The sequence below is a fragment of the Frankia sp. BMG5.23 genome (assembly GCF_000685765.2).
GTDB lineage: Bacteria > Actinomycetota > Actinomycetes > Frankiales > Frankiaceae > Frankia > Frankia casuarinae.
The window spans coordinates 1-45,503 of sequence record NZ_JDWE01000037.1; the positions used below are offsets into that span (position 1 = coordinate 1).

A 45,503-nucleotide genomic window follows, 5' to 3' on the forward strand; every position below is an offset into this window, starting at 1 on the left:
CGCACCCCGGTGTGCACGGTGCCGTCCGGGCGCACCGTCCGGCAGGTGGCGTACCGGCCGTAGACGTAGGTGCCCGCATAGCACGGGTTGGACAACACCCCCAGCGCCCNGGAGTGCGTCAGCCGGCCCCATCGCAACTGCCCGGCCCAGATCCCCCCATAGGCCCGCAGCGGGAACCGCCGCCGAACGAACGCGGCCACCACCTGGAACGCCGAGCCGCCCGCGGCGAACGCGGCGAAGACGTCCCGGATGGCCCCCTGCACCTCCTGATCCGGGTCGATCACGCAGACACCCTCGTCGTCGTAGACGTAGCCGACCGGCAGCGGGAAACGCAGCTCGCCGCGTTCGGCCGCGGCCCGTTTCGCGCCCTGCAGCCGGCCCGTCAGCAGGTGCAGCTCACACTCGGACATACTGCCCTTCAGCCCGAGCAGGAGGCGGTCGTTGATGTCCGCGAGATCGTAGACACCGTCGGCGTCCACCAGCAGCGCATCCGTCAGACGGGCCAACTCCAGCAGACGGGCGAAGTCCGCCGACGAGCGGGCCAGCCCGGACACCTCCAACCCGAAGATCGCCCCGATCTCGCCCAGACACACCTGGGCCACCAGGTCGCGGAAGCCCTCGCGGTCGGCACCGAACCTCCCGGACACCCCCAGGAACGACCGGAACCAGTGCCCGTTCAATTCGTCAATTGGCGATCCTCAACGGCCGAAAGAATCAGACAAACAGAGATTGAAAAGGCTCTATGCTGGCTCTTCGAAGTTAAGCGGGGTTGAGGCATCTGCGGGTTCGGCGGGTGGTTGCGCAGCGTGTTCGTAGCCGCTGGTTTTCGGGGTTGCGGTAGCCGAAGGCGTTGCGGGCGTCGAGCTTGACGACCCGGTTGTGGCCTTCGCTGGCGGCGTTGGTGATGCCGCTGTGCGGGAACGCCTCGATGCAGGTCCACCAGGTGCTGATCGTGGTGGCGAGGCGTTCGAGTTCGGGGACGGCGGCGTCGGCGCACCAGGTGTAGAACCTGGTGAGCCGGTAGGCGATCACGGTGCGGGCGGGGTGGGTGCGGGCGAGTGCGAGCAGCGCGCGTAGTTCTTCCTTGGCGATCCAGGCGGTCAGGATCGTCTGGCCGGGTTCGCCGAGGTCGATGAGGGTGTTCCACAGTTTCGTCAGCTGGCGGTCGGTGAGGTTCTCGCGGTTGCGGGTCAGCAGGTTACGGATCTTCCATTCGGGGTCGGTGTCGCGGCCGCGGCGGCCCCGTAGCTGGGTGGTGACCCGGCGGCGGGCCTCTGTGACGGCGTCGTTCGCGAGTTTCACGACGTGGAAGTGGTCGACGACCAGGGTGGCGCCCGGCAGGTAGCGGCGGACCGCGGCGACGAACACCGTGCACATGTCGATCGCCACGTGGGTGATCCGGTCGCGCCAGGACGGTGTCTGGCTGGCCAGCCAGTACGCGACGTCGTCGGCGGTGCGGCCCTCCGACCTGGCCGAGCATGCCCTGCCCGCCGGCCAGGTCGGTGAATCCGACATGCCACCGGTCGGCGAGCACCCGGGTCTTCGCCGGCTCGCCACCCGCCGGGTCGGGCTCGACGGTCTCGGCGGGCGCAGGGACGGCGGGCCCGCCGCCAGCAGGTTCGGGGGACGCCGGTGTGGGAACGCGGTCCGCGGGCCGCCAGCGCGGCCGGCCTCGGCGGGTCTCGTCGATCCCGAGCACGTCCACCGGCGGTGAGGCGGTGTCGGTCAACGGCGCGGCCACGTCGCGCGCCGCGTCCATGACCGTCGGCCAGGACAGCGCAAGGTGCCGCGCGCTGGCTACCACCGTCGCGCAGATCCCGTCGACCACGAGTCGGCCGGCCTGCTCGCGTAGCCGGGTCGTCAACCGTGCCCGCGCCGGCACCGCCGGCAGCGACTCGGTGAACGACCGCTTCGCGCACAGCGGCTCCTGGCAGTACCAGCGGCGTTTGACCCACACCAGTCGCAGGGGGGACGGGCCGTAGCGCAGGTCACGCGGCCGAGTGGTCACGACGCCCTTGACCCTGCGCGCGAACACCCCGCAACCCGGGCACGCCCGCGCTGTCTCGTCCGCGGTCGCAAGCCACACCTGCCGTGTCCTGTCCGCGAGCATCTCGACGCGCGACACCGTCAGACCGTCGATGTCGAGCAACCGCGTCGCGTCATTCGTATGATCGTCCAAGCCCGTAGCTCCGTGGCCTCTCGGTTGCGTCAGGAACAACCAAGATCGCCAGGGGTTGCGGGCGATTCATGTCACGACACGAGGCATGCCACATCAGGTCACAGCAGGCCACGTCGAGCCAACATTACGCACAGTTACCAAACTGGCTGGGGCCTCACGCCCACCCCGGTTAACTTCGAAGACCCAGTAAAGTGGACACCACTTCGAGAGGCACCCCGTCGCGCAGCAGCCGGGTGGCATAGGTATGCCGGTACCAGTGTGGGTCGAAATCGATCCTGGTGCGTTTCCGTAGCCTTTTCACCAGATCGTAGGAAGCCGGGTAGGACAACGCCTGCCCACGCGGTTCGGCGAACAGGTTGACGAACACATAGTCGGAGTCCAGGTCCCCGTACTCGCCATGCAGGTAGTCCGCGTAAAGGCGGACGAGGCCGGCGCTCACCGGGACCATCCGCCGCCCCCGGGATTTCGACCGAGCCCCGTTGTCGTTGTCCCGCGCCACGACAGTGACCTCGCAGGCGGCCGCGTCGATATCATCATGCCGCAGGCCCAGCGCCTCGCCGACCCGCATCCCGGTGTCGTAGAGAACAGCGAACAGGAAACGGTCCCGCAGCCGGGTGCAGGAATCCAGCACAGCCTGCACCTCGGCCGCCGCCAGGACCCGAGGCAGCTTCTTCGCGGTCTTCAACGCGATCACGCGCCGCGGCTGCGGCCTGCCTTTGCCGACGTGATGCAGGAACGGCTTCCACCCACCGCGGCGGCCCGGCGACCCCCACGTCGTCAGCAACTCGCCCAGCTCCACGCCATGACGCACCTGGTAGGCGTAGAACGCGGCCAACGCCGACAGCTTCCGGTTCACCGTCGACGCCGACACCGCCGGCTCCACCGACGACAGCACCGCCACCCGCCCGTCCCGGCCTGCCGCCGGCAGCCGCAACCAGGCCACGAACTCGCCGATGTCCTCCAGCCGCACCTCCCGCCAGTCCAGCCCCCGCCACCCCAGAAAGACCCAGTGGTCCTTCAGATCGTGGGCGTAGGCCTTGACCGTGTTCGGAGACCGCTCGATATCGCTCAGATAAGCCAGATACCGCTCGACCGGTTCGACCGGGGCGTCGTCGACACCCAGAACAGTCCACGAATCCACCCGCGACCCGGGCAAGGACACCCCGCGAACACCAGCAACCGACGCGCCGGCCGGATCTCCGCACGAGGCGCACCACGCACCGCAAGCTCACGAATCGCGATCAACAGACCAAGAACCGACAGATCCACCGCCGGCGCCACCAACGGCGCCACATACACCGGCACGCCCAGCCTCAGGGCGAGCAGCCAGACGTTCCCGAACCCGAACAAAAACGTCAGACCAACCACCAGCGCCATGATCACAGTCACCGATGTGAATGCCACGCCGCGCCCACGTGCGCTCGACGCCGCCAGCGGCGATGATGCGCTCATCGTCGACCCTGTCGGACCTCGAAACTGGCCTCCAAGACCAGCTGCCCGACAGAAACGCCCAGATCAGCGCCTCCCCCTTCTGCGACGTGCCCCGCCGGGGACACGCGACCCGCCATGCCCGTCGGTTGCAACCCGGGTGCTCACGGGTCGGCCGCCCGCCACGGACCGGGTTCTCGCGCCAAGCTGTGTCAGCCTAGGTTGGGAAGAAGCGCGGCGGGCTGGAGACACGGGTGGGACGTGGATGGCGCGGATGAACTGGGAGCTGCGGACGTGTGCCCGCAAGGGCCACGTCACCTACCGTCCGGACGAGACATCGCTGGCCGAGCGGCTGACCGCCCGGACCGCCGTCGGTGTCAGCTGGCGGTGCCTACGGTGCGGCGACTTCGTCGTCGGGGAGCCGGCCCTGTCCGGACCGGCTGAGGACGCACCGCTGCTCCTGCGCGGACGGGCGCTGCGCGACGCGACGGTCCTGCGGCTGCTCGCCGTGGAACGGATACTCCGGGCGCTGCTCATGGTCCTGATCGGCTACGCCATCCTCCGGTTCCGCCGATCGGAGGGGCAGCTCCAGCAGCTGTTCGACCGGGCCGTGCCCGCGGCGCGCCCGCTGGCCGACGTCCTGCGTCTCGATCTCGACCATTCCCCTACAATCGATCGCCTGCACCACCTCCTGCACACCCGTCCCCACACCCTGCTCCTCGTCGCGCTGCTGCTGTTCGGCTACGCCGCCGTACAGGTCGTCGAGGGGATCGGGCTATGGCTACTCAAGCGCTGGGGCGAGTACTTCGCCGCCGTCGCCACGTCGGCGTTCCTGCCGTTGGAGATCTACGAACTCACCGAGCGGATCACGGTCCTGCGCATCGGAGCGCTTGTCATCAACGTCGGTGCCGTCGTCTACCTCATCGTGAGCAAACGGCTGTTCAGAGTCCGGGGTGGGGCCGCCGCGTTCGAGGCCGAACGGCACGCGGAGTCCCTGCTCGAGGTGGAGCACTCCGCCCAGGCCGATCCGGCCCGTCCCGATCCTGCGGTACCGCAGGATCCTCGTCCGCAGGCCTTCACCTGAACCGGGCAGGCCCATCACCGGGCAGGCCCATCACCGGGCAGGCCCATCACCGGGCAGGGGAGTCCGGCTGAAGCTGCCGTGCCAGACGGCCTGGGCACCACTGTCGCCGATCCGGTAGACCTGCACGACCGAACCGGCGGCGACGACCAGGCTGAGCACGGCGAGAACCGCCACGAGCACCGTCCGGCCGGGACCGGTCGCGGTGCGCGCCGGAGCCGTTTCCGTTCCGGTGGCGGCCGAGCGGCGTGCGAGCACCCACGACGCCGCGGCCGCGACGAACAGCCCGGCGGCCCAGGGCAGCAGGGTGTCGCCGAGTTCGGCGTGCCGGCGGACCAGCTCGTTCGAGGGCACGCGTGCCTCGAGCCACTCCCCCGCATGGGTGGTGAGCGGCACGCTCACCAGCGCGACCAGAGCGACCAGCGGGGTGATGACGCCCAGCCGGCGCCGCGCCGCCGGCCACACCGCGGACAGCACCACCAGCATCGCTGCCAGCGGCACGAGGATGACAACCACATGCACGAGCAAGACGTGCGCCGGCAGTCCGTTGATCTCCGTTGGCCCCACGGTCGCTCCGATCGTCATCTCGTGATGTCCGCACCACGAGCCGTCACAGACAGGAGAAATCCCGCCCCGCATTACTACAGTAGTAGTAGTACTAATACTACTACTACCGCCTCTGTCGTAGATGAAGCGGGGCGACTAGGGACGCACCGTGCCCAGGGCGAGGCGGAAACGCCGGGGGCCGGGACGGTCTCCCTCGGGGTGCACCAGATCTCGTCGAACTCGCGTACCGCCCGGACATACCGGTGCGGCGCGAGCAGCCGCAGCCGCTCGGCCGGCCGAAACCCCAGCTCCGGCTCGGTGACCGCGAATAGCAGGCAGTAGGCACGCCGATAGGCGACTCCCGGGAATACTTTCCCGAGCTCGTGCCGACGGACCATTTCCGCGGTCGCCGCGGGCGGTGTGAAGCTTTCTCCCCCCAGCGAGACCACGCACCTGCTCGGCGAGCCGTCCTGCGTCAGGCCCCGGGCCTCACGGAAGCGACGAAGAGTACTCGGAGTCCAGCCCGGGTGCTTCTCGTTCGACATCGACGACCTAGTTCCAACGACATCGTTCCAACGACCTCGTTCCGCTGCCCCGCCAGTTCTCCCACCAGCAGAGTAGTCAGACGGATACCGCGGACGGGCGACAATGTCGGAATCGAGCGCTGGACATCCCTCAAGGTCCGTTTCCTGTCCGGTCACCGGACTGCCCGGGTAATCGCCTGCCGGCTGCCCTGGTCAGTGCGGCCGACACGCGTTGGACTCATGACCAGCGGCTCCGCTCGGGCTGACGGGAGGTCCCCGGGTCCGGCGCCGCGCACGGGCCTGGCCGAGAACGAGCTGCCCCCCTTCGGGACCGGCCTGGAGATCTGGGTCGGGAGATCTGGGTCAGGAGATCTCGGCGAGCCCGGCGACCCGCGGAATCACCTCTTCACCGAGTATGTGCAGAGGCTCGACGTGCCAGACGTCGCGCACGCCACCGAGAACCGCCTGGACACCGAGTTCGGCCAGGTCGTTCAGCTCGTCGAGAATCCTCGCCACATTCTCCCCCCTCGGTCCGACGTCAAAGGAGAAGACCACGGTCTTGAGGATGTCGTCGTAGTTCCGACCCTCGCGTTCGCAGTGTTCACGCAGCACCTGGAGCTTGCGCGCCAGATCGGGACCGGGGAAGAGGTTGCACGCCTGTGCGTACCGGGCCACGAGGCGCAGCGTCTTCCTTTCGCCACCCCCACCGATCAGGATGGGTGGATGCGGCCGCGTCAGCGGCCGCGGCGAATTCAGTGGACGGGCCAACTGGTAGTACCGGCCAGAGAAGGGGCTCTCGTCACCGCTCCACATCCGCAGGCAGATCTGCAGCGTCTCCTCCAGCCGTTCGAACCGCTCGGCCAGCGGCGGGAACGGCAGACCGAGACCGACCGCCTCCTGTTCGTACCAGGCGGCGCCGATGCCCAGCCAGGCCCGCCCGCCGGAGAGCACGTCCAGCGTCGTGACGATCTTTGCCAGGGCGCCGGGCGCCCGGTAGACCGTCCCGGTGACCAGGGTCAGCAGCTTCGCGCGGCGGCTGTGGGCGGCCAGGAAACCCAGCGTCGTGTACGCCTCCAGCATCTCGTTCTCGGCCGGACCGACCATCGCGATCTGGAAGAAGTGGTCCATGACGGCCAGGTAGTCGAATCCGACCGTGTCCGCCACGCGGACCACCTCGGCCAGATCTTCCCCGAGCCGCCCGGAACCGTGCGGGGAGGTGAAGTCGGGTAGTTGCAGACCGATCCGCATGTGCGCTCCTCCCCCGCCTCCAGCGCGGAAAGCGGGACATAGCCGATATTTTCCCATCTGTCGCGCGGCGACAGCCTCCAGCCGCGGTGACCATGATCGGGACTCCCTGACGTGATGAGTCGACGACACGACCACGCCTGCGCGCGGTCACCCCACCCGAACCCAACGCCACGCCCGCAAATCGCAACAAATTTCGATATATAAATGACAAGAGGCTGAGATGCACGAGAATGTAGGCATGCCCGGCCAAGCCTCCGTCATGATGGTCACATGAGGCCCGGGTGGCGGGACCTCCGGGGTGTCCGTACCCTTTCCCTCGACGGAGGTAGCCCTACTCCTCCCGCAGGACCGGTCGCCATCGGCGCCGGTCGATTACTGGATCTGCGGAGTCGGCACCATGGCGGCACCGGAGAGGGGCCGGAGGGGGAGTCGCCACCATCGCCCGCCCACGGCGCACCCATAAAAGATCATATTTTTCGGCGAAACGGCCGTCGGTGCCGCTGGTGTCGTCGCCGCGGCACCGGGCGATGGCCGTCGGCACGATGCCGGGCACGTGCACAGGTTTCCACCACTCTGCGGGGGGATGACCGGTTGACCGCCTCTCTCCCTCCCCCGTGCCGGTTCCGTCTGATCCGGATTGCCCAGCTCGTCCTGATTGTCGCCACGGTCTACCTGTCCGTTTCCGCGTTCGTCACCGTGCCCCACATCGGCAACGAGACCGGGTCGCTGCGTTACGGCGTCGCCCTCGGCTCGGGCCTGATCTGCCTGGCGCGGGCGGTGTTGATCCGCGGCGAACGCCTCCCCTGGGCCCTGCTCGGTACCGGGCTCATCAGCTACGGAGGCGCGACGATCTACTACAACGCGGCGGTCGCCGGCCGGCAGGACGACGACCTCGGGCCGTCGCTGGCCGATCTCGGCTGGCTGCTCTTCTATCCGGCGTGCTATGTCGCCGTCATCCTCCTGCTACGCAGAAGAGTGCTCCGGCTGCACACGAGCGTCTGGATGGACGCGCTCGTCGGCCTGCTCGGCGTGGCCGCGCTGACCAGCGGCATCGGCGTGGCGATGGCGAACGCGTATCCGCGCTACAGCGCGTGGACGATGACGGTGAACCTGATCTATCCGCTCGCCGACCTGCTGCTGATCCTGCTGATCGTCACGGTGTTCAGCCTGCTGGGCTGGCATCCCGGCCGGGTGTGGTGGCTGCTGGGCATCGGGCTGGTGGGCTTCGCGATAGCCGACTCGCTCCTGCTGGTCATCGTCACCACGGACAAGGACCCCGGGTCCGGCCTCCTCGGCACGCTGTGGCTGTTCTCGGTGCTCATGCCGGCCCTGGCCGCCTGGCTGCGACCGCGCTGGCACCCACCGGCCAAGATGTCCGGCTGGGGCGTCATCGCGGTCCCACTGGTGCTCACCGTGATCGCGCTCGGTCTGCTCGTCCTCGGCGCCACGGTCCAGCTGCCAAAGGTCACCGTCGGACTCGCCGCGGCCACGGTGCTGACGGCCCTGGCCCGCGCCGCGTTCACCTTCATCGAGGTCCAGCAGCTCGCCGAAAGCAAGGTGCTGGCCCGCACTGACGAGCTGACGGGCCTGGCAAACCGGCGTGGCTTCATCGAACGGCTGACGAAGGCCGAGCAGCGCGCCACCGGGGTGGGCACCTTCGCCCTCCTCCTGCTGGACCTTGACCGGTTCAAGGAGATCAACGACTCGCTGGGGCATCAGGTGGGCGACGCGCTACTGGCGCAGGTCGGAACCCGTATCTCCGACGCCCTGCGTCCCGGCGACCTGCATGCCCGCCTGGGCGGCGACGAGTTCGCGGTCCTGCTCGAACACGCGGACATCGAGGCCGCGAAACGCGTCGCCGACCGGGTGCTGGCCGTGCTCGGCGATCCCTTCGACGTCGGCGGGGTGACCCTGCACGTCGGCGCGAGCATCGGCGCCGCCGTGTACCCCGACCACGCCGAGGACGCCCACATCCTGTTGCAGCGTGCGGACGTGGCCATGTATGCCGCGAAGTCGGGCCGCACCGGCGTGGAGTCCTACCGTCCCGGCTCCGACGTGAACAGCCTCGTCCGCCTCGACATGATCGAGTCCCTGCGCGCGGCGCTCGGCACCGGCCAGCTGGAGGTGCACTACCAGGTCAAGGTCGACCTCGATTCCGGGCAGGCAAATGCCGTGGAGGCCCTGGTCCGCTGGCGGCATCCCAGCCGCGGCCTGCTCGGGCCAGAGGAATTCGTCCCCCTGGCCGAACAGGCCGGTTTCATCCGGATGCTGACCATCGAGGTGTTGGAGACCGCCCTGGGCCAGTGCCGGCAGTGGCACTCCGCCGGATTCGACGTAGCGGTGGCGGTGAACCTGTCCGCCTCGGACCTGCTGGACCGTGGCTTTCCCGAACAGGTCAGCGGCATGCTCTCCGGCTTCGGGCTGAGCCCGACGGCACTCGAGCTGGAGATCACCGAGACCACGTTGATGCTCGACCGGGTCCGCACGGCCGCCGTACTCGGGGAGCTGCGCGACCTGGGGATCGGAATCGCCGTCGACGACTACGGCACCGGGTACTCCTCCCTGGCCAGGCTCTGGGAGCTGCCCGTTGACGTGCTGAAGCTGGACAAGTCATTCATCCAACGCATGGAGGTCGATGGCCGGGCCGAGGCGATCGTCCGTTCGACGGTCGGGCTCGCCCACGCGCTCGGCCTGCGCATCGTCGTCGAGGGCGTGGAGACCGCTGGAGCGATGCGGATGCTGCGGGATTTCGGCTGCGACCTGGCTCAGGGCTACTTCCTCGGCCATCCGGGCCCATCCGAGCAGGTGACCGAGCAACTGCGGCGACGGGCGCCGTCGGCTGGCATGATCGATCCGGAGACGATCGGCCGGACGGAGGAATGTCCCGGCGATCTCTCCCCGACGATGGAGAGTGCCGTGCTGAACGCCCCAGTCGCCCCGGATCGGACGCCGGCGGTCAAGTCGTGGCGCTGACGGCGCCGCCCCGCGATCTCGGCCCCACCGTATGGGACGGGTTCTCGCTGCTGAGCAGCCCCCGCCAGGCCCCGGTCGCCGTCGGCGGTGAGCTGGATCCGGCGACGTTGATCGGCGCCTACCGGGCCGGCGCCTTCCCCTGGCCGGCGAGCGAGGCCGACGGCGGCAAGGTCCATGAGGACGACGAGGCCCACGGGGACGACAGCGACGACGCGAGCAGCGGGACCCGCGGGGGCGGGGGGTGGCTGCGCGAGATCCTGCGGGCGGCGGTGGCCGCCCGACGCATCCCCCATCTGCCCCCGCACCGTCCCGGTGGGCTGGACCTGCCCTGGTGGAGCCCCGACCCCCGGGCGGTGATCCCGATCGGCCGGCTGCGGGTCAACCGGACACTGCGCAAGCGGCTACGTAACTGCGGGTGGACCACCACCGTCGACGAGCGCTTCGTCGACGTCGTCCGCGGCTGCCGCCGCGGCGGTACCTCCGAATGGATCACTCCCCAACTGGTCGAGGGCTACGCCGAGCTGCACGCCCTGGGCTGGGCGCACAGCATCGAGGTCTGGGAGGGCGACGAGCTGGTCGGCGGCATGTACGGAGTGGGCGTCGGCGGCGTGTTCGTCGGTGAATCGATGTTCCGCACCCGGACCGACGCCTCCAAGGTGGCTCTGGCCGACTTCGACGCCCGGTTCACCGCGGCCGGCGGGGTGCTGCTGGACGTGCAGATCGCGACCCCGCATCTGATCGACCTGGGTGCGGTGGAGATTCCACGGGCCGATTTCCTCGCCGTTCTGGCCCGCGTCCGGGATGCCGACGTCCGCCTCGACCGCGACCGGTATCCGGTCGCCCGCCTTGCCCCGCATGGCGCCTCCGGCGCAATGCGGGGACCCCTGGCCTAGGGCGCCGTCCGGGGTCTCCGTCACCTCGCCTCCGGCGAGCTTCCTGGGAGAGCCGTCGGGCGCCTCCGGCGCAATGCGGGGGCCCCGGTAGGAGCCTGTCTCGGCGAGGTGGGGTTCAGTCGCCGGCGCGGGCCTGCGGGACCGACACCAGGGGAAACCGCTCGACCGCCTCGGCCAGGACGGCCAGCAGATGATCGATCTCGGCGTTGGTGTTGGCCGCGGTGACCTGGATGCGCACCCCGACCTGCTCACGGGGAACGACCGGGAACGGCACCACACTCGCGAAGATCCCCCGTTCGAACAGAAACCGGCCCAACGGCTCGGCCTGCGCGGCGTCGACCAGGGGAATCTCTATGATCGGAAAGCCGCTGGCGTTGAGCGTGAACAGACCGAGCCCGCGCAGGCCGTCGAGGAACCGGCTGGTCAGGCGGTGCAGCCGGGCCCGGATGGCGTCCCCGCGTTCCGCGTTGACCCGCAGCCCGACCAGCCCGGTCGCCAGGGACGCCACCGGCGACGGGCCGGAGAAGACGTACGGGCCCGCGGTGGACTTCAGATACTCCTTCACCTCCGTGGGGCAGGCGACGAAGGCGAGCAGCGACGAGTACGCCTTCGAGAAACCGCCGACCAGGACGAGATCGTCGTAGGTCTCGCCGAGATGGCGGACGATTCCGTTGCCGCGGCTGCCGTAGGGGCTCGACGCGGCGGGATCACGCTCGCCGACGACACCGAACCCGTGGGCGTCGTCAACGTAGAGCAGGGCGTCGTGCGCACGGGTGAGCGCCGCGAGTTCGGCGAGCGGCGGGCCGTTTCCGGTCATGCTGTGGACGCCGTCGACGCACACCACCCGGGGGTGAGGGCTCGTCCGCAGCCGGCGTTCCAGCCGGTCGAGCCGGTCCTCGCGGAAGCGCGCCACGGCGGCGCCATGGGCCGCGGCCACGACCGCGCCGTCATGTGCCGTCTGATGGGCGTGCACCTCGACGAAGAGGGCCCCCTTGCCCACGAGGGCGGGCAGCACCGACAGCTGGATGTGGGTGATGGTCGGGAGCAGCAGCGCGTCCTCGGCACCGAGGAGAGCTGCGAGCGTGTGCTCGATGTCGTCGTACATCCGCGGGCTGGCGATCAGCCTCGACCAGCTCGGGTGGGTGCCCCAGCGGTCCAGGTACTCCGGGACCGCCTCGATGATCTCCTGGTCGAGATCGAGGCCAAGGTAGTTGCACGACGCGAAATCGGTGAGCCAATGATCACCGATCCGTATCCGGCGGCCGTCGATCTCGTCCACCGTCGCGTCGTAAAAGGGCGCGTGGCGGCGCAGGCGGTCCAGTTCGGCCCGCATACCCATAGGCTGATCAAGAACGTGTCGCCAGGCCGGCGATAACGCCGAGACAGGGGACGAAGGCAAGTCGGGACTTTCGTAGGTCTGCGACATCCCCGCGGCCTAGCCCATGCCCTGGGCCACGGCGATCGGCCGGGCGGGCAGGATGATCACTAGCATCCCAAACAGTCCAGATAGTCCAGATAGTCCAGATTCTCGGAAGGCAGTCGGCCCTGCCAGCGGAACCGGGTGCACTACCACCATCACCAGCCCTCAGGATCGCCGGGAACACACGTCGCCGGGTTCAGGGAACGAAGAAGCACCAACGGACCAAAGGAGTATTCAACACGTAAACAATAAACCTCAGGGCCCGGATAATTCCACAACAAGCGTGGTATGCCCCTGATCCGCGCAGCGGAGCCGGGAGATCGGGCGGACGCCGAGGCCACTGCGGACCGGGCGTCCACGCCACGGCCGGGGCGGATCCGACTGGCGGCCCGGGCGGCTCCCGCCGCCCACCGAAGGCCCGCCGCCGTGGTGTTATCGTCCCCGGCATGTCTGACACGGCGGCATCCGCGGCGACCTCCACCGCGTCCACGGCTGCGGCTTCCACGGCTCCCCCCGCAGGCTCGAGGCAGGCCCCGACACCCTCCGCGGCGACCCCGGAACCGGGTGGCGAATCCCGGGCCGCGGCTTTCGGGACCGCGCCGCCGGCCGGCCCGTCCGGCCCGGTGCCGGCGAGCGGAGCGGGCACGGCGAGCGGAGCGCAGGCGGCGGCCACTCCCCGCGAGCGGACCAAGGAGGGTCCGCTGGTGCGCGCCCTGCCCTATTCCGGGTTCGGACTGTCGCGCTCGAAGACGCTGTTCCTCGCGCACCGCAAGGAGCCCGTCGACCCGGCTGGCTTCTACTCGCTGATCGCCGCGGACTCCGTGCGCCAGCTGATGCGGTACACATCCCTGACCGGCCAGCTCGTCCTCGACGTCGGCGGCGGCCCGGGTTACTTCCGCTCGGCCTTCCTCGACGCCGGCGCCCGGTACGTGTGGGTCGAGCCGGACGTCTCGGAGATGGAGGCCGGTGGCATCGAGGTTCCCGGCCGGGTCCGGGGCAGCGCCTTGGACCTGCCGTTCCTCTCCGGAAGCGTTGATCTCTGCTACACGTCAAACGTGCTCGAACACGTCCCCGACCCGTGGCGGATGTGCTCCGAACTGGCCCGGGTGACCCGCCCTGGCGGGCTCATCTTCCTGAGCTACACGAACTGGCTGTCCCCCTGGGGCGGCCACGAGACCGCACCCTGGCACTATCTGGGTGGTGACCGGGCGGCGGCGAGGTTCGAACGCCGCAAGGGCAAGGCGCCGAAAAACATCTACGGCAAGACTCTATTTCCGGTGTCGGTGGCCGACACCCTCGCCTGGGCGAAGCGGCGGTCCGACGTCGAGATCCTCGACGCGATGCCGCGCTATCTGCCCGACTGGGCGAAGGTGATCATCAGGATTCCCGGTGCCCGCGAGATTGTGACCTGGAACCTCGCGATGGTGTTGCGCAAGCGCTGAGCCGCCGGGCCGCGCGAGTGTCGGTCCAGCGGCTCCGGCCCGGTGGCTCAGAGGAGTCGCAACTGCTTGCCCGGTGCCGGCCGGCGCGACCGGCGCCGCCCGCCCTCGGCCGGGACGCCCTCGGCCGGGACAGAGGACAGCAAAGCCGGCCTGATGTCCGCAAGAAACGGTGAGGGACGGGTCGTCACGACCGACCCGGCGCGCCGCCGGCTGGCCGCCGAGGTGAGGACCAACCGATGCCTGGCCCGGGTGACGCCGACGAAGAAGAGTCGGCGCTCCTCCGCCTCGGCGTCCTTCGTGCCGGCGTCGGCGGTTCCGTCGGCGGTTCCGTTGACGCCACCGCCCGGGATCCCACCGCCCGGCGCCTCACCGGCCGGACCGAAGCGCATCGGCAGCAGCCCGTCCTCACAACCGACGATGATGACCAGGCCGTATTCCAGACCCTTGCTCGCGTGCAGGGTCAGCAGCGAGATCCGGTCCGCCCTCGGGTCCAGCCCGTCGACCTCGGCGGCGAGCGTGACCGACGTGAGGAAACCCGCCAGGTCGTTGCCTGCCGCTGCGGCGGCCGGTGCGAGCAGCTCCACCGCCAGGCGCAGCTCGGCCTCGGTCGGCACCCGTCCGCCGGAGAAGCCGGGAAACCCGTCGGACGGCACGGCGCCGAGCTCGCTTCTCCTCGCCTCGGCGAGATCGGTGGCCCGTGCCGCCGCGTCGCGCAGCAGACCCGACACCGGACGCGGGACGCCGGGACCCGAGGGATCCGTGGTCGTCAGGTCCTGCAGCAGGGCGAGCAGGTCGGCGACCGCGGGAGCGTCCGCGAGCGGGAGATGAGAGCGCCGCTGGAACGGGAAACCGCGGGTGGCCAGCGCTTCCATGATCGGCTCGGCCTGGCGGGCGGTCCGGTAGAGCACGGCGATGTCCGCGAAGGAGAACCCCGCGTCGACCGATCCGTCCACCCCCGAGTCCAACGCGTGGAACGAGGTACCGCCGAGCGCCGCGTCGATCGTGTCGACGACGGCGATCGCCTCCTCGGCCTCACTGCGGTAGCGCCGCAGCAGCACCGGGCCGTCGCCCTCGGCGCCCCGCACGGCGGTCAGGGTCCGGTCCGGGACCAGACTCGTGGGCGCGATCACATCGAGCGCCGTCCGCACGATGGTGCGGGTGGATCGGTAGCCGCGGGTCAGGGCGACCGGGCGGGCACTCGGGTAGTCCTGCTCGAACCGCAGGAAGAACCGGACGTCCGCACCCCGGAAGCTGTAGATAGCCTGGTCCGGGTCGCCGATCACGCACAGGTTGGCCGTGGGGGGACACAACAGCCCCAGCAGGCGGTACTGGAGTTCGTCGGTGTCCTGGTACTCGTCGACCCAGACGTGGCGCCACCGCCGCTGGTAGTGCTCGGCGAGATCCGGGGACGACCGCAGCAGGGTCAGCGGCAGGGTGATCAGATCGTCGAGATCGACCATGTCCCGATCGCGCAGCGCGGCGTCGTAACGGGCGAGCGCCCCGACCAGGTCGTGGTCGCGGATCGCCTGGCCGAGCGCTCGGTGCCGCTTGAGCTCGGCGACACCGGCCGCCACCCGCCGGCGCGTTCGGGCGTCGCCCTCACCGTGCAGTGCCGCGGCGATTAGCTCCACGCGCACCGCGTCGTCCGCGACCTGGACCTGCGGGCCCCGGGCGAGTTTCGCGTGCTGCTCACGGATGATCGTAAGCCCGAGGCCGTGGAAGGTCGTCGCGAGCACCCGTCCCGCGGCGTCACCCAGCAGGCCGGCTAGCCGTTCGGCGAGCTCCCCGGCCGCACGCCGGGTGAAGGTGACCGCCAGGCACTCCCCGGCCGGCACCCCGTGCTCAGCGACCCGGTGTGCGATCGCGTGGACCAGCGTACGGGTCTTGCCCGTTCCCGGTCCGGCGAGGACGAGCAGCGGACCGGACAGGTGCGAGGCTGCCAGCCGCTGCTCGGGATCCAGCCCGTCAAGCACCGACGGGGTATCGCCGGAAACCGGCGTGAACAGCTGGCTGTCGGCCACCGCGGCATCCCCCGGCACCACCGCGGCATCGGGTGCCGGACGCGCCCGCGCCGCGAGCGCCTCGTCGAGGGAGGGTCCCGCATCGATCCGGTCCTGCCCACCAGCCGCGCCGGACCCCAGGTCGAACAGGGTGCCACCGTCCCGGGCGAGCTCCCGGGGTTCGAACAACCGGATGACGCCGTATTCGCCGTCGAACCCGGCCTGCCGGATCACCTCCCCGCGGCGCAGGCGACTGATTGCCTCGACCAGCTCCGGCGATCCGACCCCAGCGATGTCCGTGAGCGGTACGTCGCCGAGGATGTCGAGCTCCGGGCCCAGACGGGAGACCAACGACGTCACCTGGCCCGCGACCGCCTTGCTCTTCGGGCCCACGCCGAGAATCTCCCCGACGACCTCCGGCAACGGAACCAGCGAGGTGACGTCGGGCGCCGTGACGGGGCGGTGGCCGGGCCGCCGGTCGGCCAGCGCCTCGACCCGGTTGAGGACCCCGACGGTGAGGCCACCGCCGCAGGTGGGGCAGCGTCCGCCGACCTCCCGGGTCTGGTCCGGCGTGAGGACCACCCCGCACTTGCGATGCCCGTCGAGGTGGTACTTGCCCTCTTCCGGGAAGAACTCGACGGTCCCCGCGAAGCCGTCCCCGCCGCGCAGCGCGGCCTCGATGGAGAAGTAGTCGAGGTCGCAGGTGAACGCGGTCGCCTCCCGGCCGAGCATCGGCGGGGAGTGGGCGTCAGAGTTGCTCACCAGCCGGTAGCGGTCGAGACCGGAGATCCGCCAGAACATCTCCGGGTCCGCCGAAAGCCCCGTCTCCAGGGCGAAGACCTCGTCGGCGAGGTCGCCGTAGCAGTCCTCGACGGCGTCGAACCCGGACTTCGAACCGAGAACCGCGAACCAGGGCGTCCACACGTGCGCCGGGACCAGATAGCAGCCCGCCCCGCCACCAAGGGTGATCTCCAGCAGATCGCGGGAGTCCAGGCCCAGGATGGGACGCCCGTCCGCGGCGAGGTTGCCGATCCGAGCCAGCGCCGCCGTGATCCGTCCGGCGGCCTCCCGGTCGGGAGCGTAGAGAAGATGATGGACCTTACGGGTCCGGTCGCCCCTCTTGTAGATCGTCGAGATCTCACTAGAGATCATGAAGCGGGTCGCCGTCCGGCAGGAGGCCGGTAACGTGCGCAGCACCTCATGCTCAAGATCGGACCGCAGCCGGAACAGGCCGGGCTCGGCCGGGACCAGCTTCGTCGCGATCTCCTGAGACCAGGCCGGATGGGTGAAGTCGCCGGTGCCGACGACGGCGATGCCCTTGCGTGCCGCCCACCAGGCCAGGTGCTCCAGATCGCAGTCACGACTGCAGGCACGCGAGTACCGGGAGTGAATGTGCACATCAGCGTAGAACCGTGACCTCACGGATGCGTATGTTGTCGCACCCGCCTCACCATGCCGCCGGCGGCACGCCGCAACCTCACCCGAACCCGCACCCGCACCCGGCGCACCCCGCGGACGGGCTACCCCCTCCTGTCGCTCCGTCGGAGAGGGGCACGTCATTATGCGTAGGATGCCGGCATCCTGCCGACCTCGCGGACGGGGCGTCACAGATCGGTGGCGCCACGGATCGGGAGAGCGGATCGGGAGAACAGCGCCGACGGGAGGAAAGTCACGTGTCGACAACCGACGGACGGCGTTTCCCTCCCGGCGCGGGCGCCGGGATCTCCAGAGCGAGGTCCTGATGACGACGCAGACCGCCGGCCCCGAGCGGCATGCCGCCCTCGCGGACCGCTGTCACCGGCTGGTGCGGTTCCTCCATGAGGTCGCGGCGGCCCGGTCGGGCCGGATCCGGACCATCGAGGAGCATCCGCTCACGGTGTGGCTCGCCGACATCCCGGCCGGCGTGCCGCTGTCCGAGCACGCCGGGGCCGGCGAGGTGCTGCTGACCGCCCCCGCCGCCACCGTCCTACCCCCACCGCCGCCACCGCCCGCGATCCTCGCCGGCCAGATCGTGCTGCCCGACGCGGCCGGCGCCGATCCCGACCAGCCGCCGGTGTGGAACGGCGCCGCCGCCGAGCAGACCGCCGCGGCGGCGGCCTACCAGGCCTGGTTGCCGCGATGGCAGCTCTGGGCGACACGCGCGCGCGTTGACGCGGAGCGACGCAATCTGCACAACACGCTGCACGCGGTCGCGGCCCGGGTGGCCCAGGAGGGTGACGCGCTGGAACTCGTGCTGGCGACCGGCCTGCTGACCTGGCAGCCACCGGGCGGCCCCACCGTCCGCGAGCACCTGCTGACCACCCGGCTGACCTGCGACATCGACCCGGTCACCTCCGATATCAGGGTGCGGGTCCCGGCGGGGGCCACCACGCGCCTCGCCGACGGCCCGCTACTCGACGGCATCGCCGGCTTCCGCCGGGAACGGACGAACGCGCTGCACGAGCGCCTGCGGGGACGACCGTCGGCGCCACTGGGTCCGGACGACATCCGGCTGCTGCGGGACTGGCTGGCGCTGGCGCTCGACGTGCCGACGGACGGCTTCGAACCCGACCTCGCGCCGCCCGCGCCCGACAGCGCGTCACGCCCGCGGGTGACCTTCGCCCCGGCCTTCGTCCTGCGCACCCGTGACCAGGCCGCCCTGCTGACCTACTACGAGCGGATGCTCGACGTCCTGCGGGGTGACGGACCTCCGCCGCTCGGCCTCGTCCAGCTGGTGGAGACCCTCGACGCCGCCGACCGGTTGGCCTGGCTCGAGGCAGAGGGAGCGACGAGCGGCGCCGAACTCGGTGCGGACCCGCTGCTCCCGCTCCCGGCCAGTCCCGAGCAGGCCCGGGTGCTGGAGCGGCTTCGCCACGACAACGGCGTCGTCGTCGAGGGCCCGCCCGGCACCGGCAAGACGCACACGATCGCCAACCTGGTCTGCGCCTTGCTGGCGGAGGGGCAACGGGTTCTGGTCACCAGCCAGAAGTCGCAAGCCCTGCGGGTCCTGCGGGAGAAACTGCCCCCGGACCTGCAGCGGCTGTGCGTGTCGTTCACCGATACCGAGGAGGCGCGCGACGCACCGGTCGACCAGGCCGGGAACGCGGGGGCGGACCTGGACGGCCGGCCCGACGCAGTCTTCGACCCCGCCCCGGCCGGGGCCGAAGACGAAGCGGACGAGCTTGGCGGCATCGGCGTGGGTTCCCCCGAGCTCGCCGCGAGCGTGAGCGCCCTGGCCGCGGAGAAGGCCACCTATCACCCCGAGGCGCTCGACCGGCGGATCGTGCGGGCCGCCGCGCGCCGGCAGGAGGCGATCCGCGCCCGCGATGTCCTGGCGGACCGGGCCCGCGCCCTGCGGTTGGCCGAGCACACGGTGCATCCGGACAGCGAGGTGGCCGCGGGCTGGGGCGGGACGCGGGCGAGCATCGCGGCGCGGGTCCGGGCCGAGGCCGACGCGTCGCGGTGGCTGCCGCGGCCCGTGCCCCGGAGCGCGGCAGCCACCACCACCGCGAGGACCACGGCGACGGGGTCCGGGTCTGTCGGCCCTGCGCCGGTTCCCCCGCCGTTGACCGACGCCGAGGCGCTGGAGCTCCACGCCCTGCTGCGATCCGGTCAGGTGCGATCCGGTCAGGTGCGATCCGGTCAGGACGTCGGCGCGGACCGGTCCGCCGGCCCGGTGGTCGAGATGAGCCGATTCCTACCCGCCGAGCGGTTCGCGGACCTGGTGGCCACCGCCCGCGCGGCCGACGAGGCGGTCCGCCTTGCCCGCGCGGCCGTCCGTCCCGCGACCCGGGGTCTCCTCGACACGCTCGCCGCCGTCGATCCCGCGGTGGTCTCCCTCGATCCGCTACAGCAGGCGGTCGCCAGCCTCTCCCGCGCGCTCGAGGAGCTCGACGGGCGCGGGCAGCGGTCGAACAGACGGCACTGGGTTCCGGCGGCCCTCGACGACGCCCTCGCCGGCCGGGACCGGGTCCTCTGGGCGAAGGTGGCCGCGGCCACGCCGATGATCGCCGAGGCGACGCGGCACGTGACCGAGCTCGGTCTGCACGCGGTCGCCCTTCCGACCTCCGCCTCCCCGGACGGCTCCGCCTCGGCGGCCGACGCCGGCTCCCCGGCGGATCCGGGCTTCGACCCCGCCGCCCTGCTCGCCCGGGGGGAGGCGCTGCGCGAGTACCTCGACGCCGGGGGCGAGCTACGGCGCAGGTTCCGGCCGAAGGTCCAGAAGGAGGCGGACACGCTGCTGACCCGGACGCTGGTGGACGGCGTCGCGCCGACCACCCCGGAGCTGCTCGATCTCGTGCTCGTCCGGCTCCGGGCGGAGGTCGCGGTCGAGGCCGCGACCCGCGGATGGGTCCTGGTCGGGATCGCGCCGCGGCCCACCGATCCCTTCGAGGTACGCCTGTCCCGGCTGGTTGAGGCGCAGGAGGCCGTCACGGAGATCCAGGCGATCGTGGCGGCGCGGAACCGGGTCGTGGCAATCCTGGAGGACATCGTGCCCGGCCGGGCACCGGCGATGGACTCCGCCGAGCGCGTCCGGGATCTCGCGGCCGTCATGGCCGCGCTGCGCCCGATGGCAGCCGCCACCGACGCCGAGCGGGCGCTGGGGGAACTGCGGGAGGGCTACGCCGGGCTTGCCACCGCGGCGGGCACGCCGTCCGAGGTCGCCGAGCTGGCCGGCGCGGTAGCGGCCCGCAATGTGGCCGCGTACACGCGGACCCGGGCCGCGCTCGCCACCACCATGGCTGCCCGGGAGGTGGCGCTGCGCCGGGACGAGCTGCTCGGCCGGCTGCGCGCGGCGCATCCCGACCTCGCCGATCTCCTCGTCTCGACGGCCGGCGCGACCCGGCCCAATGGAGCGGAGATCTGGCCGGCCAGGCTCGCGGCGTTCACGACCGCCTGGTCCTGGGCGGTGGCCGCGAGCTGGCTGACCGCCACGGCCCCCGGCGCCGCCACGGCCCCCGGCGGCCCGGCTGGACCACCTGTCGATCTGGACGCCGAGCTGGACGCGGCGGAGGACATGGTCGCCGCGGCCACCGCGGAGCTGGCCGGCGCCCGCGCGTGGAAACACTGCCTCGAACGGATGGGCGCCGAGCAGTCGGCCGCGCTGCGCGCCTATGCCGACGCGGTGGCGGCCAGCGGCACCTTCGGCGGCCGCCACGCCGAGCGTTTCCGCCAGGCCGCCCGGGAGGCGATGGAGATCGCCCAGACGGCGGTGCCGGCCTGGGTCATGCCGATCCGGGAGGTGCTGTCGACGATCCCGGCGGTGCGCGACAGCTTCGACGTCGTGATCGTCGACGAAGGCAGTCAGGCCGGGCTCGACAGCCTGTTCCTGCTCTGGCTCGCCCCACGGGTGATCGTCGTGGGCGACGACCGGCAGTGCACGCCGCCGGTGGAGGTCACGGACGAGCTCGACCGGGTCTTCGACCGGCTGGAGGCCCTGCTGCCGGAGGTGCCGGCGTGGCTACGCGTCGGGTTCACCCCCCGGTCGAGCCTGTTCACGCTGTTGCGAACCCGCTTCGGCGAGGTGATCCGGCTGCGGGAGCACTTCCGGTGCATGCCGGAGATCATCGAGTGGTCGTCGGCCATGTTCTACCGGGACGCGCCGCTGCTTCCCCTGCGCCAGTTTGGCGCCGACCGGCTGCCGCCGCTGGTGGCCCGGTTCGTTCCCCACGGTTTCACCACGGACGCGGGCCTCGGTCCACGCAATCCGGCCGAGGCCGATGCCCTGGTCGCACAGGTGCTCTCCTGCGCCGAGGATCCCCGGTACGCCCGGCTCTCCTTCGGCGTCGTCGTCCCACAGGGCACCGCACAGGCGGCGCTGATCCGCGACCAGCTGGCCGACCGGATGTCCGCCGCCGAGCACCAGCGTCGACGGCTGCGGGTGGGCGTCCCCGCCGACTTCCAGGGTGACGAGCGCGACGTCGTCTTCCTGTCCCTGGTGGTGGCGCCCGACTCGCGCATCACCCCGCTGACCCGGCTGGAGTACCAGCGGCGGTTCAACGTCGCGGCCTCCCGGGCCCGCGACCAGGTCTGGCTGTTCCACTCCGTACCGGTCACCGATCTTGACCCTCGCGATCTGCGGCACAACTATCTGAGCTACGTGCTGTCCACGACGCACCCGGCGGCCGGCGGCCGCGGCGAGGAGCCCCCGGCACTCGCCGAAGTGCCGACCAACCGTCCGCATCCGGCCTTCGGATCCCTGTTCGAACAGCGGGTCTTCCGGGAGATCGTCGGCCGCGGCTACCTGGTCACCCCGCAGGTGGAGATCAACGGTCGGCGGGTCGACCTGGTCGTCTCCGGCGGTCGGGCCCGGCTCGCCGTCGAGTGCGACGGGGACGTCGGCTCCGGTCCGGACGAGATCGCGCACGAGTTCGCCCGGGAGCGCGAGCTGCGCCGGGCGGGCTGGCGGTTCTGGCGGGTCCGCCAGTCCGAGTTCGAACTCGACGCCGACGCCGCGTTGGCCTCGTTGTGGCCGCGGCTGGCGAGGGCCGGTATCGCGCCCGTGAACACCGGGGCGCGAGGACTGCGGGACGAGGCCGCCACCGGCCTCCCCCGCGTCGAACATTCCACCGTCCGGGCGAGCGCCGACGAGGCGCTGCACCGGTGGCGGCCCATCGCCCTGTCCGATCTGGAGGGCCTCGACGACGCACCGCCGGACGCCGATCCGCGCGGTTCGGCCCGTGATTCGGCCCCTGCCCTCCGGCGAGGCACGGGCACGGCCCCGGGCGCCGGTGGGGGAGACTGCTCCCCGCGTGCCGAACGGGTCGGTCAGGCCGGCGGCCCGGTCACCCCGTCCGGTTCGAACGGCGCCGGCAGGACGTCGGGATCGTGATCGTCGTGGGATGCCTCGACACCTGCTCCGGCGCCCGGCCGGTCACGGGGTGTCCGGGCCGCCGGCTTCCGCGTCGATCGGGGGTGAGGCACCGGCCGGCTCGGCCCAGTGAATCCGCACCGCGCGACCGATCTTCTCGTCGGCCCGATCCGGCGTCTTCTCCGCGGCGTGTTCCGGATCCGTCGGGTCCTCGGTCTCCGAGTCGCCCACGCCGACGATCCGCACGAGTCCGGATCGCGGCAGTCGCGGCTTCGCGATCGGCAGTTCGGTGAAGTCCGCCCGACGGATGCGGCAGAACGCGCTCTGGGTGCCGGTGCCGAGCTGGCAGGCCCCGAAGTCGGCCGCGGCGGACAGGTAGGCGAGCGCCTCGGTCCGGTCGAGCCCGACCCGGCTCTGCAGGAAGACCACCGCCGACCGCGCCGCGCGGCGGACGGACTCGGCGAGGTCAACGTCGAGCCCCAGGGTGACCCAGGCCGTGTCGGTCTCGATGAACGGTTCCCGCAGCGCGCCGAGAACCGACCGGGCCGCCGTGTCACGCAGCACGGTCAGCCGCAGCGTCGCCCGTAGCGGGCCATCCAGGGCGGTGGCACCGATCTTCCCGTCCCCGAGGGCGTAATGCGGATCGCCGACGGCGAACAACGCGCCGCTCACCTGGACCGGCAGGAACAGCCGCGCGCCCGCGCCGAGTTCCCGGCAGTCCAGGGCGCCGCCGTGCAGACCGATCGAGGTGGAGGGGACGATCTTGGTGGTAGTGTCCACGCCGACCGCCATGATGCCCAGGAACGGCGCCAACGGAAACCGGGTCCTGCTGCCGTTCACGCTGGTCAGGGCGCCGAACAGGCGGCCCCGCCGGCGCTCCACCGCACAGAAGGTGGTAACGGTGCGGAAGCGTCGCCAATGGCGGGCGTCGGCGTCCGCGTCCGGCGGCCCCCCCTCGGGGAACTCCCCTGCAAGCAGGCCCGCGCCATGGCGGGTCGAGACGATCCCATACCGTGCGCGGGGATGCAGCGAGACCACCTCAACCCGCAGCACGTCCCCCGGTTCCGCGCCCCGGATGAACACCGGTCCGGTGACGATGTGGGGACCGTCCACCCCGAACCGGTGCGGGATACCCGAAGCGGCGATCGCCCGGGCGTCGGCCAGCACCTCCGACGGCGCGACCCCGAAACCGGCGAAGAAGGCGTCGGGATCGCGCCCCTGGTCGCAGAGGATCCCCTCTTGGCTGACCGTGTCGAAGGTGACCGTGGCGCCGGAGTCGATACTGAGAACCGGCCTGGTCAGGGCGTTCGGCAGCTCACCCCATCTGATGGTCTCGGGGGTGGAGGGCAGGTAGTGCCGTCCCTCGATCCTTCCTCGGCCAGGCTGCAGCGCCACCCGACCCTACCTGGACCGATGCCTGGTCAGCGGACCTCCGCTGGGCCGGATCGCCTGGGCGCGCGGCTGACCGACCCCACGGATCACGGCAGGCCGCGGACAACATACACGCGGACAGGTCTGGCTTCGCACGCGCGTCAGATTTCCAGCAGCATATGTCGGGAAGGTGACGCAGACGTTGCGATCACGGTCATTCCGCTGTTTCCGGGTAGGCGGTGCGGCCAGGGCCGCATCCGGCACGCCCCGGACTCGCCACCATCCACCCGTCGGTGCCGCCTCCGGCCGGAAGCCGCGGGACCGGTTGGTCCGGTCGGTCCGGCGGGCGGCGGGGTCGGGAAACTCCGCCTGAGGATGGAATATCTAGATCATCTAGATATTGGAGGATATGGCGAATGGGAAGTCACGGGAGACCCCCGGCGGGGGCGACGCTGCGCGATCTGGGCGAGTTCGGCTTGATCGAGGCCGTGACGGCGCGTTTCTCCCATGGACGGGACGTGCTGGTCGGCCCCGGGGACGACGCGGCGGTGCTGGCCGCCCCGGACGGTCGGGTGGTCGTCACCACCGACCTGCTGCTCGAAGGACGCCACTTCCGCCGGGACTGGTCGTCCGCGGTGGATGTCGGGCACAAGGCCGCCGCGCAGAACCTCGCCGACGTGGCGTCGATGGGGGCGAGGCCCACCGGCCTGTTCCTCGGCTTCGCCGCACCCGGCGACCTCGCGGTCGACTGGGCCCTGGCGATGGCCGACGGAATGGCCGAGGAATGCGCGCAGGCCGGTGCCTCCGTGTCCGGCGGGGACGTCAGCTCCGCGGATTCGATCATGCTCGGGGTGACCGCGCTCGGTGACCTGCAGGGCCGGCCGCCGGTCCTGCGCTCGGGCGCCCGGCCCGGCGATGCCGTGGTGCTCGCTGGTCGTCTCGGGTGGGCCCAGGCGGGGCTGGCCCTACTCACGGCGGGTTCGGCAGCCGGCGACTCCCGATGGGTCGACGACCCGAGATGGAAGGAACTGATCGCGGCGCACCGCCGGCCCCGGCCGCCCTACGCGCTCGGGCCGGTGCTCGCCGCCGCGGGCGCGCACGCCATGTGCGACGTCTCGGACGGTCTCGTGGCGGATCTCGGTCACATCGCCGTGGCCTCGGGGGTGTCCATCGATCTCGCGTCGGAAGCCTTCCTGATCGACGAGGCGATGCGGTCGGCCGGGGCCGCCCTTGATGTGGACCCGTTGCGCTGGGTACTCGGCGGCGGCGAGGATCACCCGCTGGTCGCCTGCCTTCCCCCAGGAGTGACCCCGCCGGCCGGGTGCATCGTGATCGGTTCGGTCCTGAGCGGCGCGGGATCGGCCGGCGCGGGGGTGACAGTGGACGGGGAGCGCCCCGTAGGCAGCGATGGGTGGGATCACTACGGGCAGTCCGCGACGGACGCATCCTGACTCCGGACACACCAAGGGACAACGACACCAAGGGAGAAAAGACACCGAGGAGCAGAAACATCAGGAGGCAGACGCCGGCCCGCCAGGTCGCCTCACGGGCGTAGGTCGCTCGAAGCGACATTTATTGGGTCCGGGGGCCATGATGCGGGCCGGCGTCACCGAAGCATAACCGACGGCCCGCCCGGGAGTATCCCCACCGCGCGGTGAACGATGGAACGATCTCGCTCTCGCCCTGATTGGCTGTAGCTACCGGACGTTCCCGGCGCCGGTCCGCCCATCCCGGAGAACACGCCGAGCAATCTACTCGTAACCGATCATGGACGGGCCAGGCCGGGATGCCCAGAGCGGGTAGGATAGGCAGACGGTGGCGGAAGGGCCTTATCGGAGGCCGAGAAGCGAGACCGTGGATAGAGGCGAATGGCCCCGTGACAGCACCGACGGTACCTGCGTCAGGACCTGACTTCGGACCCAACGAATGGCTGGTCTTCGAGATCTACCAACAGTTTCTCGAAGATCCGCAGAGCGTGTCGCCGGAGTGGCGCGAGTTCCTCTCCGATTACCACCCCGGCGCGCCGCCCGCCGCCGCGGGCGGCGCCGGGCAGGCCGCCACGGCGGCACCTAACGGGGAGGTTTCGCCGGATGGTGAGGTCTTCCACACTACGCCTGTTCCGGTGAAGCCGAGCGCGGCCGCGCCGTCTACTCCGGCCGCGCCGGTCCCGGCGTCGGCACAGCCCGCCGGGCCCCCGAAGCAGGCGGCACCCGCCGACAGGCAGGCTCCGGAGGCGGCCACGCCGCTGCGCGGCGCCGCCGCCCGCGTGGTCAGCAACATGGAGACCTCGCTGCACATCCCGACGGCGACCTCGGTGCGGGCGGTGCCGGCCAAGCTGCTCGCGGACAACCGCATCGTGATCAACCGGCACCTGGCCCGCTCCAGCGGCGGCAAGGTGTCCTTCACGCACATCATCGGCTACGCGATGGTCAAGGCGCTGGCCGCGCATCCCGTCATGAACGCCTCCTACACGGAGGTGGGCGGCAAGCCGGCCGTCGTCCAGCCGGAGCACATCAACCTGGGCCTCGCCATCGACCTGGTGACCCCGAAGGGCCGCCAGCTCGTTGTCGCCGCCGTCAAGAAGGCCGAGACGCTGGACTTCACCCAGTTCTGGCAGGCCTACGAGGACCTCGTGCGCCGGGCCCGGACGAACAAGCTGACCACCGACGACTTCACCGGCGTCACCATCAGCCTGACCAACCCCGGCGGCATCGGCACCGTGCACTCGGTGCCCCGCCTGATGGAGGGCCAGGGCACGATCATCGGCGTCGGGGCGATGGAGTACCCGGCCGAGTTCTCCGGCGCGTCGGCGAACACCCTGGCGAAGCTCGCGATCTCCAAGATCATCACTCTGACCAGCACCTACGACCACCGCATCATCCAGGGCGCCCAGTCGGGTGAGTACCTGCGCCGGATGCATCAGCTGCTCCTCGGCGAGGAGGGCTTCTACGACGAGATCTTCCAGTCGCTGCGGGTGCCCTACGAGCCCGTGCGCTGGGTCGCCGACATGCCGGTCGTGCACGAGGGCGACCTCGACCACAACGCCCGGGTGCTGGAACTGATCCACGCCTACCGGGTGCGCGGCCACCTCATGGCGGACACGAACCCGCTCGAGTTCGCCATCCGCAGCCATCCCGACCTCGACATCATCAGCCACGGGCTGACCCTGTGGGACCTCGACCGCGAGTTCGCCGTCGGCGGCTTCGCCGGGCACCGGACGATGTCCCTGCGCGACGTCCTGGGGGTCCTGCGCGACTCGTACTGCCGTCGGGTCGGCATCGAGTACATGCACATCCAGGAACCGGATGAGCGTGCCTGGATCCAGGCCCGGGTCGAGCGGGCCGCGGAGCGGCCGGACCCGGCCGAGCAGCTGCACGTGCTGGAGCGGCTCGGGGCCGCGGAGGCGTTCGAATCTTTCCTGCAGACCAAGTACGTCGGCCAGCGCCGGTTCTCCCTCGAGGGCGCCGAGTCGACGATCCCCGCCCTCGACGAGGTTCTCTCGCGTGCCGCCGGCGCGGGGATGGACGAGGTCGTCATCGGCATGGCCCATCGCGGCCGGCTGAACGTGCTCGCCAACATCGTCGGCAAGTCCTACCGGCAGATCTTCGCCGAGTTCGAGGGCTACCTCGACCCGCAGACGGCGCACGGCTCCGGCGACGTGAAGTACCACCTCGGCGCCGAGGGCGTCTACACCGGCCAGGACGGCCGCACGGTACCGGTTTCGGTGGTCGCGAACCCGTCGCACCTCGAGGCGGTCGACCCGGTCACCGAGGGCGTCGTCCGCGCCAAGCAGGACATTCTGGACAAGGGCTCGGCGGGTTTCACCGTTCTGCCGGTACTCGTCCACGGCGATGCCGCGTTCGCCGGGCAGGGGGTCGTCGCCGAGACCCTCAACCTGTCCCAGCTGCGGGGATACCGCACCGGTGGCACCGTGCACCTGGTCATCAACAACCAGGTCGGATTCACCACCTCGCCGGACTCCGGCCGGTCGTCGGTGTACGCCACCGACGTCGCCCGGATGGTCCAGGCACCGATCTTCCACGTGAACGGGGACGACCCGGAGGCGTGTGTCCGGGTTGCGGCGCTGGCGTTCGAGTACCGCCAGGCGTTCCACAAGGACGTCGTCATCGATCTGGTCTGCTACCGGCGGCGCGGGCACAACGAGATGGACGAGCCCTCGTTCACCCAGCCGTTGATGTACGACACCATCGCCAGCAAGCGTTCGGTGCGCAAGCTCTACACCGAGGCGCTGATCGGCCGCGGGGACATCACCCGCGAGGAGGCCGAGCAAGCGATGAAGAGCTACCGCGCGGAGCTCGAGAAGGCCTTCGCGCAGACCCGGGACACCACCCCGGCGAGCTCGTCGCCGCAGCCACGCATCATCACCACCCCGGAGGAGGCCGCCGCGGCGGCCGCGGTCAGCACCGCCGTGTCCGACGAGGCCGTGAAGAAGGTCATCGAGACCCAGGTCAACCTGCCGGAGGGCTTCACCGTCCATCCACGGCTGCGTCCCCAGGTCGAGCGGCGGGCCCAGATGGTGGAGACCGGCTTGATCGACTGGGCGCTGGCGGAGACCCTGGCCTTCGGAACGCTCCTGCTCGACGGCCGCTCGGTGCGGCTGACCGGTCAGGACAGCCGGCGGGGCACCTTCGGCCAGCGGCACGCCGTGCTGGTCGACCGGCACAGCGCCGCGGACCACACCCCGCTGCGGACCCTGCGCCACGGCCTCGACGGCACCATCGTGAACGACGGTGTCGGCACCTTCTACGTCTACGACTCGCTGTTGAGCGAGTTCGCGGCGATGGGCTTCGAGTACGGCTACGCGGTCGCCCGGCCGGACATGCTGGTGCTCTGGGAGGCGCAGTTCGGCGACTTCGCCAACGGCGCCCAGTCGATCATTGACGAGTTCATCACCGCCGGTGAGGCCAAGTGGGGCCAGCGGTCGGCGGTCACCCTGCTGCTGCCGCACGGCTACGAGGGTCAGGGTCCCGACCACTCCTCCGCCCGCATCGAGCGCTTCTTGTCGCTGTGCGCGGACAACAACATGACGGTCTCCGCACCCTCGTCCCCCGCCAGCTACTTCCACCTGCTGCGCCGGCAGGCCCTCTCGCCGGTCCGGCGTCCGCTGGTGGTCTTCACCCCCAAGTCGATGCTGCGGCTGAAGGCCGCAACGTCCACCGTGGCCGAGCTGACCGGCGGCGGCTGGCAGCCGGTGATCGACGACGGGTCCGTCACGGACCCGTCGGCCGTGCGCCGGATACTGCTCACGGCGGGCAAGGTCTACTACGATCTCGCCGCCGCCCGGGGGAAGCACGACGACGCCGAGCGATTCGCCCTGTTGCGCGTCGAACAGCTCTACCCGACGCCCGGGCCGGAGCTCGCGCAGGTCCTGGAGCGTTACCCGAACGTGACGGACATCGTCTGGCTCCAGGAGGAGCCGGCGAACCAGGGCGCCTACCCGCACATGGCCCTCAACCTGACCGAGTTCCTGCCCGGCGACATCCGGCTGCGTCGCATCTCCCGGCGCGCCGCCGCGGCCCCGGCCTCGGGGTCGTCGAAGGTGCACGAGCGCGAGCAGCAGGCCCTGGTCGAGGCGGCGTTCGAGAACTGAGCACGCGGCCGGCGGAGCGTCGCCCGATCCGAGGACCGTCCCGCCGCACCGGTGGTGTTCCCGGGCCGCCGTGCCCGGCAGCGCCACCGGCGTGCGGCGGCCGGTCCGGCTCGCCAGCCATCCGCTCGCCAGACAGGGGGCAGCGATGTACTTCACCGACCGGGGGATCGAGGAACTCGCCGCGCGGCGCGGCCCGGAGAGCCTGACCTACGAGGGTCTTGCCGACTCGCTGCGCGTCTTCGTGGACCTGTATCCCGACTTCGAGGACGCGATCGACCGGCTCGCCACCTGGCTGGCCCGCCCCGAGGAGGACCCGGATCTCTAGCCCGCCCAGCCCCGAGCCAGGAGTCCCCGCACCACGACGAAGGGGCTAGGCGGGGGGGCGGAGTATCAACTTGCCGAAGAACTCACCGCCGAGCAGCTGCTCGAAGGCGGCCCGGGCATCGGCCAACGGGCGCACCTCGTGGATCAGCGGCCGCACCCCGGTCCGTTCCACGAATGCAACGAGATCGACTAGCTCGTCCCGGCTCCCCATGGTGGAACCGATCACCGACAGCTGGAGAAAGAAGATCCGGGTGAGGTCCGCCGGCGGGTTCGGACCACTGGTGGCGCCCGAGACCACGATGCGCCCGCCGGGGCGCACTGCCTTCACCGAGTGACCCCAGGTGGCGGCGCCGACGGTCTCGATGACCGCGTCGACCCGGCGCGGCAGCCGGGCACCGGGTTCGAGAACCTCGTCGGCGCCGAGGGCGGCCGCCCGCTTCCGCTTGGTCTCGTCCCGCGAGGTCACGAAAACGGTGTGCCCGGCGGCCTTGGCGATCAGCAGCGCCGCGGTGGCCACCCCCCCACCGGCTCCCTGGATGAGCACGGTGCCGCCGCCCCCGGCGGGCAGCCCCGCCCGGGAGACGACCATCCGGTAGGCGGTGAGCCAGGCGGTCGGCAGGCAGGCGGCCTCCTCCCACGACAACCCTGCGGGCTTCGGGATCAGGTTGCGCCGCGGCACGGCGACCCGCTCGGCAAGGGTTCCCGGGTACAGCTCGGACAGCAGGGTCCGCTTCGGGTCCAGCGTCTCGTCCCCCCCGCCCGCTGCCGGATCACCGATCACGCTGTGGACGATGACCTCCTGCCCGTCGGGGGTCACCCCGGCGGCGTCACAGCCGAGGATCATCGGGAGCCGATCCGCCGGCAGGCCCACTCCACGCAGGCTGAACAGGTCGTGATGGTTGAGCGAGGCGGCCCGCACCGTGACGGTGACCCACCCGTCGAGCGGCGCGGGTTCGGGCTGCTCCCCGATGGCCAGGCCGTCGAGCGGGGAATCGGGGTGGAGGGACATGGCGGCGGCGGCTAGCACCCTTCGAACCTACGGCTACTGGCGTGCAGACGCGAGCGAGGCCGACCGGCGCGGATCCACTCAGGACAACCGACAGGCGACGCCACGGACGAAGGGGACCATCCGGGCCGGCAACCGCGCCTGCCAGGCCGGTGTGCTGAACTCGACACCGTGGGAACAACAAGGGTGGACACCCAATGGTAAACAGGCCGTGGTGACCCACGAGGACATGCCCGACTCGCCACGCAGAAACGGGTCGAGCCGGCGGCTGGGCTGGCGCCGCCGACACCCCGCGCCCGTCCCGGAGGCACCCGCGACGGTCATCGTGGACGGCATACCGGTCATCACGGTGGCTCCCGCCGACTTCGTGTGCTGCTCTTACAAGGGATGTGGGACCCTGCGCCCGCTCGCGGAGGCGGTGGAGAACCGGCCCTGCCCGGGATGCGGCCGGGTCTGAGACCCACGCGGGCTGAGACCACGCGGGCTCGCGAACGGCCCGGGAACGCGGCTCAGGACCCGTAGCGGGACTCGGGGGACTCGACCGTCAAGGGGGGGGACCCCGCGTGGCACGGGCCCCGTGGAGGCGTCCAGGGACCCCGGAGAAGGTGCACCGGGATCCCTGGACGCCTTGGCTGGCACGACGGCGATCAGCCGGCCCTCGTCAGCGGCGGGCCACCCCGTCCGCCCGCGCGGCCGCGGCCGTCGCCGCGGCGACGGCCGGGGCGACCCGGTCGTCGAACACGCTCGGGATGATGAGATCCTCGGCCAGCTCGTCCGCGATCACCGCGGCGAGCGCCCTCGCGGCGGCGAGCTTCATGCCCTCCGTCACGCGGCTGGCCCGGACGTCGAGCGCTCCCCGGAAGATTCCGGGGAAGGCGAGGACGTTGTTGATCTGGTTCGGGTAGTCGCTGCGACCGGTCGCCACGATCCGCGCGTACTTGTGGGCGACCGCCGGGTCGATCTCGGGATCGGGGTTGGCCATCGCGAAAATGATCGCCTCCGGCGCCATGGTGGCGACCGCCTCCTCCGGGACCTGCCCGGCGGACAGCCCGAGGAAGACATCGGCGCCGGCGAGCGCGTCGGTGATGGACCCGGCCAGGCCGGCACGGTTGGTCTCGGCGGCGAGCGCGGCCTTGCTCGGGGTGAGGTTGTCCCGACCGGCGTAGAGGATGCCGCGGCTGTCGCCAACCGCGATGTCCCCGATGCCGGCGGCCAGCAGGATGCGGGCCACGGCGGCGCCGGCAGCGCCCGCGCCGGACACCACGGCACGCAGATCACCGAGGGTGCGTCCGGTGAGCTTCGCCGCATTCTCCAGCGCGGCCAGCGCGACGATGGCCGTTCCGTGCTGGTCGTCGTGGAAGACCGGGATGTCGACGCGGTCCTGCAGGAGGCGCTCGATGGCGAAGCAGCGCGGTGCCGAGATGTCCTCGAGGTTGATCCCGCCGAAGCTCGGAGCGAGGCGCGCGACGGTGTCGACGATCTCCTCGACGTCCGTGCAGGCAAGGGCCAGTGGCACCGCGTCCACACCACCGAAGCGCTTGAACAACGCGGCCTTGCCCTCCATCACCGGCAGGGAGGCCGCGGGGCCGATGTCACCGAGGCCGAGCACGGCCGTCCCATCCGTGACCACGGCAACGGTGTTAGACCGCCAGGTGTAGTCGTCGGCAAGGGCCGGAGTCCCGGCGATGGCGGTACACACCCGCGCGACTCCGGGCGTATAGGCCAGGGACAGGTCTTCCCGACTGTTCAATGGAGCGGTAGCGTTGATGTTGATCTTTCCTCCGCGGTGCAGGGCGAACGCGGGATCGTCGTCGGACGGCCGCGGGCTGAGCCCGGCGAAGTCCGACGTGGTGGAACCGAGAGTCGGCTGGTCAGTGGTTGCGGTCACGGAGGTTGCTCCTCGAACGAGCCGCCGGCGGACCCCGCGACGATCGCGGTCTCACCTGGGCTGCGGCTACAACGTGCTCATACTCCCGTGCGGTGCGTGTTTCGCGGAAGAACAAGCCTGAGCGGTACCGCCTCATCGTGTAAGGCGGGCGATCGACCGGGTGTTGCCCGGGGTTGCTTCCAATATGGCACGCGCGGCCGCCCCTGCTCCCGACGGCGCTTCGCCGACGGCGAACCGACAACGAACGTATCGGCAACGGAAACGAAACATACCGCCACGGAGAGGATGCCGACGCCCGAGGGAAGCATCACGTGATCAGAAGCGGGGGTCTCCCCCGGCTACCGGCAACCCACCGACACGCCCCCCCGGGCCCAAAAGGTAATCCGTGCACAGCGATGCTTTCCGTCGTACTCGGGCGATGCCCATTCCGGCAATGACGGTAGCACTCCTGATGATTTCCGTCGGTGACCGGAACGACGGCTCCGGTGCCCCGGCGACGGCGATCTCCGGCATCCTCCGTCGACGGCTCCGTCCCTGGTCAGCTGCCCAAGGAGGTGCACGACAAGGGCACTCCGACGGTGTGACGACCAACAGTTCTGACGGTATGGCGACCGACAGTTCGTACGCGCTGAACGAATTCGTCGACACCGACGGAAGAACCATCGTCAGCATGGATATCGACCTGGCCCGGTCGCTCGCCGGCCTCCTGGCGGGCGAAGGTGCAACGCGCCCGGATCGCCTTCAATTCGGTTCCGCCATGGCCCGCGTCCGGTTGTTACGACATCGCTATGTCCTCGTTAACCGACACCAAGGAGCGGGAGAAACGGGTGGAATTTGTCACCTGCTTCGCCGCGGCCCCTCCGTCACGACCGGAGTCCGGGGCCGGCTCGGGTCCGACGCGTGGTCCGGCGTCCTGGGAGGCGCGGGACCGAACCGGTACCTTCGCACACGTGGAGATCAGCGAACTATCGGTTCCGGACGCCTGGGTGTTCACCCCGCGCCAGCACTCCGACAGCCGCGGGACCTTCCTGGAGTGGTTCCGCTCGGACGCTCTCGCCGAGGCGGTGGGGCATCCGCTCACCCTGTCGCAGGCCAACCACAGCGTGAGCCGGGCCGGCACGCTGCGCGGGGTGCACTACGCGCAGGTCCCCCCCAGCCAGGCGAAGTACGTGACGTGCGTGCACGGCCGGGTGCTGGACTGCGTCGTCGACATCAGGGTCGGCTCACCGACCTACGGGACGTTCGCGGCGGTCGTCCTCGACGACGTCGACCGGCGGGGCCTGTATGTCGCGGAGGGTCTCGGGCATGCCTTCATGGCGCTCACCGACGACGCCGCGATCTCCTACCTGTGCTCGACTCCGTATACCCCCGGGCGCGAGTACGGGGTCCACCCACTCGATCCCGATCTCGCGCTGCCCTGGCCCGACGATCTCGCGCCGTTGCTGTCCGACAAGGACACCGCGGCGCCGTCGCTCAAGGAGGCGGAGGCGGCTGGCCTGCTGCCCGACTATCGCGCCTGCCGGGCCCTGTACGCCGAGCTCCGCTCGGCGAGCGCCGCCGGGGACATCCGGTGATCCGGGTGGCCGGCCCCGGAGACGTCGAGGTCGTCCACCGCCTGGTCACCGAACTCGCCGCGTACGAGAAGGAGCCGGCCGCCGTCGCCATGACGCCCGCCGATCTCGACACGGCCCTGTTCGGACCGGTGCCAGCCGCGCACTGTCTGGTGGCCACCACAGACCACCTTGCCGGCGACCCCACCCCACCACAGGTCGCCGCCCCACCACAGGTCGTCGGCTTCGCGCTCTGGCACCCGACCTTCTCCACCTGGACCGGCCAGACCGGGATGTACCTCGTCGATCTGTTCGTCCGGCCGAACCACCGCCGCCGTGGCTACGGGCAGGCCCTGCTCACCACCCTCGCGACGATCTGCGCCGACCGCGGCTACCGGCGCATGGAATGGGCCGTACTGGACTGGAACGCCCCGGCGCAGGCGTTCTACCGCTCCCTCGGCGCGGGGCCGATCGAGGGCTGGACGACCTGGCGCATGGACGCCGACGCCATCACCACCCTGGCCGGCGTCGGGACCGGCAGCGCCGCGGCCGACGACCGCCTAAGCCGACGACCGCCTAAGCCGACGACCGCCTAAGCCGACGACCGCCTAAGCCGACGACCGCCTAAGCCGACGACGGCCAGACAGGCCGGATGCAACAGCTTACGATCACCCGACCTGCGGTACCCAGCGGCGGCTGGGTACGGTGGAGTCGGTGGCCGCCGCCCGGCCGCCGACGGAGCGGAAACCGTCCGCCCATGCGGGACGTCATGGTCGGGAGCGGAATACTCGACCCGTCGACGGGTGGGAGAGGAACCGCCGACAATATCATTATCTAATCGACCTTGGTCGGCAGGACACCCGCGAGGCGCCGTCCTCGCGCGACGCAGGCTCTTTGGGGGTAGGAACGTGGATCCGACGCCTTCGACCGGCGGCGCGGAGAGCTCCGACACCATCGACAGCCAAACCGCCCACTCGGGCGGCCTACGCGACGTGGTTGCGCTCACCCTGCCCGCCGCGAGCGCCTACCTCACCGTCCTGCGCACGGCGACGGCCTCGCTGGCGGCCCGCCTCGACTTCACTCTCGACGACATCGAGGATCTCCGGATCGCCGTGGACGAGGCGTGCGCCCTGCTGCTCGTCTCGGCCGTGCCGGGTTCCTCGCTGGACTGCACGTTCACCCTCTCGCCGGGGGTGATGCACGTCCTGGTGACGGTCGAGAGCCTGGACGGCGAGCAGCCCTCCGAGGACACCTTCGCCTGGACCGTGCTCAAGGCGCTGGCGGGCGACGTGCAGACCTCGACGGGCCCAGGGTCGCGGGTGAGCATCGCCCTGCAGAAACGCAGGGGCGTGCGCGCCGACCTCGGCGGGCCTCCGGCCGGCCACGTCCGAGGGTCGGGCGCGTCCAGAGAGACTCCACTGGGCGACACGGTAGGTACGTCGTGACGTCGACCGGGAGGACGCCGACCCCACCGCGCACGGTACCTGATCGCGACGTAGCCGATCGCAACGTAGCCGATCGCGACCCGGTGTCCACGGTGGACCCGGTAGCGGCGTTGAGCCAACGGGGATCCGGGCTCGACGACCAGCCGGGGATCGACAGCGATCTCGGCCCCGAGGTGACGACCCAGGCGCCACCGAACCCGGCGGTGGACGGTCCGGCGATCGACGGGGAGAGCGATCGGCCCGAGCGCGCGCACTCGCCCGACCGGGCCCTGGCCCGCACGCTGTTCGTCCGCCTCGCCGAGCTACCCGAGGACGATCCCGAACGCTCCGCCGTCCGCGATCAGCTCGTCCGGATGCACCTACCGCTGGTGGAGTACCTCGCCCGCCGCTTCCGTAACCGGGGCGAGCCGCTCGACGACCTCGTCCAGGTGGCCACCATCGGATTGATCAAATCGGTGGACCGGTTCGATCCGGAACGTGGGGTGGAGTTCTCGACCTACGCCACCCCGACCATTGTCGGTGAGATCAAGCGGCACTTCCGGGACAAGGGCTGGGCCATCCGGGTCCCCCGCCGCCTTCAGGAGCTCAAACTCTCCCTGACGAAGGCGACCTCCGAGCTCTCCCAGACGCTGGGCCGCTCCCCCACGGTGAGCGAGATCGCCCGGCATCTGCAGATGAGCGAAGATGACGTCCTCGAGGGGCTGGAGTCGGCGAACGCCTACTCGGCGGTCTCCCTCGACGCGCCGGACTCCGGCGACGACGAGGCGCCCGCCGTCGCGGACACCCTCGGCGTCCAGGACGAGTCCCTGGAGGGCGTCGAGTACCGCGAGTCCCTCAAGCCGCTGTTGGAGAAGCTCCCTGCGCGGGAGAAGCGCATCCTGCTGCTGCGGTTCTTCGGCAACATGACCCAGTCCCAGATCGCGACCGAGCTCGGCATCTCCCAGATGCACGTTTCCCGGCTCCTGGCCCGGACCCTGGCCCAGCTGCGGCGCGGCCTGCTCGAGGACGGCTGAGCGGATTCGTCACCCGGTCCCGCCGCCGCGCCGAGGCGGGACCACCGGCCCGAGCCCACCGGCCAGCAGCAACGCGACGACGATGACAAGGGGCACGACGAGCAGCGGGATGCCGTAGCCGTAGCGGCCGGACTGCACCAGCCCCCACGCCACCGGCAGGCACAGGATCTGCACGACCAAGGTGGGCGAGCGGAAGGATGCGCCGTTGCGCAGCACGCCCCCCGCGAGGACCGCCACACCGAGCCCGCCGACGATGGCGAGCACCCCACCGCTCTCGGCACGACCCACGTCGTCGATGTCCGGCCCGAAGCCGCGCAGCACCTGCAGGATTCCGAGGGCCAGCAGGGTCAGCGCCTCGATGGCGAGCAGGACGGACGCCACCCGAGTGGGCACGGACGCCGCGCGAGCAGCCTGCCGCAGCGTGCCGAAGCGGCCGGCCGCCGGCTGATCGGGATGACTCGTGGATCCCATATCCCTGACACTACGTTCCCGGGGCCGTCGGCGTTCCCGGGGCCGTCGACCGGTGCCCCCGGGGACCCTCCGGACGGTGTCCACCGCGCCATCACCCGTCGCACTTCGCGAGGTGCCCGCCGGATTCCACCGGTGTGAGAGTTTTCCCAGCCGGCGACCCGGATGACCGGGCGGACTACGGTGGAGGCATGCGAGGGCTGTTGGTCGTCAACCCCGTCGCCACTGCTACGACCGAACGTGTTCGTGACGTCCTCGCCAGCGCGCTCGCCGCGGACCTCGCTCTGGAGACTGTGGTCACCAAGGGGCGGGGGCACGGGGTGGAGCTGGGGGCCAGAGCGGCCGAACTCGGCGTCGACGTGGTGCTTGCGCTCGGTGGGGACGGTACCGTCAACGAGATCATCAACGGACTGCTCCAGAACGGTCCGGTACCGGGCGGCCCAGCGTTCGCCGTGGTCCCGGGTGGCAGCACCAACGTCTTCGCTCGCGCGCTAGGCTACTCCGCGTCACCGGTGGAGGCGACCGGCGAGCTGCTGAGCGCGCTCCGCGAGGGCCGCACCCGGCGGATCAGCCTCGGCCGGGCTCAGTACGGCGACGAACGGCGCTGGTTCACGTTCTGTTTCGGTATCGGCCTGGATGCCCGGGTCGTCGCGCGGGTCGAGGAGAAGCGTGGCAAGGGCAGGCGCAACACCGCCGGCCTGTTCCTGCGGACCGCGGCGGGTCAGATCCTCCACGGCACCGACCGCCGCGGTTCGCCCATCACCCTGACGACCGCCGACGCCGGCTCGGCCCCCGCCCCCGGGACCACCGACCCGGCGGGCGGGCGGGCCGAGGAGCACATCGCCTTCTGCATCGTCTGCAACACCCGCCCGTGGACCTACCTCAACTCCCGTCCCGTCCTCGCCTGCCCGGACGCGTCCTTCGACACCGGTCTGGACCTCCTCGCGCTGCGGCGGGTACGGTTGCCCAGCGTGCTGCGGGCCGCCTCGCGGATACTCACCGACGGCGAGGGTCCGCGCGGTCGCAACGTGGTGCGCCGCCACAACACGTCGCGTATCCGCTTCTCCACGGATACGCCCCTGCCGGTGCAGATGGACGGCGAGTATCTCGGGATGTTCTCCGAGGTGCTGCTGACCCACCAGCCGCACGCGCTGCGCGTCGTCGCCTGACGGCTGCCCGCCCAGGAGAGTGTCCGCTCAGGCGTCGAGCGCCGTGGTGGGGGTCCCGTCCGGCCGGGACAGCGCCTGGTGGATCTCCATGGGGTCGTCGCAGATCGCCCCGGTGACGCCCGCGTCGCGGATCCGCCGGGCGTCCTCGAGACTGGTCACCGTCCAGGTGATCAACCGGATGCCGGCTTCGCGCGCCCGTCCCGCCGCGTCGGAGGTGCCGAGCACCGCGCTGGTGTGCACATGCAGTTCGGTGTGGCCCGCCGACCGTGCGTAGGCGAGGCCGCCGCTCACCGACATCCGGGGCATGGTGAGGAACGCCGTCGTGACCGCGAGGTCGGCGTCACGCACCGCCTCGATGGCGAACCAGTCGAACGACGACACCGTGATGCCGCCGGCACCGGCGTCAAGGTCGGCGGCGTCCGGCCGGCGGCCGGTCCATCCCCGGGCACGCAGCGTCTCGGCGAGCCGGCGCGCGGTCTGCTCCCGGGGGGCGTCGAAGTCCGGCTGCCCGGGCTGGTTCTTGATCTCACAGATGAGCCGACCGCGGCCATCCCACACGTCGAGGATCTCATCGAGCAGAGGGATGCCCCGGGCCCGCAGCGCCACCGTGGTCTGCCGGACCACGGCCCGGCCGGCGGGACGGGACAGCCGCGCGTCGTGCACGCAGACCAGGTCGCCGTCCGCGCTGCGCCGCACGTCGACCTCGACACCGTCGGCGCCCACCCGCAACGCGGCATCCACCGCCTCGACCGTGTTCTCCGGGCCGGGAACCCTGCTGCCACGATGACCGAGAACCTCCATGCCCCAACCCTGCCATCTCCGGCGACGCGAGCGGGTCAGATCGGGCCGGGATGACGGCGCGCACCGGCGCCGGAGCAGCCCTCAGGCAGCCCTCAGGCACCACAGAACGGATCCATGACCGACTGGCATGACACCGGCGGCTTGATCGCCGAGGATCCGGGCCGCCCACCGGCCGCACCGGTGACGATCGATGCAACGGAGCGTAACATCCCCTGGCAATCGGGACTCCCGTGGCACTTCGGCCATCCAGGGAGACGGTCGCCCCCCGTGGTCCGTCTGTGTCCTTGCCGGACAAGTGCAGGCCAGCCAGGCTGTGAAGAGGCTTGCAGGTTCTTGCGCCGCTGCCTGTTCGGGTGGGAGGGTGGCGAATGTCCGAGGTGGATGCACGTGCACCCGGGCTTACCGACACCCGGCAACCCGCTCTACGGCCGCCGTCGAGGCCGAGCAGACATCCTGCTCAATTTATTTTTCACCTCGGCACAACCGTAGCGGCTCACAAAGCGTCTCATGTGCAGTGTGGCCCGAGACGAGAGAGGGAGTTGTACGCATGGACTGGCGCCACAGAGCGCTCTGCCGTGACGAGGATCCCGAGCTCTTCTTCCCGATCGGTACAACCGGTCCGGCGGAACGCCAGGTCGAAGAGGCAAAGGCCGTTTGCGCGCGGTGCGCAGTCACGAGTGACTGCCTCAACTGGGCACTGGACACCGGGCAGGACTCCGGTGTCTGGGGCGGGATGAGCGAGGACGAACGCCGGGCGCTCAAGCGCCAGGTCCGACTCCGGGTTCGAACCGCCTGACCGCAGGACCGTCCCCGACGGCGGGCCGACAGCACCCGAGGAACCGGCACCACGTCCCGGGTCCGAACAACAACACCCGCTCGCGGCAGACCCTGCCCGCCGGAACCGGCACCACCGGATCCACCGGCGGACCGCAGTGGTCGCCGCATGAGGTCATGCCACAACCCGTACCGCGGCACAGGGGTGGCTGGCAGCAGCATCGGCCGTTCTGTCCGCGCGTCCGCCGCAGCAATGCGGCGCGACGCGGACGGGGCGGCCGTAATGTTTTCCGCCCCCGACCACACCTTCCGGCGATCGGGCCCGCTCAGGCGAACCACCGCCCGGGACGGTCCCGATCCGGCCCCCCACGAGCACGCCACATCGGCACGACGGCCATGGACGAGGGACACATCCTGGGGGATACCCCCTCCCGGGCACCCTAAACACTCAACTTTCAGAAAGTGGGATCGACAGGAGCGCCTCCGTCCCGTGCTCTGGACCGGCCTGGAGCCGGATGGTGCCGTGCATCTCGCCCAGCACCAGCTGGCGGACGATCTGCAGCCCCAGCCTTGGCGAGTGCTCGAGCTGGAAGTCCTCGGGCAGCCCGGCACCGTCGTCGGCCACGACCACGTCAAGCCGGTCCGCCAGGCGGCTGACCCGGATCTCGATGGAACCCGCCGAACCGTCGAACGCATGTTCTACAGCATTCTGCAGAAGTTCGGAAAGCACAAGAGCCAACGGGGTGGCGAGTTCGCCGGGAAGCCGCCCGAACGACCCGGTCCGGCGGGTGTTCGCCCGGGCCCCGGTGGAGGCCAGATCCACCGTGACCGAGGTGATCTGGTCGGCGATCTCGTCGAACGGCACGCTCTCCCCCAAACTCTGGGACAGCGTCTCGTGCACGACCGCGATCGAGGTGACCCGGCGCACCGACTCCCGCAGCGCCGAGCGCGCCTCGTCGACCTTCGTCCGCCGCATCTGCAACCGCAGCAGGGCTGCTACGGTCTGTAGATTGTTCTTGACCCTGTGATGAATCTCACGGATCGTCGCGTCCTTACTCAGCAGCAGCGCCTCGCGGCGACGCAGTTCGGAGACGTCCCGGACGAGCACCAGCACCTCCCGGGTCGCCCCGGGGAAGAGCGGGATCGCCCGCAGAAGTACCACCGTGCTCCCGACCGCGGCTTCCACCTCCACCGGCCGGCGCCGGCCGAGCGCGTGCCAGACCGCCGGGGTCGTGGCGGACAGGTTCAGCGCCCGGTGCACGGAGCGGAGGTCCTCGCCCGTGACATTGCCGGTGTAGCCAAGCCGGCGGTACGCCGAGAGCGCGTTCGGACTCGCGAAGATCACCTTCCCGGCGCCGTCGAGCCGCATCATGCCGTCGCCCACCCGGGGGGACTCGGGAAGCTCCGCCGAGCTGCCGCGGAACGGAAAGGCGCCCTCGGCGATCATCAGGGCCAGGTTGTTGGCACCCTGCAGATAAGCCGACTCCAGCGCGCTCGGCGTCCGGGTGGTCGCGAGGTTGGTGTCCCGGGCAAGGACGGCGATCACCTCGTCACCCCGCCGGACCGGGATCGCCTCCGTCCGCACCGGGACCCCACCGTCCCACTCGGGCTCGCCCTCCCGCGCGATCCGGTGTTCCCGCCAGGCGTTCTGGACCACCCAGCGATTGATCACGACGCTGCCGACCTCGTCGTTGTGGTACGCGGTCGGACCGGTGGTGGGACGGACCTGGGCCACGACGAGGAATTCGGCTCCGCTGGCGTGGCCGCCCCGGCTGGCCCCCGAGCCGGAGCGGACAGGCACGAGCAGCAACAGATCAGCGAAGGAGAGGTCGGCGAGTAGAGCCCAGTCCGCGACGAGCGCGTGCAGGTGGTCGATGCCGTCGTCGCTGAGATCCGTGCTCGCGCGCAGCATGTCGGCGAGGGTTCCCACGGCTCGCAGACTGCCAGACCGGCCGGGTTCGTGAGGTGGCGGGCACCCCATCACAGTGGCCGATACCCGTACGCTGGCCGTCGTGACCGTCGATGACGTCGAGGCTGCCGCGCCGCTCGCCTGGCTCACGGACCACGCCCGGGCCCGGGCCGCCGCCGGGCTGCGCCGCGAGCTACGCCCGCGGGGCGGCCCGGACAAACCGGGCGCAAGCGTGCTCGTCGATCTCGCGGGCAACGACTACCTCGGGCTCGGCCGTCATCCGGCGGTCGTCGGCGGCGGGATCCGCGCCCTGCGCGCCTGGGGTGCCGGGGCCACCGGGAGTCGGCTCATGACCGGGACGACCACGTTGCACGGGGAGCTGGAGAACGCGCTCGCCGCGCACGCCGGATTCGCCTCGGCCCTGGTCTTCTCCTCCGGCTACACGGCGAACCTCGCGGTGGTCACCGCCCTGGCCGGCCCCGGCGACCTGGTCGTCTCGGACGCGCTGAACCACGCCTCGATCGTGGACGCCTGCCGGCTGTCCCGGGCGGACGTCGTCGTGACACCGCATGCCGATGTGGCCGCGGTCGCGGCGGCCCTCGCCGGACGCCCCTGGCGACGGGCACTCGTCGTGACCGAGTCGGTGTTCTCCGCGGACGGCGATCTCGCCCCGCTGACCGAACTGCACGAGGCCGCCCGGGCCCACGGAGCGGTCCTGGTCGTTGACGAGGCCCATGCGCTCGGGGTGGTCGGGCCCGCCGGTCGGGGGGCACTCGCCGCCACGGGCCTTGCCGGGGAGCCGGACGTGGTGGCGACGGCCACCCTGTCCAAGGCGCTGGGCGGCCAGGGCGGCGCGGTGCTGGGCGAGGCGGCCGTGCGCGATCACCTCATCGACACCGCCCGCAGCTTCATCTTCGATACCGGCCTCGCCCCGGCGAACGTGGGCAGCGCGCTGGCCGCCCTGGAGTTTCTGGGGGCCCACCCGGAGCTGCCCGGCACCGTCCGGCGCCGGGCCCGTCAGCTCGCCGGCCTGACCGGCGCGCCGGATCCCGCCGGGGCCGTCGTTTCAGTGATCATTGGGGATCCCGAACCCGCGATCGCGGCCGCGACGACCTGCCGCGGGCACGGGGTGGCCGTCGGCTGCTTCCGGCCACCGACGGTGCCGGTCGGGACCAGCCGGCTGCGCCTCGCCGCCCGGGCCGATCTCACCGATGCCGACCTCGCGATCGTCACCAACGCGCTGGCCGCCGCCGGGGTCCTGGCCCGATGACAGCCCTGGCCCGATGACAGCCCTGGCCCGATGACAGCCCTGGTGGTGACCGGGACCGGCACCGGGGTCGGCAAGACGGTGGTGACGGCCGCGATCGGCGCGCTCGCGCACGACCGACACCACGCGGTCGCGGTGGTGAAACCGGCCCAGACCGGTGTCGGCCCCGGCGAGTTGGGTGACGTCGACCTCGTCCGCGATCTGACCGGGATCACCGACGTCCACGAGCTGGCCCGCTACCCCGACCCGCTCGCTCCGGCCACCGCCGCCCGCAGGTCCGGGCACCGGGCCGTCGACCTCGACGAGCTCGCCGCCCGGATCGGCACCCTCGCCGACAGCCGCGATCTCGTCCTCGTCGAGGGCGCCGGCGGCCTGCTGGTCCGCTACGACGCGGGCGGCGCCACCCTCGCCGACCTCGCCCGGGTGCTGCGGGCGCCGGTGCTCGTCGTGACCGCCGCGGGCCTGGGCGCTCTGAACGACACGGCGCTGACCCTGGAGGCGCTGGCGCACCGCGGCCTGGACCTCGCCGGCGTGGTGGTCGGGTCCTGGCCGGCCGAACCGGATCTGGCCTGCCGGTGCAACCTCATCGACCTGGAAAGCCTGGCCGCCCGGCCGCTGGCCGGCGTCCTTCCGGCGGGAGCCGGCCTGCTGGCCCGGCTCGAGTTCCTGGCCGTGGCGCGTGCCTCGCTGCAACCGGCACTTGGCGGCACGTTCCGTGCCCAGGAGTTCAGAGCTCGCTACGAGACGTAACCACCATGCTCGATAGTCTTCGGGGCTCGATGGTGTTCGGGAATCCGGCCCCACATCCGCGCGCCGGTTCGACAATGGATGCGCATGCACCTGGGTGCATGCGCATCAGTCCCGACCACGATGCCCACCGCACCCACGCACCCACGCACCCACCGCACCCGTCGACCCTTGTCTGGAGACCCCTGTGACTGCATCCGTGACCACGTCCGTGACCGCGCACCCCACCGCACCTGCACCGGCACCGGCGTCGCAGCGGCCGCCGGCGGACCAGGACGGTGCCGACATCCTCACCGTGGCACGGCGCGAGGTCCTCGATGGCGGACGGGGGCTGGACGAGGCCGGCGTGCTCGCCGTGCTCCGGTTCCCGGACGAGACGCTGACCGATCTGCTCGCCCTGGCCCACGAGGTGCGGATGCGCTGGTGTGGTCCGGAGGTCGAGGTGGAGGGGATCGTCAGCCTCAAGACCGGCGGATGCCCGGAAGATTGTCACTTCTGCTCGCAGTCCGGCAAGTTCGACTCGCCGGTGCGGTCCGCCTGGCTGGACGTGCCCTCGCTCGTCGACGCCGCCCGGCAGACCGCGGCGACAGGCGCCACCGAGTTCTGCATCGTCGCGGCCGTGCGGGGCCCGGACGCCCGGCTCATGGCGCAGGTGCGGGAGGGGGTCGCCGCCATCCGTGCGGCGGTCGACATCAACGTCGCCTGCTCGCTGGGCATGCTGACCTCCGAGCAGGTCGACGAACTCACGGCGATGGGTGTGCACCGTTACAACCACAATCTGGAGACGGCCCGCTCGCACTTCCCGAACGTGGTCACCACCCACAGTTGGGAGGAGCGGTGGGAGACCTGTGAGATGGTGCGGGCCGCGGGGATGGAGCTGTGCTGCGGCGCCATTCTGGGCGTCGGCGAGAGCCTCGAGCAGCGTGCCGAGCTCGCCACCCAGCTTGCGGCCCTGGAGCCCGACGAGGTTCCGCTGAACTTCCTCAACCCGCGGCCGGGAACGCCCTTCGGGGATCTTCCGCTGGTCGAGCCGCGTGACGCGCTGCGCGCGATCGCGGCGTTCCGCCTCGCCATGCCGCGCACGATCCTGCGCTACTCCGGCGGACGCGAGATCACCCTGGGCGATCTCGACGTGCAGGGGATGCTCGGTGGCATCAACGCCATGATCGTCGGAAACTATCTGACGACGCTGGGCCGCTCCGCGGAGGCCGACCTGAAGATGCTGGCCGAGCTGAGCATGCCGATCAAGTCCCTGCAGGCCACTCTCTAAGCCGTTTTGACGCTGGTTCGTGCCCGGCTGGTTCGTGCCCGGTGCTGATGCTCCCGTTCGCGCAGGAGGTGGACCTGCTTCACACTTGGATGCGTCTCTACCCGCCCGAGTCTCCGACGGTGACCGGCGGCTCCGGCCCCGGCAGGACTGGTCCCGAGATGAACCCGACGCCGCAGCCCGATGGTCAGGTACGCAGCGACATCTGCGGGCCTCGGCCCGGCCTGCCGGACCCGCNGGCACTCGCCCGGTGGGAAGAGGCGCTGCTGTGTCTGCGGGTGTTCGACACGGCGCCGATCATATTCGCGGTCTTCGACCGCGGCCTGCGCTACCGGGCGGTGAACCAGGCGGCTGCCAGGGCCTCCGGCC

The 45,503-nt window shown here is 71.1% G+C and carries 33 protein-coding genes and 2 pseudogenes; 20 read left to right on the plus strand and 15 right to left on the minus strand.

The window, feature by feature from the left end:
- Both BMG523DRAFT_RS15690 and BMG523DRAFT_RS25955 read right to left on the minus strand, forming a co-directional pair.
- A partial coding sequence (locus BMG523DRAFT_RS15690; protein WP_043591460.1) for a recombinase family protein occupies positions 1 to 680 on the minus strand: 680 nt, incomplete at its 3' end.
- Positions 681 to 759: 79 nt separating this feature from the next.
- Positions 760 to 1,431 (minus strand): transposase, encoded by a 672-nt coding sequence (locus tag BMG523DRAFT_RS25955; RefSeq protein ID WP_235463181.1) that lies wholly within the window; start codon positions 1,429 to 1,431, stop codon positions 760 to 762.
- Between BMG523DRAFT_RS25955 and BMG523DRAFT_RS26550 the strand changes: the two genes are divergently transcribed.
- Complete coding sequence (locus tag BMG523DRAFT_RS26550; RefSeq protein WP_035958723.1) at positions 1,376 to 1,714, plus strand: hypothetical protein; 339 nt, start codon at positions 1,376 to 1,378, stop codon at positions 1,712 to 1,714. The genes BMG523DRAFT_RS25955 and BMG523DRAFT_RS26550 overlap by 56 nt on opposite strands.
- 84 nt (positions 1,715 to 1,798) lie before the next feature.
- On the opposite strand, the pseudogene BMG523DRAFT_RS27420 reads toward BMG523DRAFT_RS26550, so the two are convergent.
- The 3 genes and pseudogenes from BMG523DRAFT_RS27420 to BMG523DRAFT_RS27425 all read right to left on the minus strand — a co-directional run.
- A pseudogene (locus BMG523DRAFT_RS27420) lies at positions 1,799 to 2,110 on the minus strand (transposase family protein); the annotation flags it as partial.
- A 238-nt stretch (positions 2,111 to 2,348) separates the two neighbouring features.
- Entirely contained in the window at positions 2,349 to 3,320 is a 972-nt protein-coding gene (locus BMG523DRAFT_RS15710) for a tyrosine-type recombinase/integrase (RefSeq protein WP_011438109.1), read from the minus strand.
- Positions 3,248 to 3,631, minus strand: coding sequence for a hypothetical protein (locus BMG523DRAFT_RS27425; protein ID WP_308726829.1), 384 nt, complete (start codon positions 3,629 to 3,631; stop codon positions 3,248 to 3,250). Before BMG523DRAFT_RS27425 ends, BMG523DRAFT_RS15710 begins: the two co-directional genes overlap by 73 nt.
- A 250-nt stretch (positions 3,632 to 3,881) precedes the next feature.
- On the opposite strand from BMG523DRAFT_RS27425, the gene BMG523DRAFT_RS15715 reads away from it, so the two are divergent.
- Positions 3,882 to 4,691 carry a DUF2127 domain-containing protein gene (locus tag BMG523DRAFT_RS15715; RefSeq protein WP_108913274.1) on the plus strand — a complete coding sequence of 270 codons (810 nt, stop codon included), beginning with the start codon at positions 3,882 to 3,884 and terminating at the stop codon, positions 4,689 to 4,691.
- A gap of 30 nt (positions 4,692 to 4,721) precedes the next feature.
- Here the strand turns inward: BMG523DRAFT_RS15715 and BMG523DRAFT_RS15720 are convergent, their stop codons facing one another.
- Together BMG523DRAFT_RS15720 and BMG523DRAFT_RS15725 are read right to left on the minus strand one after the other, a co-directional pair.
- A complete protein-coding gene (locus BMG523DRAFT_RS15720) occupies positions 4,722 to 5,255 on the minus strand; it encodes a DUF2231 domain-containing protein (RefSeq protein ID WP_011438111.1) in 534 nt (177 codons plus the stop codon).
- A gap of 866 nt (positions 5,256 to 6,121) precedes the next feature.
- The gene (locus BMG523DRAFT_RS15725) at positions 6,122 to 7,006 is read right to left on the minus strand and encodes an LLM class F420-dependent oxidoreductase (RefSeq protein WP_011438113.1); all 885 of its coding nucleotides are present in this window, start codon (positions 7,004 to 7,006) and stop codon (positions 6,122 to 6,124) included.
- Positions 7,007 to 7,597: 591 nt separating this feature from the next.
- Here BMG523DRAFT_RS15725 and BMG523DRAFT_RS15730 point away from each other — a divergent pair.
- Both BMG523DRAFT_RS15730 and aat read left to right on the plus strand, forming a co-directional pair.
- Positions 7,598 to 9,979, plus strand: coding sequence for a bifunctional diguanylate cyclase/phosphodiesterase (locus tag BMG523DRAFT_RS15730; RefSeq protein ID WP_011438115.1), 2,382 nt, complete (start codon positions 7,598 to 7,600; stop codon positions 9,977 to 9,979).
- Positions 9,970 to 10,872: a leucyl/phenylalanyl-tRNA--protein transferase gene (aat, locus tag BMG523DRAFT_RS15735; protein WP_023842058.1), complete on the plus strand. Its 903-nt coding sequence runs from the start codon at positions 9,970 to 9,972 to the stop codon at positions 10,870 to 10,872. Before BMG523DRAFT_RS15730 ends, aat begins: the two co-directional genes overlap by 10 nt.
- A gap of 115 nt (positions 10,873 to 10,987) precedes the next feature.
- Here aat and BMG523DRAFT_RS15740 read toward each other — a convergent pair whose 3' ends face one another.
- Positions 10,988 to 12,205 carry a pyridoxal phosphate-dependent aminotransferase family protein gene (locus BMG523DRAFT_RS15740; protein ID WP_330218996.1) on the minus strand — a complete coding sequence of 406 codons (1,218 nt, stop codon included), beginning with the start codon at positions 12,203 to 12,205 and terminating at the stop codon, positions 10,988 to 10,990.
- Between the two features lie 791 nt (positions 12,206 to 12,996).
- Here BMG523DRAFT_RS15740 and BMG523DRAFT_RS15745 point away from each other — a divergent pair.
- Positions 12,997 to 13,734: a class I SAM-dependent methyltransferase gene (locus BMG523DRAFT_RS15745; RefSeq protein WP_035729926.1), complete on the plus strand. Its 738-nt coding sequence runs from the start codon at positions 12,997 to 12,999 to the stop codon at positions 13,732 to 13,734.
- A gap of 47 nt (positions 13,735 to 13,781) precedes the next feature.
- Here the strand turns inward: BMG523DRAFT_RS15745 and BMG523DRAFT_RS15750 are convergent, their stop codons facing one another.
- Positions 13,782 to 17,156, minus strand: coding sequence for a UvrD-helicase domain-containing protein (locus BMG523DRAFT_RS15750; protein WP_011438119.1), 3,375 nt, complete (start codon positions 17,154 to 17,156; stop codon positions 13,782 to 13,784).
- A 319-nt stretch (positions 17,157 to 17,475) separates the two neighbouring features.
- Here BMG523DRAFT_RS15750 and BMG523DRAFT_RS15755 point away from each other — a divergent pair, with 319 nt between their 5' ends.
- Positions 17,476 to 22,545 carry an AAA domain-containing protein gene (locus BMG523DRAFT_RS15755; protein WP_043591462.1) on the plus strand — a complete coding sequence of 1,690 codons (5,070 nt, stop codon included), beginning with the start codon at positions 17,476 to 17,478 and terminating at the stop codon, positions 22,543 to 22,545.
- A gap of 42 nt (positions 22,546 to 22,587) precedes the next feature.
- Here BMG523DRAFT_RS15755 and BMG523DRAFT_RS15760 read toward each other — a convergent pair whose 3' ends face one another.
- Positions 22,588 to 23,919 carry an acetamidase/formamidase family protein gene (locus BMG523DRAFT_RS15760; RefSeq protein WP_011438121.1) on the minus strand — a complete coding sequence of 444 codons (1,332 nt, stop codon included), beginning with the start codon at positions 23,917 to 23,919 and terminating at the stop codon, positions 22,588 to 22,590.
- A 392-nt stretch (positions 23,920 to 24,311) separates the two neighbouring features.
- Here BMG523DRAFT_RS15760 and BMG523DRAFT_RS15765 point away from each other — a divergent pair, with 392 nt between their 5' ends.
- From BMG523DRAFT_RS15765 to BMG523DRAFT_RS15775, 3 genes are all read left to right on the plus strand, one after another.
- The gene (locus BMG523DRAFT_RS15765; RefSeq protein WP_011438122.1) at positions 24,312 to 25,346 is read left to right on the plus strand and encodes a thiamine-phosphate kinase; all 1,035 of its coding nucleotides are present in this window, start codon (positions 24,312 to 24,314) and stop codon (positions 25,344 to 25,346) included.
- Between the two features lie 425 nt (positions 25,347 to 25,771).
- Positions 25,772 to 29,506: a multifunctional oxoglutarate decarboxylase/oxoglutarate dehydrogenase thiamine pyrophosphate-binding subunit/dihydrolipoyllysine-residue succinyltransferase subunit gene (locus BMG523DRAFT_RS15770; RefSeq protein WP_011438123.1), complete on the plus strand. Its 3,735-nt coding sequence runs from the start codon at positions 25,772 to 25,774 to the stop codon at positions 29,504 to 29,506.
- A 145-nt stretch (positions 29,507 to 29,651) separates the two neighbouring features.
- The gene (locus BMG523DRAFT_RS15775; RefSeq protein WP_011438124.1) at positions 29,652 to 29,831 is read left to right on the plus strand and encodes a DUF6104 family protein; all 180 of its coding nucleotides are present in this window, start codon (positions 29,652 to 29,654) and stop codon (positions 29,829 to 29,831) included.
- Positions 29,832 to 29,876: 45 nt separating this feature from the next.
- On the opposite strand, the gene BMG523DRAFT_RS15780 is transcribed toward BMG523DRAFT_RS15775, so the two are convergent.
- Positions 29,877 to 30,857 carry a zinc-binding dehydrogenase gene (locus tag BMG523DRAFT_RS15780; RefSeq protein WP_011438125.1) on the minus strand — a complete coding sequence of 327 codons (981 nt, stop codon included), beginning with the start codon at positions 30,855 to 30,857 and terminating at the stop codon, positions 29,877 to 29,879.
- Here BMG523DRAFT_RS15780 and BMG523DRAFT_RS26555 point away from each other — a divergent pair.
- Complete coding sequence (locus BMG523DRAFT_RS26555) at positions 30,838 to 31,293, plus strand: hypothetical protein (protein ID WP_232234865.1); 456 nt, start codon at positions 30,838 to 30,840, stop codon at positions 31,291 to 31,293. The genes BMG523DRAFT_RS15780 and BMG523DRAFT_RS26555 overlap by 20 nt on opposite strands.
- Positions 31,294 to 31,497: 204 nt before the next feature.
- Here the strand turns inward: BMG523DRAFT_RS26555 and BMG523DRAFT_RS15790 are convergent, their stop codons facing one another.
- Positions 31,498 to 32,724, minus strand: a complete 1,227-nt coding sequence (locus BMG523DRAFT_RS15790) for an NADP-dependent malic enzyme (protein ID WP_011438126.1) — start codon at positions 32,722 to 32,724, stop codon at positions 31,498 to 31,500.
- A gap of 950 nt (positions 32,725 to 33,674) precedes the next feature.
- On the opposite strand from BMG523DRAFT_RS15790, the gene BMG523DRAFT_RS15795 reads away from it, so the two are divergent.
- From BMG523DRAFT_RS15795 to BMG523DRAFT_RS15810, 4 genes are all read left to right on the plus strand, one after another.
- The gene (locus tag BMG523DRAFT_RS15795; protein ID WP_011438127.1) at positions 33,675 to 34,298 is read left to right on the plus strand and encodes a dTDP-4-dehydrorhamnose 3,5-epimerase family protein; all 624 of its coding nucleotides are present in this window, start codon (positions 33,675 to 33,677) and stop codon (positions 34,296 to 34,298) included.
- Positions 34,295 to 34,870: a GNAT family N-acetyltransferase gene (locus BMG523DRAFT_RS15800; protein ID WP_011438128.1), complete on the plus strand. Its 576-nt coding sequence runs from the start codon at positions 34,295 to 34,297 to the stop codon at positions 34,868 to 34,870. Before BMG523DRAFT_RS15795 ends, BMG523DRAFT_RS15800 begins: the two co-directional genes overlap by 4 nt.
- Positions 34,871 to 35,182: 312 nt before the next feature.
- On the plus strand, positions 35,183 to 35,719 hold the full coding sequence (locus BMG523DRAFT_RS15805; RefSeq protein WP_011438129.1) for an anti-sigma factor: 537 nt from the start codon (positions 35,183 to 35,185) through the stop codon (positions 35,717 to 35,719).
- Entirely contained in the window at positions 35,716 to 36,732 is a 1,017-nt protein-coding gene (locus BMG523DRAFT_RS15810) for a SigB/SigF/SigG family RNA polymerase sigma factor (protein ID WP_011438130.1), read from the plus strand. The genes BMG523DRAFT_RS15805 and BMG523DRAFT_RS15810 overlap by 4 nt, the downstream gene beginning before the upstream one ends.
- 9 nt (positions 36,733 to 36,741) lie before the next feature.
- On the opposite strand, the gene BMG523DRAFT_RS15815 is transcribed toward BMG523DRAFT_RS15810, so the two are convergent.
- A complete protein-coding gene (locus BMG523DRAFT_RS15815; RefSeq protein WP_023841776.1) occupies positions 36,742 to 37,203 on the minus strand; it encodes a hypothetical protein in 462 nt (153 codons plus the stop codon).
- A 188-nt stretch (positions 37,204 to 37,391) separates the two neighbouring features.
- Here BMG523DRAFT_RS15815 and BMG523DRAFT_RS15820 point away from each other — a divergent pair, with 188 nt between their 5' ends.
- Positions 37,392 to 38,369, plus strand: a complete 978-nt coding sequence (locus BMG523DRAFT_RS15820) for a diacylglycerol kinase family protein (protein ID WP_011438132.1) — start codon at positions 37,392 to 37,394, stop codon at positions 38,367 to 38,369.
- A 27-nt stretch (positions 38,370 to 38,396) separates the two neighbouring features.
- Here BMG523DRAFT_RS15820 and BMG523DRAFT_RS15825 read toward each other — a convergent pair whose 3' ends face one another.
- The gene (locus tag BMG523DRAFT_RS15825) at positions 38,397 to 39,170 is read right to left on the minus strand and encodes a glycerophosphodiester phosphodiesterase (RefSeq protein ID WP_011438133.1); all 774 of its coding nucleotides are present in this window, start codon (positions 39,168 to 39,170) and stop codon (positions 38,397 to 38,399) included.
- Between the two features lie 547 nt (positions 39,171 to 39,717).
- On the opposite strand from BMG523DRAFT_RS15825, the gene BMG523DRAFT_RS15830 reads away from it, so the two are divergent.
- On the plus strand, positions 39,718 to 39,966 hold the full coding sequence (locus BMG523DRAFT_RS15830; RefSeq protein WP_011438134.1) for a WhiB family transcriptional regulator: 249 nt from the start codon (positions 39,718 to 39,720) through the stop codon (positions 39,964 to 39,966).
- A 426-nt stretch (positions 39,967 to 40,392) separates the two neighbouring features.
- Here the strand turns inward: BMG523DRAFT_RS15830 and BMG523DRAFT_RS15835 are convergent, their stop codons facing one another.
- Complete coding sequence (locus tag BMG523DRAFT_RS15835) at positions 40,393 to 41,856, minus strand: sensor histidine kinase (RefSeq protein WP_173645812.1); 1,464 nt, start codon at positions 41,854 to 41,856, stop codon at positions 40,393 to 40,395.
- Positions 41,857 to 41,956: 100 nt separating this feature from the next.
- Between BMG523DRAFT_RS15835 and BMG523DRAFT_RS15840 the strand changes: the two genes are divergently transcribed.
- The 4 genes and pseudogenes from BMG523DRAFT_RS15840 to BMG523DRAFT_RS23325 all read left to right on the plus strand — a co-directional run.
- Positions 41,957 to 43,123 (plus strand): 8-amino-7-oxononanoate synthase, encoded by a 1,167-nt coding sequence (locus BMG523DRAFT_RS15840; RefSeq protein ID WP_035729930.1) that lies wholly within the window; start codon positions 41,957 to 41,959, stop codon positions 43,121 to 43,123.
- Positions 43,124 to 43,153: 30 nt separating this feature from the next.
- On the plus strand, positions 43,154 to 43,870 hold the full coding sequence (bioD, locus tag BMG523DRAFT_RS15845) for a dethiobiotin synthase (protein WP_011438137.1): 717 nt from the start codon (positions 43,154 to 43,156) through the stop codon (positions 43,868 to 43,870).
- A gap of 196 nt (positions 43,871 to 44,066) precedes the next feature.
- On the plus strand, positions 44,067 to 45,137 hold the full coding sequence (gene bioB / locus BMG523DRAFT_RS15850; protein WP_235463179.1) for a biotin synthase BioB: 1,071 nt from the start codon (positions 44,067 to 44,069) through the stop codon (positions 45,135 to 45,137).
- Positions 45,138 to 45,184: 47 nt separating this feature from the next.
- Positions 45,185 to 45,503, plus strand: a pseudogene (locus BMG523DRAFT_RS23325) (hypothetical protein); the annotation flags it as partial.

Excerpts from the sequence above, each read along its gene's own strand:
- BMG523DRAFT_RS15755 (WP_043591462.1), top strand. The coding sequence starts at position 17,476 with ATGACGACGCAGACCGCCGGCCCCGAGCGGCATGCCGCCCTCGCGGAC.
- BMG523DRAFT_RS15775 (WP_011438124.1), top strand. The coding sequence starts at position 29,652 with ATGTACTTCACCGACCGGGGGATCGAGGAACTCGCCGCGCGGCGCGGC.
- BMG523DRAFT_RS15765 (WP_011438122.1), top strand. The coding sequence starts at position 24,312 with ATGGGAAGTCACGGGAGACCCCCGGCGGGGGCGACGCTGCGCGATCTG.
- BMG523DRAFT_RS27425 (WP_308726829.1), bottom strand. The coding sequence starts at position 3,631 with ATGAGCGCATCATCGCCGCTGGCGGCGTCGAGCGCACGTGGGCGCGGC.
- BMG523DRAFT_RS15830 (WP_011438134.1), top strand. The coding sequence starts at position 39,718 with ATGGACTGGCGCCACAGAGCGCTCTGCCGTGACGAGGATCCCGAGCTC.
- BMG523DRAFT_RS26555 (WP_232234865.1), top strand. The coding sequence starts at position 30,838 with ATGGCGGCGGCGGCTAGCACCCTTCGAACCTACGGCTACTGGCGTGCA.
- BMG523DRAFT_RS15820 (WP_011438132.1), top strand. The coding sequence starts at position 37,392 with ATGCGAGGGCTGTTGGTCGTCAACCCCGTCGCCACTGCTACGACCGAA.
- BMG523DRAFT_RS15740 (WP_330218996.1), bottom strand. The coding sequence starts at position 12,205 with ATGCGGGCCGAACTGGACCGCCTGCGCCGCCACGCGCCCTTTTACGAC.
- bioD (WP_011438137.1), top strand. The coding sequence starts at position 43,154 with ATGACAGCCCTGGTGGTGACCGGGACCGGCACCGGGGTCGGCAAGACG.
- BMG523DRAFT_RS15725 (WP_011438113.1), bottom strand. The coding sequence starts at position 7,006 with ATGCGGATCGGTCTGCAACTACCCGACTTCACCTCCCCGCACGGTTCC.
- BMG523DRAFT_RS15835 (WP_173645812.1), bottom strand. The coding sequence starts at position 41,856 with ATGCTGCGCGCGAGCACGGATCTCAGCGACGACGGCATCGACCACCTG.
- BMG523DRAFT_RS15825 (WP_011438133.1), bottom strand. The coding sequence starts at position 39,170 with ATGGAGGTTCTCGGTCATCGTGGCAGCAGGGTTCCCGGCCCGGAGAAC.
- BMG523DRAFT_RS15715 (WP_108913274.1), top strand. The coding sequence starts at position 3,882 with ATGAACTGGGAGCTGCGGACGTGTGCCCGCAAGGGCCACGTCACCTAC.
- BMG523DRAFT_RS26550 (WP_035958723.1), top strand. The coding sequence starts at position 1,376 with ATGTCGATCGCCACGTGGGTGATCCGGTCGCGCCAGGACGGTGTCTGG.
- BMG523DRAFT_RS15815 (WP_023841776.1), bottom strand. The coding sequence starts at position 37,203 with ATGGGATCCACGAGTCATCCCGATCAGCCGGCGGCCGGCCGCTTCGGC.